Genomic DNA, 57,671 nt, shown 5'->3' with positions numbered 1-57,671 from the left:
CATGGAGCAGCTGGTGCACGCGGGCATCAGCAACGCGCTGTTCAATGCCAAGGAAACCACGTTAACCCCCGCCGAGGAAGAGTTGATCCAGCAGCTGGCCCAGGAGAGTTACCAGGCCTACAGCACCCTGAAGAACCACGCAGACTTCATTGAATACCTGAACTACGCCAGCCCGCTCAAATACTACGGGGAGGCCAACATTGGCAGCCGCCCCTCTAAACGCAAACCGGGTAAACTCAACCTGGATGATTTGCGGGCCGTGCCGTACGTGGGCTCCTGGAGTCAGCTAAAACAGAACCTGCCCGGTTATTACGGCGTGGGGGCTGCCCTGGAGAAACTGGAGGCCGAAGGAAAGTGGGAAGCCATTGCCCAGCTCTACCACCGCTCGCTGTTCTTCAAAACCCTGCTGGACAACTGCGAGATGGCCATGACCAAATGCTTCTTTCCGCTCACCGCCTTCCTGGCCAAACACCCGCAGTACGGTGAGCTCTGGAACATGATTCACGGGGAATACCAGCGCAGCAAACGCTACGTGCTCCGCCTGAGCGGGGCAGAACACCTCATGCAGGACAAACCCGTGAACCTGCAGTCTATCCAGATGCGGCAGCGCATTGAGTTGCCTTTGCTCACCATTCAGCAGTACGCCCTCACCAAAATCAGGGAAATGAATGAACAGGAGCTGGAACCGGCTTCTAAGAAAGTGTTTGAGAAACTGGTGGTCAGATGCTCCTTCGGGATTATCAACGCAGAAAGGAATTCGGCGTAGCCGAAGGCAAAGGAAAACCGCAGAAAACAGGAGCCGCTCAGAGAATTACTAAGCGGCTCCTGTTTTCTGTTTTGGGGCTGTTTTTCTGAAAACAGCCCCTAAAACAGAATGTTAGCCTGTGTTTTATACCCAACGTTGCACCAGGTGATACAGCAACGTGGCGGCCAGTCTGGCGGTACGGCTGTCAAGGTCAAACAGCGGGTTCAATTCTACCACGTCTAAAGACACCACCTTGCCGCTGGCCATGATTTCCCGGAGAACCGGCAGAACCGTGTGCGGCACAAGCCCCATGGCCGTGGGGGCGCTCACCCCCGGGGCATACGCCGCGGCAAACGCATCTAAATCAATGCTGAGGTACACCTTGTCTACCCCCTGCAGGAACTGCTGCACCTTTTTGAGGACCGCAGTGCTTACCCCTGAATCCAGATCCTGCGCCGGAATATAGCTGGCCCCCAATTCTTTGGCTGTCTGAAACAGTTTCCGGGTGTTACCATACTCCTGTATGCCCACGCAGAGGTAATGGAATTCCTGCCCCTTCTGCTGCAGTTCCTGCGCCATCTGCAGGAACGGCGACCCGGAGCTGGGCTGCGGTTTGTCTGTACGCAGGTCAAAATGCGCGTCAACGTTAATAATCCCCAGCCGCTCCCCTTCCTGCATGGTCTTATGAATTCCCAGAAAATGCCCGTAGGCGGTTTCATGCCCGCCCCCCATGACCACGGGTTTATAGCCTTTTTTCAGCAGCAACTCCACTTTACGGCCTAACTGCACCTGCGCCTCCTCCATCTTCTGGTTGGGGCAGAACACATCACCGCCACCGTAGAGGTGCACCTCCTCAGGCAGGTGGTCTGCAAACGAGGCCATGGCTTTCCTGATTTCGGCGGGAGCTTTGGCGGCTCCCACCCGGCCCTGGTTGCGGCGCACGCCTTCATCACAGCAAAAGCCCAGGAACACAATGCCGCCTGAGCCCGCAGGTACGTCCCTTGACAGGTCCAGCAGTTGGATGAGTTGGTTCCAGCGCAGGCCCAATTCACCGTCTTGGGTATCAATCCGGCCTTTCCAGGCATCTTTGTCAGCGGGTTTGTACATATATGGCTTTTTGGGGGATGGCACTTCCAGTCTGGCCGCTCCACCTCCCCTCCGCTACTGCAACAGGCAAACGTAGAACCACCTTTCTGGTTGAAGCTAGCTATTTTTGGGCTGTTTTACCAAAAACAGGTCAAAAACAGGTGATTATTTCGCCACCTTCCGTGCATTTTCTGTCAATCAAAAAATTCTGCAGAAGGGCGGGAAGGCGTACTCAGCACATCTGCCTTCATTTCCATGGGACGTATACGCTACGGGTGGCCCCGGTTTAGAGGCGGCGCCCCCGTTTCCAGATCTGTTGCGGCTTCATCTTTCCCTGAAAGTACAGGATCTCCTGGTAAGTATCTGTGGGAAAGGCAATGAGGTCCCCTAGTTTTCCGGCGGCCAAGCTCCCGCGGTCATGCAGGTTCAGGGCACGGGCGGCTCTCACGGTCAGTGCTGCCAAGGTTTCAGCCATGGTGAGTTTTTGGGCGGCCCCCAGGAGCGCCGCCTGCAGCAACAGGTCTCCCATGGGGGCAGAGCCGGGGTTCCAGTCAGTGGCAATGGCTACGCAGAGGCCGCTGTCCAGCATCTGCCGCGCGGGCGCGTACTGCATGCCCAGCCCTATAGAGGCGCCGGGTAATACAGTGGCCACCACTCCGGCCTCCCGCAGAAGCGCCATTTCAACCGGGGTACTGGCTTCCAGATGGTCTGCGCTTACGGCGCCTGCCAGGGCCGCCACTTGACTGCCCCCCGTGCTGAACTGGTCAGCGTGCACCGTCAGGTCAAACCCCATGGCTTTGGCTGCCTGCAGATAGGCTAGGGATTCTGTTTCTGTAAAAGCGGTGTCTTCAATAAAGATGTCTACCCGTTGCGCCAGCTTTCTCCCCTTTACCACTGGCAGCAGTTCTTTGAGCACATGGTTTAGATAGGCGTTAGACTCAGAGAACTCAGGCGGACGCATATGGGCGGCCAGGCACGTGGGCACCAGGTCCAGTGCGTGCCTCTGGTTCACCTCCTGAATGGCCTCCAGCATGTGTAGCTCATCTGCCACCGTGAGGCCGTAGCCGCTTTTCACTTCGCAGGTGGTAACGCCTTCTTGCAGATGGCGCTCACAGCGGGAGGTGAGCAAGGCCACTAGTTCCTTTAAGTTGGCGGCCCTGGTTTTGCGTACCGTGTCCAGAATTCCCCCTCCGCTGCGGGCAATTTCCAGATAGCTCTTCCCCGCTACCCGCAGGGCATAGTCGTTGGCCCTTGACCCGGCATAGCATAGGTGGGTGTGGGCGTCAATCAGCCCAGGCATTAGGACCATAGGGGAGGTGATTTCCTGCACCTGGTACTGGTTTGCCTGGGCCTGGGCCAGGAGATCTTGATACACGCCTACCGCTTCTATCACCTCGCCCTTGAGCAGCACCCCGCCCTGTTCTACAATTTGCAGCTGTTCATCAGCAATAGGACCTTGGTCTGGAAGCCCCGCCATGGTGATGATTTGCGCGAAGGGACCAATAAGCGTGAAGGGTTGCGGTTGCATGAAGATAAAGCTTTGTATAAAATGTGCTGTTTTGGGGCTGTTTTTGTAAAAACAGCCCCAAAACAGCAAGAACCGGAAACCGGGCAGTACCCAGTCACTACAAGAGTTGAAGGGGGTTATATCTGTAACCCGAATTTAGCTGCGTTCTGCTGCGCCGTTTCATAGCCGGCGTCTGCGTGTCTGTAGATCCCCAAGGCGGGGTCATTGTGTAACACACGGCTGAGGCAGCGGTCAGCGCGGTCAGTGCCGTCTGCCAGAACCACCATGCCTGCGTGTTGGGAATAGCCAATGCCCACGCCGCCACCATGGTGGAATGAGACCCATGTGGCACCGCCGCTGGTGTTGGCCATGAGGTTGAGCAATGGCCAGTCAGACACGGCATCAGAGCCGTCCAGCATCCCTTCGGTTTCGCGGTACGGGGAGGCCACTGAGCCGCAGTCCAGATGGTCGCGGCCAATGACAAGGGGCGCTTTCACTTTGCCTTCGCGCACCAGCCGGTTGAAGAGCAGGCCGGCTTTTTCGCGCTCGCCCATGCCCAGCCAGCAGATACGGCAGGGCAACCCCTGAAACGCCACTTTTTCCTGGGCCTGCTCCAGCCAGTTGATCATGTGGGTGTTCTCCGGGAACAGTTCCTTCAAGGCCTCATCTGTTACCCTGATGTCTTCAGGGTCCCCAGAAAGGGCGGCCCACCGGAACGGGCCTTTGCCTTCACAGAAGAGCGGGCGCATGTACTCGGGCACAAACCCGTTGATCTGGAAGGCGTAGGGCTCGCCGCCCTGCTGGGCAAACTCCCGTAGGTTGTTCCCGTAGTCAAATGTCTTGCTGCCGCGGCGCTGCAGCTCCAGCATGAACCCCACATGACGCGCCATGCTTTTCAGGGATTTCTGGCGGTATTGCTCTGGGTCAGATTCCCGCAGTTGCCTGGCCTCCTCCAGGCTAAAGCCGTTGGGCACGTAGCCGTTGATAGGGTCATGCGCCGAGGTCTGGTCAGTGAGGATATCTGGGGTAATGCCGTCTTGCAGCATCTGCTCCAATACATCGCCAATGTCGCCCACCAGCCCCACTGAGATGGCTTCGCCTTTGTCTTTGGCGGCCAGCACCAGCCGCATGGCTTCACGGTAGTCATAGGTCATTTTATCCAGGTAGCGGGTTTCCAGCCGTTTCTTGATGCGTTCGGGGTCCACATCTACCCCCAGGAACGTGGCCCCCGCCATAGTGGCCGCCAGCGGTTGCGCCCCGCCCATGCCGCCCAGCCCGCCGGTGACCAGCAGGCGGTGGCGCAGGTCGCCGTTGAAATGGATTCGGCCGCAGGCCGCAAAGGTCTCATAAGTGCCCTGCAAGATGCCCTGCGTGCCAATGTAGATCCAGGAGCCAGCCGTCATCTGCCCGTACATCATAAGCCCGCGCTCGCGCAGGTTGTTGAAATGCTCCCAGGTGGCCCAGTGCGGCACCAGGTTGCTGTTGGCAATGAGCACGCGCGGCGCCTCTGCGTGGGTGCGCACCTTGCCCACCGGTTTGCCAGACTGCACCAGCAGGCTCTCGTCCTCTTCCAGCGTCAAAAGCAGCTCCACAATCTTACGGGCATCCTGGGGGGTTCTGGCCGCCTGCCCTATGCCGCCGTACACCACCAGCTTCTCAGGGTTCTCTGCCACCTCAGCCGTCAGGTTGTTCAGGAACATGCGCAAGGCGGCCTCACTCTGCCAGTTTTTGGCGTGCAGCTGGGGGCCGCGCGGCGGCAGGTACACGGGGTGGTTGGCATAGGTCTGAATAAATTCTTCAACAGTGACGGAAGAGGCGGGAATGGCAGCAGTGACTGTTTCCATAGCTTTCAGGGGAGACGGGATTTACAGGTTGACAGATGTTTGAACAACCGTAAGTTAGGGAATGCGGCCAAGGATCGCAAAACAAACCCCTGCTGTTTTCGGGCTGTTTTTCAGAAAACAGGTCAAAAACAGACAAAGCCGCCGCCTCATGTTGTACAAGCCGTCTGGTCTCCTTAACTTCCCCTTGAAACAGTTAAGAAAGAAATGAAAAGTAACTTCAACGGCCTGTTTGCAGGCTCCTTTACGGCCTGGATATTGATAGCGGTTGTTTTTGGCGGCTTGTATGGCTGCCCCAGGTACCGCGTGTACCAGCAGCGCATGGAGGGGGAGGCCGAGCTGCAGCGGGCCACCGCCAACCGCCAGATCAAAACCCTGGAGGCCAAGGCCGAAAAAGAATCTGCATTGTTCAAAGGCGAGGCCGAAGTGATCAGGGCCACCAAAGCCGCCGAGGCCACCAACATCATCAAGTCCAGCCTCTCTGAGGAATACCTGCGCTACCTCTGGATCCAGGGCCTGAGCAACGGCAAAAACGAGGTGATTTACCTGCCCACAGAGGCGGGTCTTCCTATTCTGGAGGCCAACCGTGCCAGGGCCAGGGCCCCGCGCACAGAGGCCGCTGAATAACCATCCAGAAGAAATAGGGATTTAGGTCTGGAGAACCCGTATCTTTGCAGGGAAAATGATGGAAGAGCAAAAAAACAACCCGCTGCACGGCAAAACGCTGGAGATGATTCTGGTACAGCTGGTAGACCATTACGGGTGGGAGGAACTGGGCAACCGCATCAGGATTAACAGTTTCACCCATAACCCCAGCATCAAGTCAAGCCTCACCTTTCTGCGCAAAACGCCGTGGGCACGGGAGAAGGTGGAGTACCTGTACCTCAAGACCTTCCGGTAAGCGGCACTAAACCGCTGCCGGGGCTGTTACAGCTTTATCTATCAGTTCTTTCTTCTGAAATTACCAGGGGTACCGTGTGAAGGAGTGATACTTCTCTTTCAGCCGTGAACCCCATCACCTTACAACTGCATGTCTCAAGACACCAACCTCAGGCTTAATAAATTCATCAGCGACTCGGGCTTCTGCTCGCGCCGTGAGGCCGACCAGTACATTGAAGAGGGCCGCGTGACCATTAACGGGAAAGACGCCAAGAAAGGCGCCACCGTAAAAGCCGGCGATAAAGTGGCCGTTGACGGCGAGGCCATCAGGTCTAAAAAACCGTCTGACCGCCCCATCTACCTTGCCTTCAACAAACCCACCGGCATCACCACTACCACAGACCCTAAAGACAAGAAGAACATCATTGACTTCATTGGCTTTCCTAAACGGATCTTCCCTATTGGCCGCCTTGACAACGCCTCAGAAGGGTTGATCTTTTTGACCAATGACGGGGACATTGTGAACAAAATTTTACGGGCCGATAACAACCACGAGAAGGAATACGTGGTGATGGTTGACAAAGTGATCACAGATGACTTTGTGAAGCAGATGAGCGGCGGCGTGAAGTTGTTTGAGGGCATCACCAAAAAATGCACGGTTTACCAGCAGGGCGCCAAGGTGTTCAGAATTGTGCTGACGCAAGGCTTGAACCGCCAGATCAGACGCATGTGCGAAGCCTTGGGCTACAAAGTGGTAAAGCTGAAGCGCGTGCGCATTATGACGGTGCAGCTGGGTGACCTGCCCGAAGGCCACTGGCGCTACCTCACCCTGGAGGAAATCAAATCTATTAACAAATTGGTGGCGGGCTCCTCCAAAACCGAAGAGGCCTCTTCCTGGTCTAAGGAAGCCGGCAAAGGCGGCAAGAAAAACGCTGAGGATGAGTACGAGGCCCTGCTGCACGAGGAGGAGTTTGGGGTAAAGGTGCACCAGGTGAAATCTGCCCCCCGTTCTACTTCCAGCGGCCCGTCCCGCAACCCCAAAGCCCGCTCTGAGCGCAGTCCCCGGCCAAAAGCCGAGGGCGGTACCTCTGCCCGCCCTACCCGTTCCAGCCAGCCAGCCAGCGGGAAAAACCAGAAGAAGAAATCTGAGCATACCTCTAACCGCACAGAAAGAACCCCCAGGGGCGAAGCTTCTGGCCGCGGCGGGGCAAAGTCTTCCTCAGTGCGCCGCACCAAACCCGCCGCTGACCAGACCGCCAAAAGAGGCACCAGAGGCCGGGGCAGACGGTAATTTCAGGAGCTTTTTTTTATTGCACCCTGTTTTGGGGCTACTTTTAGAAAAGTAGCCCCAAAACAGGGTTTTCTTTTTTATGTGTACCCTGAGACGGTACAGAAAAAGAGAAGGAATAGTCAATAAGTTTTACTTTCTTTAAGAGCAATGTTTCAATAGGTTATGCTCTGCCTCCTATTCTATCCCTATTATATAATTCATTTTTGTACCCATTGTTATTCATCAATTAAATAAAAAATCCCATGTCGGCACCAGGTTCTGTTCCGTCTTATGAAGGTATTCCATATTCACCGTATTTTCCCTTCCCAAAACCAAATCTACTTTCTTCTGCAAAAAGGATAAAATCCCTGCTACTAAAAGCAACTGTTCTTCTGCTAACGTTCATCTGGACCACTCAGGTGGATGCCCAAAGCGTGACGGGTTGGGAGATAGTAGGTGCTCCCGGATTCTCTGCAGGATCTGTTACGACCACCTCACTAGCGGTTTCGCCTACAGGTACTCCTTATACTGCTTTCCGTGACGCGGCCAACCATAACAAAATTACAGTTATGAAGTTAGTGGGGCAGGTCTGGGAGGTGGTAGGCACGGCAGGCTTTTCTTCTGGTGAAGTAAAGGATATCTCTTTGTCTGTTGATGGCAGAGGAGAGGTGTATGTAGCTTTTCAGGACGAAGGAAACGGGAATAAAGCCCAGGTCATGAAGTATCAGGGTTCCCATTGGGTTTCACTCAGTTCCTCTGATGTGTCAACGGGTATTGCCAACGAAATTTCTCTTGTAGTATCTTCTACCGGCGTTCCGTTTATAGGCTTTTCTGATGAGAGCAATGGGTACCGCACCACCGTTAAAAGATTTAATGGCACCAGTTGGGAGTTGGTAGGAGCTGCCGGTTTTTCAAGTGGCTGGGTGTATGATGTAGACATTACCTTAGACGCCAATAACCAACCGTATGTAGTTTACCGTGATCTGGCTTGGGGCTTAAAAGCCTGTGTGATGAGGTATACCGGCAGTGCGTGGGTTCCAGTAGGGCAGCCAGGGTTTTCTCCGGGTGCGGCCCTGGAGACTTCTATTGCCCTGGGAACAGGCGGGAACCCTTATGTAGCCTTTCAGGATGCCTCCAATGGTCATAAAGCATCTGTCATGCGGTTTAATGGCACTAACTGGGTAAATGTAGGAAGCCTTGGTTTCTCAGCAGGAGCAGCCAACCAACCCACCATGAAAATGGGGCCTTCCTCTATGCCCTACCTGGCTTATAAAGATGAAAGCCTGGGCGACAAAGTGACTGTGATGAAGTTCACAGGTTCTGGCTGGGAACCACTGGGGCACCCGGGCTTCTCAGAAGGCGTGGCAGATCATCTCTCTTTTGCCATTGAAGCCACCGGAAAACCATTGGTCATGTTCCAGGATGCTACCAGAGAATGGAAAGCAACGGTGATGAAATTCATGGTAACAACCTCTCCCCTCATCACCTCACAGCCCAAAGACCTCTCTGTTACAGCTGGGCAATCTGCTTCTTTTACGGTCACGGCCAAAGGTGAAGGAACAATGACCTACCAATGGCAAATGAGCAGGGATAACGGACAGACCTTTTCTGATATTTCAGACGGAAAAATCTACCAGGGCACTTCCACTGCTACCCTTACCTTACGGCAGGTACCTTATTCCCTGGATTATTACAGGTTCAGGGTGAAGGTAAGCAATGGCTTTACCTCCACGTCTAACATTGCTTATCTTTTGGTATCAATACCAGAAGCAGATCCATCATTGGTTTGGCAACCAGTCAGTGACCTGCCAATTTCAAATAACGGGGCAAGTCATCTTTCTTTGGCAGTTGCAGAAGAGAACGCTCCCTATCTGGTCTTTTCAGATGAGCACGATCATAATAAAGCCTCTGTTAGAAAGCTTACCCCTTCTGGCTGGCAACCTGTAACCTCAGCCAACATTTCACAGGCTGAGGCGGCATTTAACCAATTGGCTTTGAAGGGCAATACGCCGTATGTGGTCTTTCAGGATTACAATCAGGGCAAAAAAGCCACGGTCATGAAACACAATGGAGCAGACTGGGAGCCCGTGGGCAGCCCAGGTTTATCCAGTGGGGTGGCAGAGTTTACCAGATTAGCGTTTGACCCTGCGGGCATTCCATTGGTTGCGTATCAGGAGGGAGGTTCAGGGAAAGCCACAGTAAAGAGATTCACAGGCACCTCCTGGGAAAACGTGGGGCCAGAAGGGTTCTCCACTGGTTCTGCCTCCTATCTTTCCTTGGCTTTTGACACCAAAGGCATGCCCTACGTGGCCTTTCAAGACGGTGCCTACAGCAATAAGGCATCTGTCATGCGATATGACGGTACCCAATGGGCTTATGTAAGTCAGGCGGGTTTCTCCAGTGGTGCAGCAGCAGAACTCTCTTTGGCAATAGATGCAAATGACGTACCACATGTCGCATTTCAAAACCAAGCCGCTGGAGACAAAGTCAGTGTGATGCGGTTAACTGCAAATACCTGGTCTAATTTCTGGGTTTCCACTATCACAAGCGGAGCCGCTAAGGATATCAGTTTAGTGCTGGATAACTCCGGCATTCCGCAGGTCTCTTATACAGATGTAGCCAATGGAAATAAGCCTACCATAAAGCGTCCTTACAGTGCTGGCTGGTTCAATGTAGGTGACTTAGCCTACCTACCGGGTACTGCCAGCTACACCACTATTGCTTTGGATCCTGTTGGTACTCCTTACCTGGCGTTTCGCAATCTCTCTGACGGTGGCAAACCCGTAATGATGAAGTATGCCTTTATGGCACCACCAACAATTACCGCCGGACCTGAGTCTAGGACCTTAACAAGTGGACAATCTACTACCCTACGTGTAACTGCCACTGGTAACGGTGTCATCTCTTATAAATGGCAGTTGAGTACCAATGGGGGCACCTCCTTTACAGACCTCTCCAACACCGGTATGTTCCAGGGGGTAACTACGCCTACTCTTTCGCTCTTCAACGTACCCTTGTACGCCAACGGGTACCAGTTTAGGGTGCTGATAAGCAATGGAGTAGTAACTACCTCTGACAAGGTTGTTTTAACGGTACAGGACCAGATCACAGACCACAGCAAATTCTGGCAAGCCGTAGGCCCTGCTGGTTTTTCAGCAGAGATGGTTTCCCTCCCGCATCTGGTGTTAGACAGTGAGGGTATTCCTTACATGGGGTATGTTGACTCCTATTATGGGAATAAAGGAACTATTCAAAAATTTAACGGCACCAGCTGGGATGCGGTGGGAGTACCCGGTTTCACCGAAAACGAGGTCAGGAATTTTTCATTTGCCATTGACAGGAACAACAAACTCTACTTTGGGGGATATACTAAAGTAGAAGACGGTTACAGAGTTAACTGGTACTACAAAGTGGCCGTGTATGACGGGAGTTCCTGGACTTACCTGCCTCAAACCTTCTGGTCAGTAGAGGCCATGGGGGTGGCACCAGATGGCACCATCTACCTTGCCATAAAAGATGATACCAGGGAGAATAAACTGACCGTACACGTGTATAACGGTACTACCTGGGAAACCATAGGCCAGCAGGGCTTTTCAGAGGGGAGGCCGATCTTTCCTTCCTTTGCGTTCGGACCTGATCATACTCCCTTTCTTACTTTTTTAGACGCAGGGAAAGACTACCAGGTCACAGTCATGAAACTTGCAGGCTCCACCTGGCAAACCCTAGGTCTGACTTCTAACTTGAAACATGCTTCTCAAAGCTCCCCTGCCTTAGCTGTTGATAAACAAGGCACCCCTTATGTAGCGTATATTGACAAAGAGTTCAATGAGCGGGTAACTGTCAAAAAATTCATCAATGGTTCCTGGGAAACTGTTGGCAGCCAGGGCTTTTCCCAGGGCTATGCCGGCACAGTTGCCTTAGCCATTGATATAGATGGCAATCCTGTGGTGGGCTATACGTTAAAAGATAATAAAGATAAAGCCGCCAGTATGAAGTTTACCGGGTCCCACTGGGAACCGGCAGGCAACATTGGTATTTCTGAAATATATACCTCAAGACCAGTGATGGCAGTAGATGTAAACGGAGTCCTCTACATGGGGTATGCAGACGGGATAAAGAATGGGCGGGCTACTGTTATGAAATTTGATACCACTACGCCCCCTGTCATTACGGCACAGCCAACCTTTAAATCCTTTATGGCTGGACAAAGCACCACCTTGTCTATAGTTGCCACCGGTGACAAGCCGCTTACCTATCAATGGCAAGTAAGTCATGACCTGGTAAAGACCTTTGTTGATATAAAAGACTCAGAACTATATTCTGGTACAGACGCACCTACCTTACAAATCAATCAGGCACCTCTTTCTCTGAACAGGAAGTACTACCGTCTCCTGGTGAAAGATGACGCCGTAACCACCTCTCAGTCCATAAGTTTTTCCGTGAGCGCGCCCTTCTATAGCAGTACCAAAAGCTGGGATACGTTTGATACTTCTTTCTCAGAACAGGGTGTAACGGCCTTAGATGCCTCTGGCAATCTTTATGTGGCGCTTGTCAACAGTGCAGGAGACCGTAAAATTACGGTCAAGAAGTTACTAAATGGGAGCTGGCTGGCCCTTGGGCCTGAGCGTTTTTCAGACGGAGAAACAGTAAATGGGAGCGTTCTTCTGAAGATAGATAAAAACGGTATCCCATACCTTAAATACAATTATTTAGATCACACTAGCAGCACCCCATTAGTAAAGACCGCGGTGATCATGAAATACAACGGGAACGCGTGGGTACGGGTACATGCCTGGACCTCTGAAGACATAGAAGGGTCTTATGCCTTTGACCAGAACTTTACCCCCTATTTAGTCTCCCTCTCTAACCTTGATGGCTACAACAACTCAGAGGTCACTGTTAAAAAGCTTGTAAATAATTCCTGGACAATTGTGGGGGAACCTGGCTTCTCCAAAGGCAGAGTCTATGGTAATGCTTTAAGTTTTGACTCACAGAACACCCCTCACATAGCCATAACAGAATTTAGCGGGCAGAAAGTATCAATGATGAAATTTAATGGGTCTAAATGGGTGTATGTGGGCAAGCCCGGCTTTTCCTATCCTGACGTTCTTGTTCCACCCACCAAAACCACAGAAGCCACTTCTACAGTCTTTGATGCAGCAGGCACCATTTATACAGCATTCAAAGGGAACGGCGGAAATGCAGAGGTTATGCGGTATACTGGCCAAAAATGGGAAAACGTGGGGCCAGTAGAAATCTCTGACTACCCAGTGAAGTTTCTTTCCTTGCAGCTTGATAAAAACGGGGTGCCTTTTCTGGGGTATAGCCAGGGAAGCAAAAACGGCTACGGAACTCCTGAAGAACCTTTTATTATTAAAAAGTTTAATGGACAGGAGTGGGAGAAACTGGGTACCCAAAAGTTTGGGGCTGATATCACCAATGACTACAAGTTCTTTGCATTGAATAGAAATGATATTCCGCTTGCCGGTTATTACAACTACAAAACCAAGCGGTATATACTTGAAAAATATGGAGATGCTGCTCCTTTGGCGTCATCTGAAGAGGTAGGGAATGAGTTTTTACAAGTGTTTCCTAATCCAGCCAGTGCGCATCTCACCATCAACACCCCGGCCAACACCATTACCTCCATCAGGTTACTGAACAGCCTGGGGGGCACTGTTCTCACCCATCAGGGGGGCACCGGCAAAGCCACCCTCAACCTTAGCGGTTTAGCACCTGGTATATACATTGCTCAAATATCCGTAAAAGGGCAAGTATATTCCCGGCGGGTGGTAGTGGTGGAGTAACTACTCTTGCCAGAATATGCTTCCCCAAAAGATGTAGCTCAAAACAACGTGTTTATGCCCCCCTCCCCTACCTATGAAGCCAAAGTGCTGCAAGAGTTGCATCTGTGGCAGCAGGAGATGCTGAAAGACCCTTCGCTGCTGAACAGACTCAGCCGCAGCATGCAGCAGAAGCTCAACAGCTACATTCCGGAGAAGGTGCACAGCGCCATCACGGCTACCATCAAGCAGATGATACGGGCCGTGCTGTTTGGGGCGAAGCATACTACCGCCAAACCCGCGGTGCACAGTTCCCTGGAAGCAAGAGAAGCCGCCATTTTGGAGCGCATTGAGTTCTACAAGAAGACGGCGGCCGCCGAAGGGGGAATCACGGGGGCCGGGGGCTTTCTGCTGGGGCTGGCTGATTTCCCGCTGCTGCTGGGGATCAAGCTGAAGCTGCTGTTTGACATGGCCGCGCTGTACGGCTATTCAGTAGATGATTACAAAGAGCGGGTCTACCTGCTGCACATCTTCCAGCTGGCGTTCAGCAGCCAGCAGCAGCGGCGCGAGGTGTACCTGCAAATGGTAGACTGGGAAGCCCAAAAGCAACTGCTCCCTGAAGACATTCACCAGTTTGACTGGCGCACCTTTCAGCAGGAGTACCGTGACTACATTGACCTGGCCAAACTGGCGCAGATGATTCCCATCATTGGGGCTCCAGTAGGGGCGGTTGTCAATTACAAGCTGCTCCAGAAACTGGGCCATACCGCCATGAATGCGTACCGCCTGCGCTGGAAAGAGAACAACGCTTTAAAGAACTCCCTGCCACCCCACTTGTAAAGACTACCTCAGAAACAAGTTTTGGCTAACCCGCAACACCTCTTTGGCTTCCCTCCTGTTTTCGGCCTGTTTTTCTAAAAACAGCTCCAAAACAGGAGGGATGGCTGGCCAGGCTTTTTTCCCTCTGCCCCTGGGCCAGGGATTGGTTGCAACCCCCTTTTCCAGTTTCCCGTTGCTTATGTTAAGCATCTTCTGGGGCAGCAGCCTCTTAGAAGCCGTCAAACCAACTCCTGAAACTATGAAAAGACACATCATCTATAGCGCAGCCATCGCCGTCACACTGTTGTTTAACTCCTGCGCCACCAACCCTGTCACCGGAAAGCGGGACGTGAGCTTTGTTTCTGAAGGGCAGGAACTTGCCATGGGTCAGGAAGCTGATCCGCAGATTGTGGCACAATACGGCCTGGTGCAGAACCCAACGCTGCAGAAGTTCATTCAGGAGAAAGGCCAGCAGATGGCGGCCGTCTCCCACCGCCCCAACCTAAAGTATGAGTTCAAGATAGTAGACTCCCCTATATTGAATGCCTTTGCCGTACCGGGCGGCTATGTGTATTTCACCCGCGGCATTATGGCGCACTTTAACAACGAGGCGCAGTTTGCCGGGGTGCTGGGGCATGAGATAGGGCACATCACGGCCCGGCATTCGGCGCAGCAGCAGACCAAAGCCATTATCACGCAGGGAGTTCTCCTGGGCGGTATGATCGCTTTCCCTGACCTGGCCCAGTTTGGCGATTTGGCTGGTCAAGGGGCCAGCCTCCTGTTCCTGAAATTTGGCCGGGATGATGAGCGGCAGTCAGATGAGCTGGGGGTGGAGTATTCCACTAAAATTGGCTACAACGCCCATGAAATGGCCGACTTCTTCCAGACCCTGGCGCGGCAAGGCCAGCAGGCGGGCCAGGGCGAAATACCGGAGTGGCAGTCAACGCACCCCAACCCCACCAACCGGTACTCAACAGTACACCAATTGGCAGACCAGTGGCAGCAGAAAGTAACCGGCTCCCAGTTTGCCGTGAACCGCGACAGTTACCTGAGAATGATTGACGGGCTGGTGTACGGCGAGGACCCCAAGCAGGGGTTCGTGGAAAACAGCATCTTCTACCACCCTGAGCTCAAGTTCCAATTCCCCATTCCGGCCAACTGGCAGTACCAGAACACGCCGCAGCAAGTGCAGATGGCGCCCAAAGACGGAAAAGCCCTGATGTTTCTGCGTCTGGCCCAGGGCACCTCGCTGGAGGCGGCGGCGCAACAGATGGTACAGGCCAATCAGCTGCAGGTGATAGAGTCAAAACAGGTGACTGTGAACGGGCTGCCCGCCCTGGCCCTTATTGGCCAGCAGACCCCGCCGCAAGACCAGCAGCAGACCCAGCAACAGCAGGCGCCCATTCAGGCGCTGAGCTATTTTATCCAGTACGGCGGTAATATCTACAACCTCACCGGGGTCACCGCTGCCACAGATTTCAACACCTACTTCCCGTCGTTCAGCAACACCATGCAAAACTTCAGGCAGCTGACCGACCCGGAGAAAATCAACCGGAAGCCCGAGGTGGTGAGCATTAAGAAAGTGACCCGTGACGCCACCTTGTCACAGGCTTTGAAGTCTTTCAACATGCCAGACAAACGGCTGGAGGAACTGGCCATACTCAACGGCATGACCCTTACCGCCAAAGTGAGCGCCGGCACCTTGATCAAAGTGCTGGAGCGGCGGTAAGTGCCTATATTCTACAACACAAAAAGAGGAGGCTGATACCACAGCCTCCTCTTTTTGTTTTCTGGTGAACACGTCACCGCTTTGGTCTTATAGAAGATTAAAACATATCATCTTTCACCAGCTTGGCGCCCTTAAGGGTAGCCGCGTGCTGCAGGGCTTTCACCATCTTCTGCATCTCATCATACGGGGTGTCTTTGCACAGATACAGGTCCAGATCGGTTTGTTTGGTGTTCTCGCCCTTCTTCTTGTCTTTCCGCACGTTGTCACCAATCACCCTGATCTTGCCCATCTTCTTGTCAATGATGAAGTTCTTCACGTCACCCCACTTAATGGATTCTTCAAACACCTCCCCGCCGTCAATGGTGATTCCTTCTTCTGTCAGCACTTTTTTGATGCCTTTAGACTTGTTAATGTCACAGTGGTAGGCCACAAACTTTACGTCTAACCACTCTTTAGAGTCCTCAAAAGACGGCTTTCCGGTACCCGAAGATTTGGTCTGGGCCTGAACCGCCACACAGCTCAACAAGAACAGAAATGAAACAGATAAAAACTTTTTCATACAGTAAAAGATAAAGGGTTAAATGGGTAAGACAGGCGTAGGGGCAGGTTCTGGCGCTCATGCCGTGACCAGCTGCAGATGAACAGACTCCTTTCACCCTTCGCCAGACTCAGCAGAAGTTTCCCCGCCGCACTACCAGCCGCAAAACCCAACAAAGTTAGGAGATGCACCCAGCACGGGACAATAGTTAAAACTAGGTATTTTCAGGCCTGATTCGGGCTTTTTCACCCGCTGCTACCCCCTCCCGCCCTATGCCGCTGGCTACTCAAGGTCAAAATAAAACTTCTGTTTTGGGGCTACTTTTGGAAAACAGGCCGAAAACAGAAAACCGGACCGGGCTGTCACTGAATGCTGAGGCTAGTTTCTGAAATTCTGGGTGATCATGAGCTGGTGAATCCCGCCTTTCATGACGCCAATCCCCACCCGCCCAAACTGTTTGCGCAGAATATTGGCGCGGTGGCCGGGGGAGTTCATGAGGCCTTCATGGGCCACCTCCAGCGAGGGGGCTAACGCCAAATTCTCACCCGCCACCACAAAGGGCACCCGGTGTTCCCTGATCCGGTCAAACGGGCTCAGGCCTTCTGGGGTGTAGTGGGAGAAATAGCCGCGCCTGAACATGTCAGTGGAATGCAGACGGGCCACCCGCCGCAAGGCCGTGTCAGCCACCAGGGGAGCCAGCCCTTCTGCCGCCCGCTCCTCATTGATCAGTTCCAGCATCTGGGCCTCCAACTCCGGGTCAGGGGTAGATTTCGCCACTTTGTAGGGGAGTTCAATGCTTTCAGAAGAGCCGGGCTCCACTGTCAGTTTGTTCATGGTACGGTCAATGGCTTTGTCAAACACCGGGGCCAGGGCAGACTCGGCGCGCTCTGTGTAGGTGGCCAGTTTGTTTGCAATGGCACTCTCCCGCACTTCGTCAATGATACCGCCAGAGAACGGGAACGCCATGAGCAGCACTGCCATAATTGCCGCCGTGACCACGCCGCTCAGAAAGCCCGGCAGCAGCCCCAGCACCCGGTTGCCCTTGTTTCTATGCACAGACGGCGGCAGCTGCGCCAGAAGCAGGTTGCCCAGACTCTGGATCAAAACACTGGCCAGCACCGCCACTATGAAAAAAGACAGCGGCAGCAGCCAGATCTGGCTCCAATCCACCAGCTTGCCCAGCCATTGCGCCATGGTGGGGTAGAACCGAAGGCCTATCAGCAGGCTCCCCACCCAGCGCACCAGATCCAGCACGCCGTACACAAAACCCCGGTACCAGCCCGTAAAGAGGCTGGAGAGAATAATGAAGGCCAAGAGAAGGTCAATGTAGTTCATGCAGGCTCAGGTTTGGTTTTTTCCGCTTTGCGCACCCAAGAAGAAGGGAGCAGGTGCTTTCTTTTACCTCAAGCGGCAATCTTCTGTTACTGAATAAATACCCAATCTACTGAAAAGTACCAACAGCCCCACAGAAAGACACCCCACCTGCCCTTCTGCCCGTACACGCCCCTAAACCTACAGCTATGATCTTACAAGTAACCCATGACGAGGACGACCTCCGGTTTTACGCCCCAGCGGGCGAAGAAGAGGCCGAACTCACCTATACCCTCCTGGAAGACGGTGTCCTGGACCTGGACTACACCTATATTCCAGAGGAGTACCGCAACCAGGGCCTGGCCGACCAGCTGGTGAAAGCGGCGCTGGACTTTGTGCAGGCCAAAAACCTCAGGTTTGTCCCCTCCTGCCCGGTGGTAGAAGCCTACGCCAAACGCCACCCGGCGTACCAGAGGTTTATGGCAGAAGAATGAATGCCACTCCTGTTTTGGGGCTGTTTTCCTGAAAACAGCCCCAAAACAGGAAGCTACCACCGCCCCCTAAACCGCCAGGCCAAAGCCAGCCCCTGAACCGCTGATTTTCTTTTGGCAGGCCGCGCAGATGAAAGCCGGGAGACAAAGTTTTGTAGTACCTTGCAGCCTTAGCTGTGTACGCATACCACATGAAGACTTTCACCATCATAGGCACCGGATTAATTGGCGGTTCTGTTGCCAGAGACATACGAAAAACCGGAACAGACGCCCACCTCATTGGGGTGGAGCAGAACGCTGACCATGCCGCCCGCGCCCTGGAACTGCAGTTGGTTGACGCTGTCCTTCCCCTGAGTGAAGCGGTGGCGCAGGCAGATGTGGTGCTGCTGGCCATACCCGTAACGGCCATTCAGCAACTGCTCCCCCAGCTGCTGGACCTTGTGCCCCCGCAGGCGGTGGTGATTGACTTCGGGTCTACCAAAAGCCTGCTCTGCGAAGCGGTGAAAGACCATCCCAAACGTGCCCAGTTTGTGGCCGCCCACCCCATTGCCGGCACAGAGAACTCGGGCCCAGAGGCGGCGCTGGAAGGTTTGTACCAGGGCAAGATGAACATCATCTGTGAAAAGGAGAAGTCTTCTGAGTTTGCCTTAGAGGTGGCCCTGGAGCTGTTTGACCTGCTGGGCCTGAAAACCGTGTTCATGCAGGCCGAAGAACATGACAAGCACGTGGCCTACATTTCGCACCTGTCTCACGTGAGCTCCTTTCTGCTGGGACTCACCGTGCTGGACGTGGAGAAAGACGAGAAGAATATCTTCATGCTGGCCGGCTCCGGTTTTGCCTCAACCGTGCGTCTGGCCAAAAGCTCCCCAGACATGTGGGCCCCCATCTTTGAGCAAAACGCCTTCTTCCTGAGCCACGCGCTGGAGGAGTACATCAAGCACCTGCAGAAGTTTCAGGAATGCCTGCAGCAGAAAGACACGGCGCAACTGTATGAGATGATGCGGCAGGCCAACCAGATCAGGCCGGTGCTGGACGGGATCACGCAGGGCGCCTCAGCTAAATAACGGTCTGGCACGTTTAGGAGGCCTTTCTGTTTTGGGGCTGTTTTTCTGAAAACAGCCCCAAAACAGAAATTATTATTCCGCGGCCGCGGAAGCGGTGCGTTTCTCCTGAATAAGTCTCCGGTACACGGCCACTATCTTTTGCTGCGAAAACCCCAGGTAGTACATGCCCATGAGCAGCGTGAAAATGAGCTGCAGGCGCACCACCCCGTTCTCCCGGTATTTCCTGGCCGAGGTGGTAACCTGCTGGCGCAGCACCGTGAAGCGGGTCTGTCGCTGCAGGCGGCGTACCAGTTCCTGGTCTTCCATCACCAACAGGGTTTCCTTGAACCCCTTCTCCCGCAGAAACAGCTCCCGCAGCACAAACAGGCTCTGATCCCCAAACCGGAAGAACCCAACGTTAAACCGCGTAAACCAGCAGAAGAACTGCAGAAACCTGTGGGGCAGGTCAAACGCCAGCCGGAAGCAGCCTGCCGCATGCCCCCGTTGCACCGCCTGTATGATGGCCGGAATAAACCCCGCCGGCGGATAAGTGTCTGCGTGCAGAAAGTACAGGATTCTGCCGTTCGCCGCCCGGGCGCCCACGTTCATCTGCACCGCGCGTGACTTAACGGCACTCTCCACCACCCGGGCACCCGCAGCCCGCGCCACCCCCTGGGTACCGTCTGTACTCTGGGCATCTACCACCAGCACTTCCACGCCCCTTTGGCCCATTGCCTGATCAAGAAGAAAGGAGACCAACCGCCCAATGCCACTGGCCTCCTGATAGGTGGGAATAATAATGCTTAGCTCCATGGCGCAGTGTAGAATATAAGGTAAATACGGCGGCCAGCCCAAAGTTGGATGTACGTTCTCCCCCCTGACGCTGCTCCCCCCTGTTTTTGGCTTGTTTTTCTAAAAACAGATCAAAAACAGACATCAATGCCATTCAGTGCCTTTTGTTTTATCCAGGGCGCACGCTTGTGCGGTAAGGGTAGGATGGTTTCCTGTTTCCGGGCTGTTTTTCAGAAAACAGCCCGGAAACGGCGGCACAGGCAAACGCCTGCGCCCTCTCATCCCATCCAGAAAATGAAAGGGGCAAACAATTATGAGAATACAGGAATTAGTCAACAGCTGCTCTAGTGCCTGGCTTTTGCCGCTGGCAGGCAATCACTAACTGCTGAAAAATCCGGAAACTTAGCGATCACCTCTCCCCCAGCTGCGCCAACAGCCGGTCTACCTCAAGAAACAGCGTCTGGTTACCCTCCTGGTGGTACTGCGCCAGGTTTTGCTGGAACAGCGGCAGATCATACAGAAACGCTTTCAGGCCGTCTGCGGTGAACTCTGGGAAGTAGCGCCCGTACCCCAGCTTCTGCACGTAAGCCGCGTTCAGGTACTGCTCAAACTGTTTGGGAATGGGCACAGAGCAGATGGGCTTGTGCAGGTACACCGCCTCGCTCAACAAAGAGAAGCCGCCGTTGGCCACCACGGCTTTCGCCGAAGACAAATCCTGGATAAACCCGTCTTCGCTGAAGGCTTTCAGCTGCACGTTGCCGTGCTGCTCTTCTTTGTTGAAGCCGTATACGTAAAACCTCTCCTGCGGTAACTGCTGCAGCGTCTGGAGCAGGTTCTTCTGGTTGGTGCTGGATTGGTAGACCAGCACATGGTTTCCCACGCTAGTTTTGGCCTGCAGAATCTCCTCCCTGATAATGGGCGGCACCAGCGTGGTGTTGGGTTTGCAGATGGTAGCCGGAAAGAAAGAAGCGGCCAGGTAATGATGGGCCCGGGGCACCTTGGCCTTCACTACATTTTTGGCCACCTGAAAACTGCTTTTCCATTCGGGTAGAACGGGTACATCCAGGGTGCAGCGGTTAATGACCTGCATGTTGTCAATGCTCAGAACAGGCAGCCGGTGGTGCCTGGCAAAGAGATAGCTGAATGACTCGAAATCTGAAATGACCGCCTCCGGCTGAAACTGCTCCATGAGCTGCCGGTACCGGTTAAAGTTCATCCTGAGCGTAGCCGGGGCAGTTTTAAGCGTGAGCAATGCCGTATTGACCGTTGAGACCGCCGCATCGCGGTACGCAATGTGAAAGCCACGTATCTCATGCACCCGCCCAGGAAACGCCTTGTCCAGGAACTGGTACGCCCGCGCACTGGACACCACCTGCACGTCATGCCCCTGCGCCAGCAGATGGGTAATCATTACTTTGCTTCGGGTGGCGTGGCCCATGCCCTCACCGGGTACTCCGTATAGTAGTTTCATGTAGTGATTTCTCGCTTGCTACCAGGTTTTTGAAAAGCTGCAGCCATTCTTATTTCTAACTGACTTTCTACTTCTTGCGCAGGGTGGTGCCAATCAGCAGATTAAGATCTATTCCCCCCTGGGTCATTTTATGATTGAACCCAAAGAACCCGCCCAGGCTCATTCCCACTTTCCTCTTCCTCCCCGGGTAGAGAGCCAGGTCTCCCCGCACGCTGCCGCCCAGCATCTGGTATCTTCTGGTCTCATATTCGTAAATGGAATAATTAAAGAACCCTCCCCAGCTATTGGTAGGCGAAGGCACCTTCTTCACGTTGTAGGGCATTTTGTAATTCACATAAGAGGGGCCAACAGACGTGGTGAAAACTATTTTCTGGTGAAGGGGAATTACTTTACCCACACTCAGGGTAATTTCATGGTATTCATGATTGGCACATATTTCTCGTCTACATGGTCAGAGGAAGGCACCGGGTGCAGGTAGGTATATTCATACAGTCTCAGCCCATAGGCAACGTTCCTTTTTGTTTCTACCACCACTGCCACATTTCCTGACAGCTGCTTGTGGTTAGGGAGTGGATACCCCAACCCTAGCTGGGCGTAACAACGGGGTTTCTCCAGGTACAAAGTGTCCTGAGCTTTTGTGCTGGTCCCATAGCACCACAGGGCAAGAAACAGCAGGAACAGTTTTGGTCTCATCTATTTAAGGTATAAACTTTCTATGATATATAATACTAGATACCTGAATCATGCGGTACAGCCAAAGCCATGGATCCTTACAGCCGTTCCCCCTCTGGGTGCGTAGTCACCCTGAACGCCTTCTTCAACACCCCAGACAAAGAAAACAAGTACGCCAGCAACATTCCCGTTGCCGACCCTAAGGTGACGTCCAGTTCAGAGTGCACGCCCAGGGCCACCCGTGACATACACACCAGCACCGCCCACAGCATAGGAAGCACCAGCCACGGGCGGTGCCGGCGGGGCAGCTGGAGGCCCAGCCACATGGTCAGCATGGAACCCAGCAGAAAAGCATTCTGGGAATGGCCCGAAGGAAAGGAATAACCCGCCTCGCTCACCCAATGCTCCAGTACCAGCGGAGAAATCTGTCTATACTTCTCCGGGTTATTTCTCAGGTACTTGGCCAGGTAGAGCCGTCGCGCTTCAGCGCTTTGCAGGTAAAACGTGTCCAGCAGAGACGCCTCCTGCCCTTTGCCACCCAGCAGGAACTGGTGGCTGGGGCGCGGCACCTCTGCGAGCGGCTTTATCACGTACTCATTCAGTAGGGCCATGCTGCCCAGCGTGAACAGCAGAAACAAAAAGGCAACCGTAAAGGACTGCGCCTGCAGCTTAAGCCCCCTCTGCTGCCTGGCGGCCAGCAGACACAGCAAAATTCCCAGCACCGGGGTACCGTACACGCCTCCGGTCTGTGAGAGCACGTACCAGAAAAGGGTATCCCGGTCTTCCTGCAGGTAGCCGCTGAACGCCACCGGCAGCAGCCACACCCCCAGAACCAGCAGAAGCCAGCTCCCGGCCGTGAGCAGCAGCGCAAACTTGTTTTGGCTTAAATGTTTCCTCATGGGTGAATTGTAGAGCAGGTTAAGCTTTGTCTTAGTTGATGAAAGCGGTTAGCATAAAGCTCTGGCCAATGATCCTCACCAATCAAAAACGTCAACATACTCTACGCAAAAAATTCTTACTGATAAGTTGGGGGCTTAAAATGGGAAAATACAGCATTGCACGCAAATTGTTTACGCCAGGGCCTGCACCTTTCCCTGCTCCAGCCGAAGCACCCTGGTCACACAAGCCGGTATCTCCTGGGCATAGTGCGTCACGTACAGCAGCGTGGTGGAGCTATGGGCGCAGATCACCTCCAGCAGTTCTTTGAACCGTTGCCGCTGTTGCGCATCCATACCCTGGCAGGGTTCATCTAAGATGAGGAGCACCGGATTCTTGATAAGCGCCCGCGCCAGAAGGCACAGCCGCTGCACACTGGCTGAAACATTCCGGAGCGGTTTATCTTTTTCCTGCGCAATGCCCAGGAGCTCCAACCAGGCAAGGGCTTGGGCCGCATTGCCGGGCTGGCTTTTCCGGTGCAGCCCCAGCGTGTCATAAAACCCAGACTCCACCACCTCCAGGCAAGTGTTCTGGTACGGGAAGAACTGGAACAGCTCTGGCGAGACAAAGCCAATTTTCTTCCGGATGTCCCAGAGGGTTTCACCGGTGCCGCGCTTCCGGTCAAAAAGTGTAATGTCTTTAGAGAACGCCTGGGGGTTATCTCCGTTCAGCAGACTCAGCAGCGTGGTTTTACCGGCCCCGTTGTGCCCCAGGAGCGCCCAATGTTCGCCCGGCCGCACGTGCCAGTTGACCTGGTCCAGCACCGTCTTCTCCCCATACCGCACCGTCACCTCCTTTAACTCTACCAGGGTTTGGTACCTAACCGGGGGCGAGGCCGGCAACAGATCGTTCAACCCCGCCGGATTTAAGGCGGGGGAGTTCCCTTCAGGTTCAGGAGTGCCCTGATACCGCTCCTTCGGCTGCGCCGAAATAAGTTGCCCATTTTGCAGCACCGCCACATGGGTGATAGACGCCGGGATTTCATCAGGTGAGGTGGCCATGATCACCGTCACCCCTGAGGCGATGAGGTGGGCCAGCAGCTCATCAAAGTTAGTTCTGGTCTCCAGATCAAGGCCGTAAGGGGCATGTCCAGCAGCAGGAGTTTGGGCTGCTTCAGCAGTGCCTGGGCCAGTAGCAGGCGCTTGGTTTCGCCGTTAGATAGTTTGATCAGCTGCTTGGCCATTAGCCCCTGCAGCCGGAGCCGCTGCACCAGCTGGTCTATGGTCCAGGTTTTGGCAGCGGTTGAAACTGTGTCTATTTCGGCCAGATACGCTGCCACCGTGGGAGCGTCCTCTGCGTCTGCGGCATGGTAGCGCTGCTGGTAGTAAAAGGAGCCGGTGTTGGTAGACAATGATTTGAAACGGTGCTTCTGGCCTACCAACGCCACCAGGCTTTTATAGGTGAAGAAGGAGTCCTGAACCGGGTTTTTCTCCAGATATTCCTCCAGAAACCCATGCGTCACCCGGCCGCCCACCAGGGGCAACTCCCCCGCAATGGCCCGCAGCAGGCTGGTCTTGCCCGCGCCACTCCCCCCTACCAGCGCCCACTGCTCCCTGGGCTGCACCTCAAACGTCAGGTCTTGAAACACATGGTGGTTCTGGTGCCGAATGGTAACATTCTGAAGCGAAAGGAATGAGCGGGGCATTGGGGAAACGGGTGTATAAAGTAAGCTGGCGCAGTAGACGCACAGGGTGTTCCATGGGTAAAGGTTCAGCCGGTTAGCCAGCAATCAGAAACTGAAACAAGACAGCTCTCACCCCTCTGTTTTAGGGCTGATTTGACCAAAACAGGTCAGAAACAGCATCTGCACCAAGACTTTCCGGTAACGGCGGTGTAGTGGCTAAGCCAAAATTCCAGTTCCTGCGTTTTGGGGCTACTTTCCAAAAAACAGCCCCAAAACAGCAGCTTGCTTCTCTTAAAGGCTCAAGCGCACGCTTGCGCCCTAACCTGTGCTAAAACATGAACAGCTTCACCGTTAGAGGTTAACGGTCTGCCTGCCAAGCGGGAAAATGGGTAAGAATGAGATCCCGGTGGGAAAGGATACCTTACCGGTTTGGCAGGATCTTACCCCACCTTTGGAAATTACTTTGCCTTGGGTGAATTCACCTTCTGCAGCAGGAGTTCCGGTTCATTGGTGGTGATAAAATCTGCGTTGCGCTCCAGGAGCCAGTCCATGATGTTGGGGTCATTGACCGTCCAGACGTTGACGGTGAGGTGCAGGCGGTGGGCCTCTGCAATCCAATCAGGGTTCTTCTGCACCACGCTCTGGTGGTAGTCAAAGCCGTACATCTGGTCTTGGGCGAGTTGGGTAGGCGTTTTCTCCCCGTTCAGGTAAGAGACATGGGCAGAGGGCTCCAGCTCCAGCACCTTTTTCAGGATGGCATAGTCAAAGCTGATGTAGTCAACCCAGCCCTGGGCCTGCTGCCGCTGCACCATCTCCACCACCTTCTGCGCCAGCGCCTGCCCCCGCTCCTTGCTGATGGCCGAAGGTTTTATTTCCAGGATGAGCCTGGTTTTGTTCTGGTTCAAGCCCGCGTTGAGGTATGCCTCCAGCGTTGGCAGGCTCTCCCCGTTGGGTAATTTCACCTTAGCCAGCTCAGCCGCCGGGGTCTTTTCAATGTGCAGCCCCTTGATGTCATGGTCATGGTTCACAAACAGCACAGAATCTACCGACATGTGCACGTCAAACTCGCTTCCGGTGCAGCCCAACCGGATGGCATGCTGTAGCGCGCCAATGGAGTTCTCAGGGGCACCGGTGTTTTTCCAGGCGCCGCGGTGGGCAATGACTTTGTTTTTGATGAATTCGTCCTTCACAATTCTGAAGGAATACTGCTTTCCGGCTGCCTCCAGCACTACCTCCAGCCATTGGCTCTGCGGGGTAGACGCTGCCGCCTTCTTTACCTTGAGCGTCTTGTCTTTGCTTAACTCAAACAGCCGCGCACTTTCTTTAGAGAGTTTCACCTGGGGCGTACCCGCTCCTTTTGAAACGGGCATCACTTTCCCCACCACCAGGTTCTGCGGGGTATAGGAAAAGTTAGAGAGGGTGATGGGGGCTTGAGCCATGGCCACAGAGGGTAACAGGAGGGTACAGAATACAAAAAACAATCTGGCAACAGGGGTGCGAAGTCTCATAAGAAACAGGTTCAGTGAAGGTTTACAAGTAAGTACTATATCTGCTTTCATGCCAGTAATAAGAAGGGAAAAGTTTCTGTTTTGGGGCTGTTTTCTGAAAAACGGCTCCAAGGAATGTCTAAAAGCGAATACCCCACCACCTTTCGGCAGCAGGGCATTCTACACAACACACAACACTAACTTTAAACGAACTGTTAAGCGTACTCTAAACAAACTAAAATGAACTCTTATACAAACAGGTTCAGAAAATCCTGCCGGCCGTTGAGGTACTCATAGGCGAAGCCTTCCTCCAGCATGCGCAGTTTGATGGCTTCCACATCCTGCGGGTGCTTCACCTCTACCCCAATGAACACGGGGCCTTTCTCCTTGTTGTTCTTCTTGATGTACTGGAAATGGATGATGTCATCTTCTGGGTGCAGCACGCGGTTCACGAAGGTGCGCAGCGCCCCGGGCTTCTGGTTGAACGTGACCATGAAGTAGTGCTTGAGGCCCTGGTGCTGCAGGGCGCGCTCCTTGATATCCTCCATGCGGGTGATGTCATTGTTGCTGCCGCTGATCACGCATACCACGTTTTTACCTTTGATTTCCCCCGCGAAATCTTTTAGAGCCGAAATGCTCAAGGTGCCGGCCGGTTCCAATACCACGCCTTCCTCATTGTACATCTTGAGAATGTCTTCGCAGATTTGGCCTTCGGGCACCAGCACCACGTCATCCAGCAGTTCCCGGCAGATCTCAAATGTGATCTCACCGGGACATTTCACGGCCGCCCCATCTACAAACGAGTCAATGGTCTCCAGCGCCTGACGCTGATCTTCTTTAATGGACCGGTACATAGACGGCGCGCCCAGCGGCTGTACCCCAATCAGTTTGGTGTTGGGGCTCACCTGCTTGAACACACTAGAGACGCCAGAGGCCAACCCGCCCCCGCCAATGGGCATGAACAGGTAATCAATGGCAAAATCAGCGTCTTTGAAAATCTCCAGCCCCACGGTGGCCTGGCCTTCTACAATAGCCAGGTCATCAAACGGCGGAATGAAGGTGCTGCCGCGCCCGTCGCAGAATTCTTTGGCGGCTTTGAACGTGTCATCATACGTGTCACCGGTGAGCACCACCTCCACCATGTCTTTCCCGAAGAGGCGCACTTTGTTCACCTTCTGGGCGGGCGTTTGGGCCGGCATGAAGATGTAGCCTTTGATGCCCAGCAATTGGCAGGCATAGGCCACGCCCTGTGCGTGGTTTCCGGCGCTGGAGCAGACAATCTCCCCCGCCCTTTCCTCGGCAGAAAGCGACGAAATTTTGTTATACGCCCCTCTGATTTTGTAGGAACGCACCACCTGCAGGTCTTCCCGCTTCAGATAGATCTCCGCCCCGTAGGTCTCAGACAGCCACAGGTTCTTCATCAGGGGCGTTTTATAGATCACCCCTTTCAGGTTCTTGGCCGCCTTCTCTACATTGCCTAATGCCACCGCGGTTTCTGGGGAAGCTGTCTCTTTTTGCATGGTGAATTCCTCTTTCTGCTTTTGTCCTGTTTTCAGAAAACAAGCCCTAAAACAAGTACCTTTTTCCCTGGCGCGAGTCTTCAGACTCGTGCCGATGGATGGGTGGAGTCTCCAGACTCCCATTTTACGCTTGGTCTAACTCCTGACAGACCAACGCACTTCGAATCAGTGCCTTTTCGGTCTGTTAGGGGACAGACCGGGGGAGGTAGTTTCCAGACTCCATTCGTCAAAATCCTACTCGTGGCTCCCGGCGAGTCTGGAGACTAGCATCATCTTTTGTCACGAGTCTGGAGACTCGCGCCAGTTGGATCCAGTTGGGTAAAAGCCTGTGAAGCCTAAGAGACTTCACAGGCTTTTCTACTTTGGGCCTGTTTTCTGGAAAACAGGCCCAAAATGTATTTCAACCAATTTGCTTTTCCTCTGATGAGGGAAAGTTCTATCTGCCGGAACGCAGTTTTCTTACGGTAGCCCCGGTCTGCCATAACTCAGACTCACGCACCTCCGCCAACTCGGCTTCCAGCTCGGCACGGTAGCCTGGGGTTGAACCGCGCTGAATGGTACGGGCCGCTTCCTGGCCAGAAGCCACGCTGTCATACAGTTCATTCAATACCGGAAGAGTAGCCTCTCGGAATTTGCCTTTCCAATCTAAAGCGCCGCGCTGGGCGGTTACCGAGCAGTTGCTGAACATCCAGTCCATACCGTTCTCGCCTACCAATGGCACTAAGCTTTGGGTCAGTTCTTCCACCGTCTCATTAAACGCCTCAGACGGAGAGTGACCGCGCTGACGCAACACCTGGTACTGGGCTTCAATGATACCCGCCAAAGCACCCATCAACACACCGCGCTCACCGGTTAAGTCAGAGTATACTTCTTTTTTGAAATCGGTCTCGAACAGGTAACCAGAACCAACGCCAATCCCCATAGCAATAGCTTTTTCATAGGCTTTACCGGTGGCATCCTGGAACACCGCAAACGATGAGTTCAGGCCGCTGCCGGCCAGGAACAGACGGCGCAGGCTGGTGCCGCTTCCTTTAGGAGCTACCAGAATCACATCCACATCAGCGGGCGGAACAATGTTGGTTTGCTCTTTGAAGGTGATCCCGAAGCCGTGCGAGAAATACAGGGTGTTGCCTGGCTTCAGTCTTTCTTTGATGGTGGGCCACACGGCAATCTGACCGGCGTCTGACAACAGGTTGCAGATGATGGTTCCGCGCTCAACGGCTTCTTCAATAGAGAACAACGTCTCGCCTTCTACAAAACCGTCTTGCTTGGCTTTCTCCCAAGAGGCTGAATCCTTGCGCTGGCCCACAATCACCTTGAAGCCATTGTCGCGCATGTTCAATGCCTGACCCGGACCTTGCACGCCGTAGCCAATCACCGCAATCACTTCGTCTTTCAGGGTCTCTTGGGCTTTTGCCAACGGATATTCATCGCGGGTTACCACGGTTTCTTCTACACCGCCGAAATTAATCTTTGCCATTTTACTGTAGCTAATAAAGGTTTTAAGATGATTTACACTTCTAAAAGAGCCCTTCTGAGCTCTTTGCGTTTAGGAGCTGTTTTTGGGGAAATAGCCCCTAAACGGCTTTTTTATCTCTGGCGCGAGTCTCCAGACTCGTGCCGATGGATGCGTGGAGTCTCCAGACTCCCATTACTTTTACTAGTGGTTCCCGGCGAGTCTGGAGACTCGCTTCATCCTTTGTCACGAGACTAGAGTCTCGCGCCAGGTAGTTACAGACTTTCTGTTTTTGGCCTCTTTTCTGAAAAACAGGCTAAAAACGGCTTTGTATTTTTTCCTCCGCTGCGCGGAATTACATGCTGAACACCTTCTCGCGGCTGTTCAGGAACTCGTTTTCCATGACTTCATGGCCCGGCTCGGCGCGTTCAAACTCGCGCAGTTTGCGGTTGAAGCCGTCGCTGTCTTTGATGATGGCGATGCGGGCGCTGCGCACAAACTCTATCAGCCCGAACGGCTGCAGAATCTTGATCAGGTTGTCGGTTTCCTCGCGGTGGCCGGTGGTTTCAAAGACGGTGTAGTCTTTTCTGATCACCACCACGCGGGCTCCGTTTTCGCGCAGCAGCCGCTCCACTTTGGCTTTCTCAGCCACAATATCAGTAGGCACTTTGTAGAGCGCCATCTCCTGCCAAATCACGTCCTCGTTGGTGTTGAAGTACACTTTGAGCACCTCTACCTGCTTCTCAATCTGGCGGGCAATTTTGCTCACCACCTCTTCGGTTTCGTGTACCACAATGTTGAAGCGGTGGATTCCCTCAATCTCACTGGGCGAGGTGTTGAGGCTCTCAATGTTCATCTTGCGGCGGGAGAATATCATGGCGATGCGGTTGAGCAACCCAATCTGGTTCTCTGTGTACACCGTGATGTTGTATTCCTGCCGTTCTATGGGCGCTTGCTCACTCATCTTCTTATAGGTTTAGCAAGGTTATTTCAATCTGATTTCACTCACGCTGCAACCCTGTGGCACCATGGGGAACACGTTGTTCTCTTTGGTCACCATCACCTCCAAGAGGAAAGAACCAGGATTGGTGAGCATTTGCTGCAACGCCTCTACCAGGTTTTCGCGCTGGTTGATGCTGCGGCCCGGTATGCCGTAGCCTTTGGCTACCGTCACGTAATCTGGGCTGGTGATGTCCACGAACGAGTAGCGGCGCTCATGGAATAGCTCCTGCCACTGGCGCACCATACCCAGGAACTGGTTGTTCAGAATCAGGATTTTCACGTCAATGCCGCTCTGCATAATGGTGCCCAGTTCCTGAATGGTCATCTGCACGCCGCCATCGCCAATCACGGCCACCACGGTTCTGTCCGGTGCGCCAAACTTGGCCCCGATGGCGGCCGGTAAGGCGAAGCCCATGGTGCCCAAGCCGCCGCTGGTAATGTTGCTGCGGGTCTGGTTCAACTTGGCGTAGCGGCAGGCCACCATCTGGTGCTGCCCCACATCGGTGACAATGATGGCGTCGCCGTTGGTGAGTTCGTTCAGTTGTTGAATCACCTCGCCCATGGTCATCTCATCGCTGGTGGGGAACAACTCTTCTCTGATGACAGCGTCAATTTCCTGCTGTTCGAACTCCCGGAATTTGGCCAGCCACTCGGTGTGCTGTTTGGTTTCCACCATCTGGGTGAGCAACGGTAAGGTTTCTTTGCAGTCGCCCCACACCGGCACGGTGGTCTTCACATTCTTGTCAATCTCGGCTGGGTCAATGTCCAGGTGAATAACTTGCGCCTGCTTGGCATATTTGTCTAAACGGCCAGTCACGCGGTCATCAAAGCGCATGCCTATGGCAATCAAGACATCACACTCGTTGGTCATCACGTTGGGGCCGTAGTTGCCGTGCATGCCCAGCATGCCTACGTTCTGCGGGTGATCAGTAGGCAAAGCACCCGCGCCCATGATGGTCCAGGCCGCCGGAATTCCTGTTTTCTCCAGGAACGCCTTAAATTCTTGTTCGGCGGAGCCGAGCATCACGCCCTGCCCCCAAAGCACAAACGGCTTCTTGGCTTTGTTAATTAATTCCGCCGCCTGGCGAATGTATTCTTTGCGCACAATGGGCTTGGGCCGATAGCTGCGGATGTGGTCACACGGCGTGTAGCCTTTGAACGCAAACTTCTGCAGCTGCGCGTTTTTGGTAATGTCAATCAACACCGGACCAGGACGACCGCTGCGGGCAATGTGAAAAGCCTTGGCTAATACCTCAGGAATCTCGGTGGCATCGGTTATCTGGTAATTCCACTTGGTGACGGGGGTGGTGATGCCAATCACATCGGCTTCCTGAAACGCATCGGTGCCCAGCAAGTGCGCGAATACCTGACCTGTGATGCAGACCAAAGGCGTGGAGTCAATCAAGGCATCGGCGAGGCCAGTCACTAAGTTGGTAGCACCGGGCCCACTAGTCGCGAACACCACGCCTACTTTGCCGGAGCTTCGGGCGTAGCCCTGACCGGCATGAATGCCACCTTGCTCGTGGCGCACCAAGATGTGTTTTAAGTCGCCTTCAAAGTCATAGAGCGCATCATAGATGGGCATGATGGCTCCACCCGGATAGCCGAAGATGGTGTCTACACCTTCCACCACGAAGCCGTGCAGTAGCGCCTGGCTACCGCTCATCATGGTGTCTGTCTCAGGCAAGGCTGGGGCTTGTTTCTCTTGCGTTAACATAGGCTTCGTCTTGTAAATCGGTGATACAACCGTGGCTGGCATCACTTACCGTTCTAATGTATTTCAACAATACCCCGCTCTGCACGTTGGCTTTCGGGCGTTGCCACACGCTTCTGCGGGCAGTTAATTCAGCTTCGTCTAGCTGCACGTCTATGGTGTTGGTGGAGGCGTCCAGCACAATCCAGTCGCCGTCTTCTACCAGGGCAATGGTACCGCCGTCGTAGGCTTCGGGGCTCACGTGGCCTATCACAAACCCGTGGGTCCCACCTGAGAAGCGACCATCAGTTATGAGGGCTACTTTATCGCCTAAACCGGCACCCATGATGGCCGAGGTGGGTTTCAGCATTTCGGGCATGCCCGGACCGCCTTTAGGCCCCACGTACCTTATGACGACGACCTGACCCGGTTGAATCTTACCAGCGGCGATGCCGTCATTCAGTTCTTCTTCAGAGTTAAACACAATGGCCGGACCTTCAAACCGCAAGCCTTCTTTCCCCGAAATCTTGGCCACCGCTCCTTTGCTGGCCAGGTTGCCATACAGGATTTGGATATGGCCGTCTGATTTGATGGGGTTGGAAAGCGGTCTCAGCAAGTCCTGCTCCGCGCCCAGTGGTTTTACATTTTCTAGGTTTTCCGCGAGGGTTTTGCCCGTCACGGTCAGTAAATCGCCGTTCAGTAAACCCGCCTCCAGCAATGTTTTCTGCACCGCCGGCACGCCGCCCAAGGCGGAAAGGTCTTCCATGAGGTACTTGCCGCTCGGTTTCAAATCGGCCAACACCGGCACGCGGTTGCTCACGTCCTGGAAATCTTCCATGGTGAGGTGCACGCCCGCCGCATGGGCAATGGCGATGAGATGCAGTACGGCATTGGTAGAACCGCCCAGTACCGTAATCATGACCAGCGCATTTTCAAAGGCCTCACGGGTTAAGATGTCTCTTGGCTTGATGTCTTTCTCCAGCAGGTTCAGAATATAGGCACCGGTATCAAGCGCTTCCTGGTTTTTCTCTGGGCTCACGGCCGTGGCCGAAGACGAGAAAGGCAGGCTCATGCCCAGGGTCTCAATAGCGGCCGCCATGGTGTTGGCCGTGTACATTCCGCCGCAGGCACCCGGACCCGGACATGCGTTCCGGATGATGCCGCGGTAATCTTCGTCTGAGATAGTGCCGTTCAGTTTCTTGCCGTAGGCTTCGAAGCAGGAAACAATGTTCAGCTTCTGGCCTTTGTACTCGCCGCCTTTGATGGTACCGCCGTAAATCATGACGGACGGGCGGTTGAGGCGCGCCATGGCAATCAGGGCACCTGGCATGTTCTTGTCACAGCCTACCACCGTGGCCACCGCATCATAGTAATGCGCACCGGCCATGGCTTCAATGGAATCAGCAATCAGTTCTCTACTCACCAGAGAATAGCGCATGCCCGCGTTACCATTGGTAATACCGTCGCTCACGCCTATGGTGTTGAACCGCAGGCCTACCATGCCGTTGGCCTGCACGCCTATTTTCACTGCATCGGCTAAGCCGTTCAGGTGCATGTTGCAGGTGTTCCCCTCAAAGCCGGTAGAGCAGATGCCCACAAACGGTTTGCGCAGGTCTTCTTCTTTCACCCCTGAGCCAATCAGCATGGCCTGCGAGGCAGGAAGGCTGTCGTCTTTGGTGTAGATGCCGCTGTATTTATTTAGAGCCATGGTTTGCTATTTTTACCTCACCCCCGGCCCCTCTCCCACGGAGAGGGGAGCTTTGCGGTAAAGCGTTTTTTAAATGTTATTGCGTTTTTGGCCTACTTTCTAAAAAACAGGCCGGAAACGAATTCTTTTAATTTTAACTGGTGCGAGTCTCCAGACTCCAGTGCTCCACTTTTGTTTCCCGGCGAGTCTGGAGACTCGCTTTATCTCTTGATATGAGACCGGAGTCTCGCGCCAATTGGGATTAGTTTATTTTCCGTTTTTGGTCTACTTTCTGGAAATCAGCCCGAAAACATATTGGTGTATCCATCTTCCTCGGTCTGTCAGGGGATAAACCAAGGAAACAGAAATATTTTATTCTGTTAGTCACGGAAGTAACTCCCGCGCCCATAGTAAACAGGTTACATTCCATTTTCCGTTTTCGGCTTATTTTCTGAAAAACAGGCCAAAAACGCATTTCCGTTCTCCCCTCTCCGTGGGAGAGGGGCCGGGGGGTGAGGTCCTAAATAATAGTACTTAGCCCCAACTCCAGGTTTTTCAAATGCCGAAAACACTCGCCGCCCTCCTGCACGTAGTCGGCGATGAAGCAGCCCACTTGCTCGGTGGTGTAAGGGTTATCGCTATTCAGTTCTGGGGTCAAAACTTTTCTACGCAAGGCATAATCCACGCCTTCTTTTACCAAGGTCGCCTCATCATACATCCCGAAGTGCTCCAGCATCATGGCCACAGACAAAATGGTAGCGATAGGGTTGGCAATGCCTAAGCCTTTGCCCTGCGGGAAAGAACCGTGAATAGGCTCAAACAACGCGGCGGTCTCGCCTACCGATGCTGAAGGCAGCAAGCCTAAAGAGCCGGCAATCACCGAGGCCTCGTCTGAGATAATATCCCCGAACATGTTCTCGGTGAGAATCACATCAAACTGCTTGGGGTTAAGAATCATCTGCATAGCAGCGTTGTCCACGAACAGGTAATCAACCGCAACAGAAGGATATTCCGGGGAAATCTGCTGCACCACTTCGCGCCACAAGCGGGAAGTTTCCAGCACGTTGGCTTTGTCTACCAGGGTCAGTTTGTTGCGCCGGGTGGTCGCCGATTGGAACGCCAGGTGCGCAATGCGCACAATTTCCTCGCGGGAATAGGTGCAGTGGTCATAGGCACCATCGGCGGTGCGGCCTTTCTCCCCGAAGTAAATACCGCCGGTCAGCTCCCGGTAAATCAACATATCAGAGCCTTGAATGCGGTCTGCCTTCAACGGCGAATGCTCAATCAGAACGTCATAAGCCGTTACCGGACGAATATTGGCAAACAGACCTAATGACTTTCTCAGGCGCAACAGCCCTTGCTCCGGACGTACTTTGGCAGCAGGATTGTTATCATATTTCGGGTCCCCGATGGCGCCCAATAAGATGGCATCGGCCTCAAAGCAAGCCTGTAGGGTTGACTCCGGAAGCGGGTCGCCGGTGGCGTCAATGGCGCAGGCGCCCATGAGTTGCACGTCCAGCTCAAACTGGTGCCCGAAACGCTCAGACACCGCCTCCAGCACTTTCAGGGCCTCGGTACAAACTTCCGGCCCGATTCCGTCGCCGGGTAAAACGGCTATTCTTTTAGTTAATACGCCCATGGTCTGTTGCTTTCGTATTGTTCTATCGCTTCTTTCTGGTTCACTAAAAAATCAATGTCATCGTAGCCATTGATGAGGCACTCTTTCTTGTAGGCGTCAATGGCGAAGGGGATTTTCTCTTCCCACACCGGCACTTCCAGTTCCTGGTTGACCAGATTCACCACCAGCGTGGTCTGCGGGTCTTCTTCAATCTGGGTCAGCAATCTTGCCAGCACCTCGTCGCTCACCTGCAGTGGCAACAGGCCATTGTTCAACGCATTGCCTTTAAAGATATCGGCGAAGAAGCTGGAGATAACCACCTTGAAACCGGCATCATAAATAGCCCAGGCAGCGTGCTCGCGGCTACTGCCGCACCCGAAGTTTTTGCCTGCCACCAGGATTCTTCCGCTGTAGCGGCCTGTGTTCATAACAAAATCTGCCTTCGGCTGACCAGTGTTGTCAAAGCGCCAGTCTCTGAATAAATTCTCCCCGAAACCTTCGCGGGAGGTGGCCTTTAAAAAACGGGCCGGGATAATCTGGTCGGTATCTATATTCTCAATCGGCAACGGAACCGCTGTGGATTGAAGCACTTCAAACTTTTCCATTTAACTGCATTATGTGCCACAAGTGCACTTTACAATTCTTTATATGATCGTCCCCCTTGGAAGGGGGGTTGGGGGATGATTACTCGTGCAGATGTTCGCATTCCCGAGAATCAATATTTCTTTTTTCTGGGTTGAAGCTGATGGTTCTTCAACTGCCTTTGTCATCCCCCTACCCCCTTCCAAGGGGGACGACCAGGTATGCGTACCTAAAAATTAATTCAGGTATTGGGTAATGTCCACAATCTTTCCTTCCACGGCGGTGATGGCGGCTACCAAGGGGCTGGCCAGCAAGGTGCGGGAGCCGGGGCCCTGACGGCCCTCAAAATTGCGGTTAGAGGTAGAGACGCAGTAAGCGCCGGCCGGGATCTTGTCTTCATTCATGGCGAGGCAGGCGCTGCAGCCTGGCTCCCGTAGCTCGAAACCCGCCTCGGCTAATACTTTGTCAATGCCTTCTTCAATGGCTTGTTTCTCCACTTGCTTTGAACCAGGAACAATGATGGCCTCAACATGCGCGGCTTTTTTCTTGCCCTGCACAAACCTGGCTACCTGGCGCAAATCTTCAATGCGGGAATTGGTGCAAGACCCGATGAACACGTACTGGATTTCTTTGCCCAACAAGGACTCGCCCGGCTGGAAGCCCATGTACTGCAGTGATTTGCTGTAGCTGGCCTGCTCACTTACCGGCACCTCTGTCGGAATCAATGCGTCAATGGCCATGCCCATGCCCGGGTTGGTCCCGAAGGTTATCATCGGCGCAATGTCGGCCGCATCAAAGGTCAATTCCTTGTCAAAGCTGGCTCCTTCTTCGGTGAACAGGGTTGACCAGTAGGCCACGGCCTGCTCCCAGCGCTCGCCCTTTGGTGCGAACTCCCGGCCGTTCAGGTAATCAAAAGTGGTTTGGTCTGGGGCAATCATTCCGCCGCGGGCACCCATCTCAATGCTCATGTTGCAGACCGTCATGCGGCCTTCCATGCTCAGGTTGCGGAACGCACTGCCCGCATACTCTACAAAGTATCCTGTAGCTCCACCGGTACCTAGTTTGGAAATCACGTAGAGGATAATGTCTTTGGCGGTTACGCCGGGTCTCACCTCACCGTCAACGGTGATGCGCATGCTCTTGGGTTTGCTCAACAGCAAGCACTGCGAGGCCATTACCTGCGCTACCTGGCTGGTGCCAATTCCAAACGCAATCGCGCCGAAAGCTCCATGGGTAGACGTGTGGCTGTCGCCGCACACAATGGTCATGCCCGGTTGGGTAATGCCCAGTTCCGGCCCCATCACGTGCACTATGCCTTGCTTCTCATGGCCCAGGCCGTACAATTCAATGTTGTGCTTAGCGCAGTTCTCAGTGAGTTTGTCTACCTGAAACCTAGACAGCGGCTCCTCAATGGGCAGGTGCTGGTTTTTGGTAGGTACGTTATGGTCGGCGGTGGCTACAATCTGCTCTTTGCGGAACAGCGGCAAGCCCCGCGCCTCAATCTCATCAAACGCTTGTGGACTGGTTACTTCATGTATGAGGTGACGGTCAATGTAAAATACATCTAACCCACCCGGGATGGACTTCACCACGTGAGCGTCCCAAATTTTATCTAATAATGTCTTTGCCATAGTTGTCACGTTTGTCATCTGGTAAGGCTGCTCTCTTCTACTTTTCCCTTCTCACTTTTGCCGTGTTCATTCAAGATGACAGCGGGTAATTAATTTGCAGAAACCAGATTATCCTGCTCCACCATTAAATGGAGGTCTTCGTCTACTACTTCTTTCTTTTTGTCTGCTACTTCCAGGAAGGCTGCATACGCCTTGTCTAAGGCTGCTTTCTCTAAGGCATACCCCAATTTCTGCATGCGGTACGCTAAGGCGGCTCTGCCAGAACGGGCTGTTAACACAATAGAAGAATCCTCGGCACCTACTTCTTTGGGGTCAATGATTTCATAGGTCTCACGGTGCTTAATCACGCCATCCTGGTGAATACCACTGCTGTGTGCAAACGCATTGGCGCCCACAATGGCCTTGTTGGGCTGCACCTGCATGCGCATCATGTGTGATACCAAGTGAGAGGTTTCGGTCAACAGACGGGTATTCACGCTGGTGTCCAGGTTCAAATAAGGGTGTTGGCGGAGAATCATCACGACTTCCTCCAGGGCTGTATTGCCGGCGCGTTCCCCTACCCCGTTGATGGTGCACTCAATCTGGCGGGCACCGTTGATGGCACCGGCAATAGAGTTCGCGGTAGCCAAACCCAGGTCATTGTGGCAGTGGGTGGAAAGGGTCACATTCTGCACACCGCGCACGTTCTCATACAGATATTTAATCTTGGCGCCATATTCTTCTGGCAGGCAATAACCGGTGGTGTCTGGGATGTTCAATACGGTGGCACCGGCTTTGATGACGGCTTCGCAGACCATAGCCAAAAATTCATTGTCGGTGCGGCCAGCGTCTTCGGCGTAGAATTCTACGTCTTCTACAAAGCTTTTCGCTAGCTTTACGGCCGCCACGGCCCGTTCAATCACATCGGCCTGGGTGGTGCGCAGCTTGAATTTCACGTGCGATTCTGAGGTACCTATACCCGTATGGATTCTGGGGTAACGGGCGGTTTTCAAGGCCTCAGCCGCTACTCTTATGTCATTTTCCACCGCTCGGGTCAGGCCGCACACGGTGGCTTCTTTGGTTTGGGCCGCAATGGCGCGCACCGCTTCAAAGTCGCCGGGGCTGGAAACGGGGAAGCCAGCTTCAATTACATTTACACCTAGAAGTTCCAGTTGCCGCGCAATAACCAACTTCTCATCCATGTTTAATTTGCAGCCGGGCACTTGCTCGCCGTCGCGCAACGTGGTATCAAATATTTGTATCTTCTGAGCTGACATCGTTATTTTGGCTTCTTATTCGTTACAAAGAAGTCAGTACTTTTACTGAGGCCAAAAACTTTTTTAAACGAGTCTACTATTTCCAAGCGCCTCTTTTCAATTCACATCAATTTGAAAATCAATATTTTAAAACATTTTTCATTACAATGCCCAACCAAAATATTGACCCCATTTTTCAATTGATAAAATCACTCTCGCCCTCAGAGAAACGGCACTTCAGGCTGTTTACCAACAAGAGCGGCTCCAGTGAAGACTTGAAGTTTCTGCAGCTGTTTGATGCCCTGGACCAGCAGGAAACCCTAAACGAAACCCAGATTCTCAAACAGGTGCCCAGCATTAAAAAGGCACAGTTGGCCAACCTTAAGAGCAACCTGTACAAGCACCTGCTCTCCAGCCTTCGGGCCTACCACGCTCCGCAGAACCTGGATATTCAGCTGCACGAGCAGCTGGACTACGCCCGCGTACTCTATAACAAAGGGTTCTACCAGCAAAGCCTCAAAATGCTGGACAAAGTAAAGGTAGCGGCGCTGGAGTCAGAGTTGCCCCACATTGCGCTCACCGCTATTGACCTGGAAAAACTAATTGAGAGCCAATATATTACCCGCAGTTTGAGCGGCCGCGCCGAAAGCCTAACCCAGGAGGCCACCTCGGTCTCTACCCATTTGGCCCAAATGCACCAGCTCTCCAACGTAGCGCTCAGGCTCTATGGCCATTACCTCAAAGTCGGGCTTGCCCGGAACCAGGAAGACTATGCCTCCATTACCGCTTTCTTCCAGGAGAACCTGCCGGTGATTGAATTGCAGAAGGCGGGCTTTTATGAGAAGCTGTACTTCTACCAGGCCCACGTGTGGTACCACCTCATGACCCAGGACCTGAAAGCCTGCTACCGCTTCGCCCAGAAATGGGTAGACCTGTTTGACCAGTACCCGCACATGAAGGAGCGGCGGCCGGTGTTGTACATCAAAGGCATGCACAACCTGCTCAACGCGCTCTACAACCTGCTGTACCACTCCAAATTCATTCAGGTGCTGCAGCAGTTAGAGGATTTTGCCAATGACCCCAAGCGCCGGTCTACCCCCAACATTGACACTCTTCTGTTCCTGTACATTTACACGAACAAGATCAACGCCTATTTCTTAGAAGGCAAGTTCACCGAGGGGCTGCAGATCATACCCGGCGTATTGCAGAACCTGGAAGGCTTTCAGGCGCAGCTAGACCCGCACCGCATGCTGGTTTTCTACTACAAGATTGCCAGCCTGTACTTTGGCAGCGGCAATTTCAGGAAAGCCATTGAGTACCTGAACAAGGTCATTCATCACCGCAACACCAGCCTGCGCGAAGACTTACAATGTTTCGCCCGCATTCTCAACCTCATTGCCCACTACGAGGCCGGTTATGATGATGACGCCCTGGACTACCAAATCCGGACGGTCTACCATTTCCTGGGCAAAATGGACAATCAGCAGCAGATGCAGGTGGAGATCTTTAAATTCCTCCGGAAGGTGGGCAGTATTGCCCCCCATGAGGTAAGAGACGCCTTCAGTGAATTAAAGGAACGTTTGATCCAGATTTCACAGAACCCCTATGAGCGGCGGCCCTTCCTGTACCTTGACATTATCTCCTGGCTGGAAAGCAAGATTGAGAATATTCCGGTACAGGAGGTCATGCGCCGCAAAGTGGGGCGGTTGAAGTAGTTCGCGTTTTTGGCCTGTTTTGAGGAAAACAGGCCAAAAACAGAGGTTCCGCTTTGCCATAGCCAGTCAATACTGAGGAGCACCGCCACGTCTATTCGTTCTCAGTTCAGGCCGTGGCTAGAAATTGTTCAGTAGTGAACACTTGCTTGTTCACCACTGAACAAGTAGACTTATGGGGTTTTTATTAGTTCCTGGAAATTAACTGATTATAAATCTGGCATAGCCCTTGACTTAGCTGTTTGAAGGCGCGGCATGTCTTTGTTGGTCTGGTGTTCAGGGTACCTGGCCTAACTTCCGGCAAAAGAACAGCCGAGGCTTTTATAAACAGAATCCTCAAATTATTTCCATGCTCCGTCTCCTGCTCGTCTTTGCTCTCTTTTCTTTCGCCTTCCCTTTCACGTCCTCTCCTCTTGCGCAGGGGGCCAGCACTGATATTTTCTATCTCGTCAAGCCTTTGCTCCCCCACAGTGCGGCCTTACAGGTTTCCTTTCAATACAGAAGCAACGCGGCTGGTAAATTGATTCTCAGGTTTGAGAACAATTCCTGGGGCGACAGGGATCTCTTCAACTGCCTGACGGGACTTACCGTAAGCCCAGCCCCGCAAAGCATTGAAATGCTGCCAGACAGCAGCCTGATCAAAATAATAGCGCAACCTAACCAGGAATTGCAGGTCCGGTACGCCATTAGGCAAGATTTCAATGTGACGCTCAAAAACGTTCACCGGTACCGCCCAATTGTTCAGAAAGAGTACTTTCATGTTCTAGGGATGCGCCTGTTTCTTGTGCCTGAAAACCTGTTTCAAAGCGATTCAGATTCAGCCAGGATTGAAATCAACTGGGCTGCCCCAGCGGCAGGCCATATCTTTCACAGCAACTTTGGGCCGGGCCTCCGGCAGAAGGCGAACCTGACCAAAGACATGCTGTATTCTACATTTTTTATAGGTGGCGATTTCAGGAGGTACAGTTATAGCTGGAAAAACCAGACCATTTACTTGGTCACCCGGGGTAACTGGTCCTCATTCACAGACCAGCAGGTGTTGGACATTCTCAAAGCCACCATTCCGGCACAGATGGATTTTTGGAAAGACAGACTAGACGCGCCCTTTTCGGTAAGCCTGCTCCCCACGTTTGAGGAGTGGACAGACTCCTCCAAGTCTTACTCTCTGGGCGGGAGCGGCTTGCTGAATTCCTTTATCTCCTTCTCCTCTAACAACCCAGGCACAGAGCTCAAGATGTTGCGCTGGCTCTATAACCATGAACTGCTTCATCGCTGGATTGGCCAAACCCTGGTTAATGAGGAAGAGGAAAAACAGTATTGGTTCAGTGAAGGATTTACTGACTATTACGCCTATAAACTCATGCTCAGGAATAACCAGATCAGCCTGGAGGATTTTCTAGACGTGATCAACAAAGAGGTATTGGCACCTCATTATCAGTCACCGGTCAGAACCCTCCCCAACTCAGAACTCACGCAGCAAAAATTCTGGTCTGATAGGCAATACAATAAACTCCCCTACCGGCGAGGCCTGCTCTATGCCCTGCTCCTGGACAGCCAGATAAAAAAGAAATACCACGGTAAGAAAAGCCTTGATAATCTCATGAAAAACCTGATGGCCCAAGCCAAAAAAAGTGGTGACTTCAAATTCAACCATACTGTCTTTCAGGACCAGTTAGACACCTACTTAGGCTCAGCAGCCATTACTGAATTTGGAAGATACATTCTGCACGGGAATTTGATCAATTTTGAAGAATCTCTTCCTGCAGGCTTACTTCTGGAGACGCAAAAAGACATTCCGGCAATCATTATTTCACCATTGGCCAATAAAAAGAAACTGGCGGATTTACTGGGTAAATGAGAGTAGACATCTGGTTCTTGCCAGAACGCGCTTCCGCTGTTTCTGGCCTGTTTTTTAAAAAACAGGCCAGAAACAAAATACCGCTTTGCTTCCCTAAGAAAATCTGATCTTACAGCTTCTGCCAATTCATATCATCCTTACCTTCAGCAGTCGCAACATTTCTCTCCTAACACTGTTGAAACCGAACCCCATATACGTAGAAACACACATAGAAACCTCCCTGGAGCGACTATGGGAATTTACCCAGTCCCCAGAAATGCATCAGGAATGGGACTTGCGCTTCCATTCCATAGCATATTTACCCAAGCACTCTAAAGACGAACCACAGCGGTTTCTGTACCAAACGCAAATTGGATTTGGTTAAAAGTAATTGGCGAAGGCAAGAGCACCGGGACCCAAAGCAAAGTAACCGGAGAAAGCACGTCTGCCTTAAAATTTTGGTCAGACGAGAAAATTTCGCTTATCAAAACAGGTTCTGGGTACTGGAACTATATTCCTATCGCCAGCGGCGTGAAATTTATAACTTGGTTTGATTACCAAACCAGATATGGATTTGTAGGGAAAGTAGTAGATAAGATTTTATTCAGGCCGCTCATTGGCTGGGCCACCGCCTGGAGCTTTGATGCCCTCAAAAGATGGCTGGAGAAAGGACAGCCCCCGTTACCAACAGCCCTGCTGGCCCAAGCGGCCCGCGAATTACCCCAACCGGAAGCGCATGAACATGAATAGGTCCATCTTACAATGGTTTCAAAAGATCATCTCTTCAATAAACGGGTGACACTAGACAGGCAGTCTAATTCATAGGGTACTGATCTGCACAAGAGTGGTTTAATTGGGCATAGGGAAACCTGTAGCAGGTAAATAGGATACCCCCTCCCCTAAAACTCTCAGCTTGCCATTAAGGTATCCAGAAAGTAGCCCTCCTCCCTTAGCTGGGCCTTATACTTCCAGAGTTCCAGCTCTTCCATGACCAGATTGGCCAGGTATTTCAGGGTGAGCTGGTCTTCCAGGGAGAACGTTCTGGGTTCTCTGTCTACCAGACACACCGCGCCCAATTGAAAGCCGTCATGCGTTCTCAGGGGAGCCGCGGCGTAGAACCTGAGCCCGAACTCGCCGGCCACAAACGGGTTGGCCAGCAAAGAAGGCTGCTCCAGGGCATCTGGAAACACGGTTGGGTTTTCATTGAGAATGGCCAGGCCGCTCAAACTGCTGCCGCGGTCAACTTCAGTAATCCCGTCCAGCCCCACCTGCGCCTTTAACCAGACCCGCTCCCTGTCTACAAAAGAGATCATGGCCACCGGTACTTTGAACAGGTGGGCCGCCAAAGACACCACATGCCGCAGGGTGCCCTCTGTTTCTGCATCAACCGGGTTGGGGTGGTTGGTATCTAGAATGCGGTACTCGTGTAATTTGGTAAGCCGTTCCTGATCATTCTCAGGAATAATATTCATTCTTAAAGCTCGTCGCATCATCAAAAATTCAAACGCTCATATCAACTTCACAGCGGTATTTCGCCGGCTGCGCACTTCTTAGGTGTACGGGGAGAGGTAGATTCCGTTGGAAAAATCCTGCTGGTTTCTTTGCAGACTGCCATTGCCGCTGTATTTCTGTTTTTAGCCTGTTTTTCAGAAAACAGACCCAAAACGCCCTGTAGCCGTTTTCAGGCAGGCGCTCCATGGCTGCACCAGGGATCTTACCCGCAATAACCCTCTGAAAGTCAACACTAAACAACTTCAGGCCCCTTCCACCCTCCGCGGGGCGCGGTTTAAAGTACCATAACAGTTCTGGCTGGTCACGGCTTGTCTGGCCAAAGTTCTTCCGGTTTCGCCTTATCTTTGGGCAGCGGACAGGTGAGATGTATCTGCCCCTGAAAATTAGCACCTATGATCAACTACAACCCCAAAGACTGGTTCATCTTCATCTTCAGGTTCTCCAAGTCAGACACGTTCAGGCAACTGCTTCCGCTGTTGATTATGGTGGGCATTTACGCGGGTTTCATCTCTTTTCTGGAGAACCACTACCTGCAGCTGTCGCAGAATGACAACCTCAAGAATGTGGGGCTCATGCACAGCGTGCTGGGGTTTGTGCTATCGCTGTTGCTGGTGTTCAGAACCAATACCGCCTATGACCGCTGGTGGGAAGGCCGAAAGGTCTGGGGCAGCCTCACCAACGTTTCCAGAAATTTAGCGCTTAAGCTGCAGGCGTGCGTGAAGGACCAGGAGACGAGGAGTTATTTCCGGCAGATGATCCCCAACTTTGCCTTCGCCCTAAAAAACCACCTGCGTGAAAATGAGGATTACCAGGAGCTGGACCCGGTCTTAGATTTAAAACCAGAGAAGCACCTGCCCAACCAGATTGCCTGCGCCCTCTTTGACAAAGTTAATGCCCTGCACCAGCAAGGCGCCCTCACCACCGCCCAGCTGCTGGTGCTAGATGAAGAAATCAAGACCCTGACAGAAATTACCGGCGCCAGCGAACGGATCAAGAACACGCCCATTCCTTTTACCTACAGCGTGTTCATCAAGAAGTTCATCTTCTTTTATGTCATGACGCTGCCGTTTGGGTGGTCGTTCAGCATGGGGTATTATGTGATTCCGGTGGTCATGCTCATTCTGTACGCCATGGCCAGCCTGGAGCTGATTGCTGAGGAAATTGAGAACCCGTTCGGGACCGATGACAATGATCTGCCGCTAGACCAGATCTGCACCAACATCAGGAAACACGTGGCCGAACTGCTGGATTGATAGTGCCATTTTCACCGGGCGGGCCATTTCCTGTTTTTGGCCTGTTTTCAGAAAAACAGCTCCAAAACAGCCTTGCCAGATAGTTTGGCCAAAACAAAAAGAGCCAGCGGCGCATGCATTGCCCGCTGGCTCTTTTTTTAGGGTGGAAGCCGGTAGGGCTTCTGATTTTGTCTCTGGCACAGCGGCTGCCTAGGCCTCTGGAGAGATTCTGTTTTAGACCTGTTTTCTGAAAAACAGCCCTAAAACGTTATCACCGGCAGGGTATACGCTGATTAAAACGCTTTTACAACAGGAAAACCAGAAAACGGTAATCTGGTTCAGCAGTGAGAGGCTTAGCCTTGTTTCACCAGCTGAATCTCAGCGTGCAGGCGAATCTCATCACTCACCACCACGCTTCCGGCCTCGGTCACGGCACTCCAGGTCAGCCCAAACTCTTTGCGGCTGATCTTGCCCGTAACAGTGAAACCGGCTTTGGTCTGGCCATACGGGTCAACCACAATCCCCCCCAGCTCTACGTCAAGGGTTACCGGGTGGGTATTGCCTTTGATGGTGAGGTCCCCGTGCAGCTTGGCAGAATCGCCACTGGTTTTCTCATAGCGGTTGCCCACAAATCTGATTTCGCCGTGGTTGGCAGTATCAAAGAAATCAGGGGATTTCAGGTGGGTGTCGCGCTGCTCGTTGTTGGTGTTGATAGAGTTCACATCGGCGGTGAACACTACGCTGGCGGTGTTGTCAAAATCGTCCCCCTCGGTTTCAGCCTCTACACTGAACGTCTGGAAATAACCGGTAACGGTGGTGATCATTAAGTGCTTCACCTTGAACTGCACTTCACTGTGGGTGGGGTCCAGAGACCATTTGGTAGTTGCCATAGTTGTATTGTTAGTTGATGGTTTGCGGCCCGAGCTAAGGTATACGATCCCCACTGCTTCGGGTTAATTTACCGTTAAAACATTTAATGTACATACATAGATAAAGAATTCAGCTTTCCGCTCCAAACAAATTCTCTGTTTCTGGCCTGTTTTTTTGAAATCAGGCCCAAACCGGCCATCTGCCCCTGCTGTCAATGCTTTCTGGTTTACAGCAGTTTATCTACCCTGCAATGGGAGCTACCGCCCTAAAGGGCTTTGTTTTCTGAAACCAGCAGCCAACCCTCCTACTCTTTCCCCTCCCCGGGTTCGGCCATGGCCGATGTGTATTTATGGATGTCTGCCGCCACTTTTCTGATGAACTCTAACTGCTCTGCCAGCAGCCTGTCATCTGCAGAAAGGGTTGCCGGCGGGTCAGCAGAAGGCTCCCCGGAGCTGTGGGCGGCTTCATGAAGCTGGAACGCGGGGTCTAAGTGCCTGATAGCCTCTGTGAGCAAATGCAGCGACCGGCGCACATTCTTCTGGATGGCCTCTGGGTACAGGCAGGGCTGGGCGTTGATCTTGCCGGAAATGACCGTGGCAATGTAAGACGACAGCACATGGTTGAGCACCACCAGCTGGTAGATCTCCCGGCTGTGCAGCTGCTTGCTCTTTGGCTCTGCGGCCATGCGCTGAAACGCCGCCGACAGGTCTGCCGACTTCACGTTGACTTCCTTGCGGGCCAGCTTGTATTGCACATTTGACACGGCGTTTCCTGCCAGCAGCCCCGCCAGCACCTGCAGATAGTTCAGGTTGGCCTTTAACGCGTTTTGCAGGAACGTCCCCACCTGTTTTGACTCCCAGTTGGGCAGAATCAGGTAGGTGGCGGCAAAAGCAATGGCGCAGCCCGCCACGGTGTCTACCAGGCGCTCCTCCACAATGGCCAGTCCGCCGCCGCCCAGAAAGCTGAACAGGATGAGCATGAACGGCGTCATGAGGGTAACGCTGAGCACGTAGTTCATGCGCTGCACCGTGTAAAAACCGGTCATGAACAGGACCATGAACACAAACTGGATGGTCTCATTTTTAAACAGGTACAGAATGAGCAACCCAATGGCGCCCCCCAGCACGGTGCCAATGATACGCTGCACGTTTCGCTGCTTGGTCAAACTGAAGGCAGGTTTCAGGATGAAGACCACCGTGAGCAACACCCAGTAGCTGTGCTCCCCGTACGGGAACAGCCGGGTAAGGGCAAAGGCGACCACGGCCACCAGCGCCATGCGCAGCGAGAACCGAAACACAGAAGAAGACAGGCCCATGTTGCTCCACAGCAGCCGGGGCGAAAAATTCTGGCGGGTCACAAACAGCGAAAACTGGAGCTCCCGGTTCTGGTACGCCTCTTGCGCCGCCTCCGTGTTGAAATAAGACCTGATATCTGTGAGCCGCTGCACAATGCCTCTAATGTTCACCAGTATCTTCTTGAGCACCAGCGTGTGGGCGGTAGGCTCCTGCACATCTATTGCCTCTATCTTCTGCTTCAGGCTTTCCAGCTGCGGCAGTACGTTCAGCGGCGTGCCCGGCTGGTAGTTGGCTTGCAGCGCCAGCCCAATGCGGTCCAGCTCATCTGCCAGGCGCTCAATGATCTCAGAAATGTCTCTCAGAACACCCGTGCCCGCAAACTTCTCATTAATGGACGCATAGTCATAGTGAATAGAAGTGATCTGCTCATACAGATCCACCAGGTCTACAAAGATCATCACCAGCGTTCTACCCGTGTCTGTTGACTCCTGCACCATCTGCCTACTTTTGAAAAGCACCTCGCGCGCGGCAACCTGCTTCTCACTCACCAGCACCTGCTGCGCCACCAACCTGCGGTACTCCGGCTCCATGTCTGTTGGCGACCGGTAAAAAGAGGCTTTGATGCGCAGGTACTTGGCCACCTCGCGCACGCTTTCGCCCAGCGCCTGCTGGGCCGGCCGGTAAGGCATCATCTGGTGAGACAGCAGGCTCAACAGCAAATACCAGACACCGCCGGTTAGCACCAGACCCGCGTACTGGAACACCTGCACGTTGGTGAGGGGCCGGTGCATGCTCAAAATCATAACCAGCAGGGCACCCAGCCCAATAAGAGACGCCCGCATGCCGTACACCAGCAGCATGGAGAACAGAAAGCAGAACACCCCAATCTCCAGCCCCATGGTGACCACGTGCCGCTGCGCAAACCCGGTCACCATTGCCACCACCGTACACAGCAGAATGGCCACCAGCATGCCATTGCGCTTGTGCACCACCGGCCCCGGCGAATCAGCCAGGCTGGCCCCCACCGCCCCCAGGGAGACGGTGATCCCAGTCAACAGCTGCCCCATGTAAGAGAACAGCAGCGCCGGCAGCAGCACCCCAATGGTCACCCTAATGCCATCGGCAAAATTCTGACCGTAAAAGAAAGACTGTAGTTCCCGGACTTTGTTCATTTTTTAAGGAGTGAAGGAGTGAATGGGTGAAGGAGTGATTTTTTAATTTGCCAATTGGGTAATGTGCTCTGGAAGGTATGCATTAGGCTTAACAAGATTGAAAACAGGGCAAACAACTTTGGCATATCTTCTCTTTTCTGTCATTCTAAAAGAACCCTGGCAGCGAACGGTAACACCCATACTCCAAAAAAACTGAGTTCGTCCGCAGGTTGCTTTCAGAAGAACAATCAGATTAAAATGTTTTTATTTATCCGGCTACGCCGATGCTTTGAAAATGCGTTTATGGCCTGTTTTCCGGAAATTAGCACGAAAACGTCTTTTCAATCATGTCCTCTTAACGGAAAAACAGCATGCAGAGATTGACTCAAGAACACAGTTCAATCCCTGCTCCTGTTTTCGGTTTGTTTTCCAGAAAGTAAGCCAAAAACAGCAAGTACCGTACAACCTTCTTTATTCTTCCAGCATTCACTCATTCACGCATTGTTTACCTTTGCCGCATGCGGAACACATCTGAATATGATATAGTGGTGATTGGCGCGGGGCCCATAGGGCTTTCGTGCGGCATTGAGGCGCAGAAAGCAGGGCTCTCTTACGTGATCCTTGATAAAGGTGCCCTGGTGAACTCGCTGTACAATTATCCGGTGACCATGACTTTTTTCTCTACCTCAGAGAGACTGGAGATTGGCGGCGTGCCCTTCATCTCAGACAACCCCAAGCCCCGCCGCAACGAGGCGCTGGAGTACTACCGCCGCGTCACGGGCAAGTTCACCCTGAACGTGCGGCTCTTTGAGGAGGTGATGAGCGTACAGCAAGAGGCAGACAGGTTTCTGGTGGAAACAGCCAAAGGCACCTACCGCGCCCGCAAGGTCATTGTCTCCACCGGTTTTTATGATTTACCCGCGCTCATGAACATCCCCGGCGAAGACCTGCCCCACGTGACCCACTACTACAAAGACCCGCATTACTACGCGCTGCAGAAAGTGGTGGTGGTGGGCGCCAGCAACTCCAGCGTAGACGCCGCCCTGGAAACCTACCGCAAAGGCGCCGACGTCACCATGGTGGTGCGGGGGCCGCAGATTGGGAGGCGGGTAAAATACTGGGTGAAACCAGACATTGAAAACCGCATACAGGAGGGAAGCATCAAAGCGTACTTCAATTCCACCCTCACGGCCATTAGGCCGGGCGAGGTGGAAATAAACACCCCAGACGGCCCTGTGACCCTGGCCAATGATTTTGTGATGGCGCTCACCGGCTACAAACCTAATTTTGATTTACTCCGGCGGTTTGGCGTAGAACTGTCTCCAGATGACAAGCTGTACCCGCAACACAATCCTGAGACCATGGAAACGAACCAGCCCGGGTTGTACCTGGCGGGCGTAGTCTGCGGCGGCATGGACACACACCTGTGGTTCATTGAAAACTCCCGCGACCACGCCGCAAAAATCATCTCCCACATTCTGGCCCAGCGCCCTGCTCTTTAATTTTTCCTGTTTTCGGCCTGTTTTTCAAAAAGTAGCCCGAAAACAGAATTTTCATAACCCGGAGAAGCGCCCCAGTACTGCCTGAATGGGAAGTCAAAATAACACCAGGGCCACAATTTTCTTTTCTTTGTGGCCGTACCACCTCATGCAGTACGGTTTTATAGTTTAATCCTTTTGCTCTTGCCCGCTTATTACGCCATGAGAAAAAGACTCAGGAAACAGTATAGAATTGCCCGCGTCATCTTTTACAAAGAAACCCTCATTGACCACAGGGAACATTTCTGGACTTTCCTGGGCTCCTTTGCAGGCATTGGGTTGATTGGCCTGCTGAACAGCCAGTTTCTGCCTTCCAGCGACAACCTGTTTCTGATTGGCTCCTTTGGGGCGACCGCGGTACTCCTGTTCGGGTTGATCAACAGCCCTCTGGCCCAGCCCCGCAATTTGATTGGCGGCCACGTTTTGAGTGCTTTGGTGGGCGTGTCTGTTTACCACCTGCTCCCGGAGGTGGCCTGGCTTTCTTCGGCACTCGCCGTGTCTTTGTCAATTGTGGTCATGCAGATTACCAAAACCATGCACCCGCCGGGTGGCGCTACGGCCTTGATTGCCAACATTGGCTCTGCCAAAGTACACGCCCTGGGCTATTTCTTTATCCTCTCGCCGGTGCTCTCCGGGGTGCTGATCTTACTTTTGGTGGCGCTGGTGGTGAATAATGCCACCGCCCACCGCAGGTATCCCGCCAACAGAAACTGGTACCAGTTCTGGAAAAGAAAATACCGCTAACCCCCTTCTTCACTACCGGGTAAACCCCACTTCCCTGCAAAAAACTAAGGATCACAAGTTTCTGTGGGATATTAGAAGGTTTCTCCAAAGAAACCAGATCTCACATTCTCTGTAAAATTCTTTTTTTCAAGCACTTAACTAACAAAAAAAACGCTTCCTGTCTATTTCCTGAAAAATTAAATTGTTTTCTCCACCGGTTACACCGTTTCTTTGCGCGACCGAATGAACGTTCAATAGACAATAACGGAGAAGAAGTTGGAGAAGATTGCAGAGAAGAAAAAGGCTATTCTGGAGAGTACGCTCAAACTTGTGAAAGAGAACGGCTTTCATGGAACCCCCATGAGCCAGGTAGCTAAAAAAGCGGGAGTGGCGGCTGGTACCATCTACCATTACTTTGACAGCAAAGATACGCTCATTATGGAGCTGTACCTCTATACCCAGTACCGGGTGTTAGACGCCATGCGCGAGAACAGCCGGGAAGACATGGACTATAAAACGCTCTTTTTCAGCAACTGGATGAGCCGCTGTCAATTTTACATAGAAAACCCTGACGCCCTTTGCTTTATGGAGCAATTTGTGAATTCACCGTATAACAACCGTTGCTCCCGGGAACAGAATGAGCGTTTCCAGAAAGAAGTACTCCAGTTTATTGAACGCGGCATTGAACAAAAATATCTCAAGCCTATGAATCAGCGCCTCATGTGCATCATGATGCACAGCACCGCCCTCACCGCTGCAAAAATCCAGTTGGCCGGCCAAGTCTCCCTGGGCGAAGAAGAGCTGCAGCAACTGGCTCAAATGGTCTGGGACGGCATCAAACTTAATTAATTCCCCCTTAACTACCTGTAATACATTCCCACATGAAGAGAGTAACGCTTCTGGTGTCTGCGCTGCTAGGGTACCTGCTGGTCCCGCTAGGCGCAATGGCACAAGACACAAGCACCCAAAGTCCGCCGGTTAATGGCACCCTCACCCTCCAGCAGTGCGTAGAGTATGCTCTAAAAAACCAGGCCCAGGTACGGCAATCTCAGCTAGACGAGGAGATTGGCGAGCGGCAGATAAAAGCGCAGCTGTCTGGCTGGCTCCCGCAGATCACCGCCCAGTTTGCTGCGGCGCACAATATTCAGCGGCAGCAAATGGTTTTTGAGGGAGTGGCCCGCCCCATTGGCACCAACTACACCTCTAACGTGCTGCTCCAGGCCAACCAGACCCTGTACAGCAATGACTTGCTCCTGGCGTCACGTGCCGCCAATTTTACCAGAACCGCCCTGGACCAGAACACCAAAGCCACTAAGATTAACACCGTGGTGGATGTCAGCAAGGCGTTCTTCAATGTACTGCTAACGCAGGAGCAGCTCCGCATTCTGGATGAGAACATCATCAGGCTGGAAAAGCAGTTCAGGGATGCCCGCGCCCAGTATGAGCAAGGTCTGGTAGATAAAACCGATTACCAGCGGGCCAGCATCACCCTGGCCAGCACCCGTGCCGACCGCAAGCGCGCCCAGGAGAACATTAAAGCCCGCACCGCGGTGTTGCAGGAGTTGATGGGTGTACCGGTAGGGTCTGACCTTCAGCTGGCGTATGACTACAACCAGATGCAGCAGAACATTCAGGTAGACACCACCCAGCAAGTGTCATTTGCCAACCGGGTGGAATTTCAGCAGCTGCAGACCCAGCGCCAGATTCAGGTGCTGAACACCCGCTACTACCGCTGGGGGTTTCTGCCAAACGCCTCCCTCTACGGCAACTACAACCCGCTGTTCTTCAGTGACAACTTCTCTGATCTGTACAGCAAGGCATACCCTACCTCACAGGTGGGGCTGCAGGTAGCCATCCCTATCTTTCAGGGGGGGCAACGGCTGCAGAACATGCGCATCTCTGAACTGCGGGAGACACGGCTGGACCTAGACATACAAAACCTGCAGCGCCGCATTAACACTGAGTATCAAACGTCTCTGGCGAACTACAAGAGTGACTACAATGACTGGATCACGCTCCAGAGCAACCTGCAGCTGGCTGAAGAGGTCTACAACGTGATCAAGCTCCAGTACAATGAAGGCATCAAAACTTACCTGGACTTGATTGTAGCAGAAACGGACCTCAGAACGGCGCAGCTTAATTATTACAACGCACTGTACAGTGTGCTTTCCAGCAAGCTGGATGTGCAACGGGCCCTGGGTACCATTGCCGTAGATTAATGAACAGAATAGAACTGAAAATCACTTCCCTATAATGAAAAGAACTTATTCCCCATTAGCGGCGGCTGCTTTGTGTGCGGCGTTGCTGGTTTCCTGCGGCAAAAAGGACGCTGCCCCCCAAGGCCCTATGATGGGCGGTCCGGTACCCGTAAACACCTATATCGTTACCCAGGAGCACGTAGTAGGCACTGACAGCTATCCCGGCACCGTGGTTCCCTTGAATGAAGTGGAGTTGCGTCCGCAGGTGAGCGGCTACATCAGCCAGATATTTGTAAAAGACGGTCAGCGCGTGACCAAGGGTCAGAAGCTGTATGAAATTGACCGTACCAAATACCAGGCGGCGTACAACCAGGCACAGGCCAACGTACGCAGCGCCCAGGCCAACCTGAACCGGGTACAAAAAGACCTGGAGCGCTATGAGAACCTGGCCAAGCAAGACGCCATTGCCCGCCAGCGGGTAGATTACGCCCGCGCTGATGTTGAAACCGCCCGCTCTCAGGTAGCTGTTGCCCGCGCCCAGGTAGCCAGCGCCGCTACAGATTTAGGCTACTCCATTATTACAGCGCCTTTCTCCGGCACCATTGGCATTTCTCAGGTTAGGGTGGGGTCACAGGTGAGCCCGGGCCAGACCTTGCTGAACACCATTTCGTCTGAAGGCCCCACGGGGGTTGATTTTGTGATCAATGAGCAGGAATTGCCTCGCTTTAACCGGTTGCAGCAGGGCAAGCAGCCAGATTCGCTGTTCACGCTCACCCTGGCAGACGGTAGCCAATATGCTCATACCGGTAAATTAAGCGCCATTGACCGGGCGGTGGGTCTGCAAACCGGTACCATCACCGTGCGGGTGAGTTTCCCTAACCCCAACCGGCAGCTGGTAGCCGGCATGACGGTAACCGTCAACGTGCTGAACCAGGATATAGGCCAGCAAATCACCCTTCCTTTCAAAGCGGTGACTGAGCAGTTAGGCGAATACTTTGTGTACCGGGTGCAGGGAGATTCTGTGGTCCAGCAGAACATTCAGCTGGGTACCCGCTTCCAGGACAAGATTGTGGCCCGTGAAGGCTTAGAAGCCGGACAGACCATTGTGGTGGAAGGCATTCAGAAACTCCGCCAGGGGGCCAAGATCCAAGTGGGAGCCCCTGCGGCACCTGGTGCTGGGGCTCCGGCCGGGGCCAGATAATCAACAATCGTTTACAGTAGCTTTTTCAGAAGAGACATGATATCTGATGTATTTATAAGACGGCCCGTCACCTCCATTGTCATTTCCATAGTGATAGTGTTGGTGGGAACGCTGGCCATGATGAACTTGCCCGTCACGCAGTACCCAGACATTTCGCCGCCTACGGTATCTGTATCAGCGAACTATACGGGGGCAGATGCCCAGACGGTAGAGCAGACGGTGGCTACCCCCATTGAGACCCAGATCAACGGTACGCCGGGCATGGCCTACCTCACCTCTACCAACACCAGTACCGGCCAAATGAACATGACCGTGACTTTTGAGGTGGGTACTGACATTAACATTGCCACCCTGGACGTGCAGAACCGCGCCAGCGTGGCTGAACCCAGCCTGCCTGAAGAGGTGCGCCGTTTAGGGGTGACCGTGCGTAAGCGGAACCCGAGTATCCTGATGGTGGTGGGTATTTATTCGCCCAAGAAAAGCCATGACATCCAGTACCTGGACAACTACACCAACATCTACGTGAAAGACGCCTTGCTGCGCGTAAAAGGCGTGGGTGACGTGACCGCCATTGGGCAGGATTTCAGTATGCGTCTGTGGCTGCAGCCAGACAAAATGGCCCAGTACAACCTGAGCCCAAACCAGGTGGTGGCCTCCATTCAGGAGCAGAACATGCAGGTGGCCGCCGGTACAGTAGGTGCCCGCCCGCAGTACAGCACCCAGGCGTTCCAGTACCCCATCACGGTAAGCGGACGTTTGGCTACCCAGGAGGAGTTTGAGAACATCATCATCCGTACCAATCCGGAAGACGGCTCTTTGGTGTACCTGAGAGACGTGGCCCGCGTGGAGTTTGGGCAGTTTGACTACGGCCGCCAATCTACCATTAACGGGAACCCGGCCGCCATGATGCTGATTTACCAGGCCCCGGGCTCTAACGCCGTTGAAACCGCAGAAGGAATCTACGCCACCCTGGCGGAGATGAAGAAAACTTTCCCGGCAGATGTGGACTACATTGTATCGTTTGAGTCAGTAACGGTGGTAGAGGTGTCTATCAATGAGGTGGTACATACCTTGTTAGAGGCGCTGGTGCTGGTAATTATTGTGGTGTTCCTGTTCCTGCAGAGCTGGCGTGCCACGCTGGTGCCTATCCTGGCTATTCCGGTATCTATCATTGGTACGTTCATCTTCTTCATTCCGCTGGGCTTTACCATTAACACCCTTACCTTGTTTGGGTTTGTGTTGGCCATTGGTATTGTGGTAGATGACGCCATTGTGGTGGTAGAGGCCGTGCAGCACTATATTGACCATGAGCGGCTTTCGCCAAGGGAGGCTACGCGCCGGGCCATGAAAGACATTACGGCACCGGTAATTGCCATTGCCTTGATTCTGGCGGCGGTGTTCATTCCGGTAGGTTTTATTCCGGGAATTGTGGGCCGTCTGTACCAGCAGTTCGCTATCACTATTGCCATCTCGGTCCTGATTTCGGCCTTTGTGGCCTTGACTTTGACCCCGGCACTTTGCTCGCTCATGCTGCGCCCTATGAACGTGAACCGTGAATCACGGGGCTTGAACAAGTTCTTCTACAAGTTCAACAACTGGTTCGCCCGTACCACTGAGTCTTATTCGGTGGGGGTGCGCAAGAGCATCAAGGCGGCCCCGCTGGCGTTGATTCTGCTGGTGTGCTTGTATGTGGGTACGGTGGGCTTGTTCGCCAAGAAGCCAACCGGCTTCATCCCTACCGAAGATGAGGGACGTCTCTTTATCTCGGTAGAGTTGCCAGAAGGCTCCTCGGCTAACAGAACGCAAGCGATTCTGGAGCAGATGGCAGGCATCATTGGCGAAGTGAAAGCCATTAAAAACGCTACTTCCATCTCGGGTCTGAACGCCATTAACTTCTCGTTCAAGTCTAACAGCGGTACGTTCTTCATTCAGATGCACCCGTGGGACCAGCGCCAGGAGGAATCTATGCGCCTGCAGGGTGTGATTGGTGAGCTTAACCAGCGTTTCTCAGCGATCAAGGAAGCGAACATTATTGTGGTGGCGCCGCCGGCTATTCCGGGTCTGGGCCAGTCAGGAGGTTTCAGTTTCATGCTGGAGCAGCGCACCGCGGGTGACATCAAGGAGATGGAGCGCGTGATGGGCCAGTTCCTGGGCGCGGCCAACCAACGGCCTGAAATTGCCATGGCCTACAGCTTCTTCAACACCCGCACCCCCGGTTACCACGTTGAGGTGGACCGCGAGAAGGTGAAAAAGCTGGGTCTGAACCTCACTGATGTCTTTGCCACCATGTCCTCGTACATGGGAAGCCGGTACATCAATGACTTCACCCGTTACGGCCGTAACTACCGCGTGGTAGCGCAGGCAGACACCGCGTACCGCATGGACATCAAAGACCTGGGCCAATACTACGTTTTGAACCGCACCGGAGAATCAGTGCCGCTGAGTGCGGTGGTGTCTAGTAAGGTGGTAGAGAACCCGGCGGTGATTTCGCACTACAACCTGTTTAGGTCGGTTGAGATTTCAGGCAGCGCCGCGCCGGGCTACAGTAGCGGGCAGGCCCTGCAGGCGTTAGAGGAAGTGGCCCAGCAGGTGTTGCCAGCAGGCTACGGGTATGACTTCTCCGGCCTCAGCCGCGAGGAGCTAGCCGCCGGAAACAGCACCATCTACATCTTCGCCCTTTCCATTGTGCTGGTGTTACTGTTGCTGGCCGCCCTGTATGAAAGCTGGTCAGTGCCGTTCTCCATCCTGTTTGCCATTCCGTTGGGTATGTTTGGGGCCATTCTGGCGTTGACTTTCCTGCCTAAACTGGACAACAACGTGTATGCCCAGATTGGTATGATCACCCTGATTGGTCTGGCGGCCAAGAATGCCATCCTGATTGTGGAGTTTGCCAAGGAACGTGTAGACCGCGGCATGGAACTGATAGAAGCCACCATTGAAGCCGTAAAACTCCGCCTCCGGCCCATTATCATGACCTCGTTGGCCTTTATCCTGGGCGTGGTGCCGCTGGTGCTGGCCTCCGGGGCGGGCGCCGTGTCACGGCAGACCATTGGTTGGGTAGTGATTGGCGGTATGTTAGCGGCTACGTTTCTGGCTATCTTCATTGTGCCGGTGCTTTACGTGGTGATTACGCGCCTGGCCTACGGCAAGAAAGGCCTGGCCGAACTGCGGGAGCGTCACAAAGGCATTGACTTTGACCATAATTAACCCCATTCCTGTTTTGGGGCTGTTTTTCAGAAAACAGCCCCAAAACAGGAACCACCCGCTCTATGTATAGTAGTGCGTGTTTTACTAAAGCCTTGGCTCTGGGAGCCAGGGCTTTTTCTTACCAACCCGTTTATCAGCCCGCCTGTGTTTTTGAGCTACTTTTGTAAAAACAGGCCGAAAACAGAAACCGAGAGAGCCCTGCTTCTGTGATCAGCAACTTCATTGGCAGCCTGCCCCACACTGCGTTGACTTTCCTTATCAATGAACCTTATGAATGCTACACCAACCTTAAAAAAGCGCCCGCTGCTCACCGGCATTGCCCTTTACCAACTCATTGGGGGTTTTATTGGACTGGGCCTGTTCCTGAAGTTGCTACCGCAGCTGCAGAATCCTTCTTCTTCTACCTGGGTGGGAATAGCGGTGGCGGCAATCCTCTATTTCTTCTCTATTGTCTGTGGCTTTCTGCTCCTAAAAGGAACCCGGCTGGCGTTTAACCTGTCCCTGGCCAATCAGATACTGCAGATCTTCAGCTTCGGGATAGCGGGGGTGGCGTACAATTATGTGGCGGGGGTAAAGATTGGGGTGGGCATTGACTTTCTGGAAAGCTGGCTTTTCAAGTTCCGGTTTTCACTGTCTTCCTTCAGCTTCAGTTTTAATGCGGGCACAGGCCTTTCCTTTGTCTCGGTAAACCTGTTGGCACTGGTGATCCTGTACCTGCTGGAGCGCTTGCAAGACCAGAGGCCACAG

Annotated in this window: 46 protein-coding genes (2 of these 46 cut by a window edge); 20 read left to right on the top strand and 26 right to left on the bottom strand. The window is 53.2% G+C overall.

Features of this window, described 5'->3' with window-relative positions; genetic code table 11:
• Positions 1-766 carry the 3' portion of a phosphoenolpyruvate carboxylase gene (locus FHS90_RS04985; RefSeq protein ID WP_066838557.1) on the top strand. The gene continues 1,811 nt to the left of window position 1, outside the view, so 766 of the gene's 2,577 nt are visible here — the last part of the coding sequence; its start codon lies beyond the left edge, outside the window; it ends in the stop codon at positions 764-766.
• A gap of 123 nt (positions 767-889) precedes the next feature.
• Here the strand turns inward: FHS90_RS04985 and hutG are convergent, their stop codons facing one another.
• From hutG to hutU, 3 genes are all read right to left on the bottom strand, one after another.
• A complete protein-coding gene (gene hutG, locus FHS90_RS04980) occupies positions 890-1,852 on the bottom strand; it encodes a formimidoylglutamase (protein ID WP_066838560.1) in 963 nt (320 codons plus the stop codon).
• 265 nt (positions 1,853-2,117) lie between these two features.
• Positions 2,118-3,359 (bottom strand): imidazolonepropionase, encoded by a 1,242-nt coding sequence (gene hutI / locus FHS90_RS04975; RefSeq protein ID WP_182512174.1) that lies wholly within the window; start codon positions 3,357-3,359, stop codon positions 2,118-2,120.
• 116 nt (positions 3,360-3,475) lie between these two features.
• Positions 3,476-5,182 carry a urocanate hydratase gene (hutU, locus tag FHS90_RS04970; RefSeq protein WP_182512172.1) on the bottom strand — a complete coding sequence of 569 codons (1,707 nt, stop codon included), beginning with the start codon at positions 5,180-5,182 and terminating at the stop codon, positions 3,476-3,478.
• A gap of 204 nt (positions 5,183-5,386) precedes the next feature.
• Between hutU and FHS90_RS04965 the strand changes: the two genes are divergently transcribed.
• From FHS90_RS04965 to FHS90_RS04940, 6 genes are all read left to right on the top strand, one after another.
• Positions 5,387-5,806: an SPFH domain-containing protein gene (locus FHS90_RS04965; protein ID WP_182512170.1), complete on the top strand. Its 420-nt coding sequence runs from the start codon at positions 5,387-5,389 to the stop codon at positions 5,804-5,806.
• A 55-nt stretch (positions 5,807-5,861) separates the two neighbouring features.
• Complete coding sequence (locus FHS90_RS04960) at positions 5,862-6,080, top strand: VF530 family protein (RefSeq protein ID WP_066838572.1); 219 nt, start codon at positions 5,862-5,864, stop codon at positions 6,078-6,080.
• A 129-nt stretch (positions 6,081-6,209) separates the two neighbouring features.
• Positions 6,210-7,349: a 23S rRNA pseudouridine(2604) synthase RluF gene (gene rluF, locus FHS90_RS04955; RefSeq protein WP_182512168.1), complete on the top strand. Its 1,140-nt coding sequence runs from the start codon at positions 6,210-6,212 to the stop codon at positions 7,347-7,349.
• A 548-nt stretch (positions 7,350-7,897) separates the two neighbouring features.
• Positions 7,898-13,135 carry a T9SS type A sorting domain-containing protein gene (locus FHS90_RS04950; RefSeq protein WP_182512166.1) on the top strand — a complete coding sequence of 1,746 codons (5,238 nt, stop codon included), beginning with the start codon at positions 7,898-7,900 and terminating at the stop codon, positions 13,133-13,135.
• A 54-nt stretch (positions 13,136-13,189) separates the two neighbouring features.
• Positions 13,190-13,951 carry an EcsC family protein gene (locus tag FHS90_RS04945; protein WP_182512164.1) on the top strand — a complete coding sequence of 254 codons (762 nt, stop codon included), beginning with the start codon at positions 13,190-13,192 and terminating at the stop codon, positions 13,949-13,951.
• Between the two features lie 238 nt (positions 13,952-14,189).
• Entirely contained in the window at positions 14,190-15,659 is a 1,470-nt protein-coding gene (locus FHS90_RS04940) for a M48 family metalloprotease (RefSeq protein WP_182512162.1), read from the top strand.
• A 97-nt stretch (positions 15,660-15,756) separates the two neighbouring features.
• Here FHS90_RS04940 and FHS90_RS04935 read toward each other — a convergent pair whose 3' ends face one another.
• Both FHS90_RS04935 and FHS90_RS04930 read right to left on the bottom strand, forming a co-directional pair.
• Positions 15,757-16,218 carry a hypothetical protein gene (locus FHS90_RS04935; RefSeq protein ID WP_182512160.1) on the bottom strand — a complete coding sequence of 154 codons (462 nt, stop codon included), beginning with the start codon at positions 16,216-16,218 and terminating at the stop codon, positions 15,757-15,759.
• A gap of 357 nt (positions 16,219-16,575) precedes the next feature.
• A complete protein-coding gene (locus FHS90_RS04930) occupies positions 16,576-17,532 on the bottom strand; it encodes a CvpA family protein (protein ID WP_182512158.1) in 957 nt (318 codons plus the stop codon).
• A 185-nt stretch (positions 17,533-17,717) separates the two neighbouring features.
• On the opposite strand from FHS90_RS04930, the gene FHS90_RS04925 reads away from it, so the two are divergent.
• A complete protein-coding gene (locus tag FHS90_RS04925) occupies positions 17,718-18,002 on the top strand; it encodes a GNAT family N-acetyltransferase (protein WP_066838589.1) in 285 nt (94 codons plus the stop codon).
• Positions 18,003-18,190: 188 nt separating this feature from the next.
• Positions 18,191-19,063 carry a prephenate dehydrogenase gene (locus FHS90_RS04920; RefSeq protein ID WP_066838591.1) on the top strand — a complete coding sequence of 291 codons (873 nt, stop codon included), beginning with the start codon at positions 18,191-18,193 and terminating at the stop codon, positions 19,061-19,063.
• A 72-nt stretch (positions 19,064-19,135) separates the two neighbouring features.
• On the opposite strand, the gene FHS90_RS04915 is transcribed toward FHS90_RS04920, so the two are convergent.
• The 17 genes from FHS90_RS04915 to FHS90_RS04840 all read right to left on the bottom strand — a co-directional run bounded on the left by FHS90_RS04915 (position 19,136) and on the right by FHS90_RS04840 (position 38,469).
• Positions 19,136-19,855, bottom strand: a complete 720-nt coding sequence (locus FHS90_RS04915) for a TIGR04283 family arsenosugar biosynthesis glycosyltransferase (RefSeq protein WP_182512155.1) — start codon at positions 19,853-19,855, stop codon at positions 19,136-19,138.
• Between the two features lie 388 nt (positions 19,856-20,243).
• On the bottom strand, positions 20,244-21,305 hold the full coding sequence (locus tag FHS90_RS04910) for an MJ1255/VC2487 family glycosyltransferase (RefSeq protein WP_066838596.1): 1,062 nt from the start codon (positions 21,303-21,305) through the stop codon (positions 20,244-20,246).
• A gap of 67 nt (positions 21,306-21,372) precedes the next feature.
• Positions 21,373-21,702, bottom strand: coding sequence for a hypothetical protein (locus tag FHS90_RS04905; protein WP_182512153.1), 330 nt, complete (start codon positions 21,700-21,702; stop codon positions 21,373-21,375).
• Between the two features lie 2 nt (positions 21,703-21,704).
• Complete coding sequence (locus FHS90_RS04900; protein WP_182512151.1) at positions 21,705-21,998, bottom strand: hypothetical protein; 294 nt, start codon at positions 21,996-21,998, stop codon at positions 21,705-21,707.
• 77 nt (positions 21,999-22,075) lie between these two features.
• Positions 22,076-22,876, bottom strand: a complete 801-nt coding sequence (locus FHS90_RS04895) for a phosphatase PAP2 family protein (RefSeq protein WP_066837490.1) — start codon at positions 22,874-22,876, stop codon at positions 22,076-22,078.
• Between the two features lie 171 nt (positions 22,877-23,047).
• Positions 23,048-23,914, bottom strand: coding sequence for an ABC transporter ATP-binding protein (locus tag FHS90_RS22225; RefSeq protein WP_220482989.1), 867 nt, complete (start codon positions 23,912-23,914; stop codon positions 23,048-23,050).
• A gap of 8 nt (positions 23,915-23,922) precedes the next feature.
• On the bottom strand, positions 23,923-24,558 hold the full coding sequence (locus FHS90_RS22220) for an ATP-binding cassette domain-containing protein (RefSeq protein WP_220482988.1): 636 nt from the start codon (positions 24,556-24,558) through the stop codon (positions 23,923-23,925).
• A gap of 437 nt (positions 24,559-24,995) precedes the next feature.
• Positions 24,996-25,976, bottom strand: a complete 981-nt coding sequence (locus FHS90_RS04885; RefSeq protein WP_246386672.1) for a glycerophosphodiester phosphodiesterase — start codon at positions 25,974-25,976, stop codon at positions 24,996-24,998.
• A 296-nt stretch (positions 25,977-26,272) separates the two neighbouring features.
• Complete coding sequence (gene ilvA / locus FHS90_RS04880) at positions 26,273-27,544, bottom strand: threonine ammonia-lyase IlvA (RefSeq protein WP_182512150.1); 1,272 nt, start codon at positions 27,542-27,544, stop codon at positions 26,273-26,275.
• 436 nt (positions 27,545-27,980) lie between these two features.
• Complete coding sequence (ilvC, locus tag FHS90_RS04875; protein WP_066837499.1) at positions 27,981-29,024, bottom strand: ketol-acid reductoisomerase; 1,044 nt, start codon at positions 29,022-29,024, stop codon at positions 27,981-27,983.
• A gap of 331 nt (positions 29,025-29,355) precedes the next feature.
• A complete protein-coding gene (gene ilvN / locus FHS90_RS04870; RefSeq protein ID WP_123134786.1) occupies positions 29,356-29,964 on the bottom strand; it encodes an acetolactate synthase small subunit in 609 nt (202 codons plus the stop codon).
• A 21-nt stretch (positions 29,965-29,985) separates the two neighbouring features.
• Positions 29,986-31,719 carry a biosynthetic-type acetolactate synthase large subunit gene (gene ilvB, locus FHS90_RS04865; RefSeq protein ID WP_182512148.1) on the bottom strand — a complete coding sequence of 578 codons (1,734 nt, stop codon included), beginning with the start codon at positions 31,717-31,719 and terminating at the stop codon, positions 29,986-29,988.
• Positions 31,682-33,403 carry a dihydroxy-acid dehydratase gene (gene ilvD, locus FHS90_RS04860; RefSeq protein ID WP_182512146.1) on the bottom strand — a complete coding sequence of 574 codons (1,722 nt, stop codon included), beginning with the start codon at positions 33,401-33,403 and terminating at the stop codon, positions 31,682-31,684. Before ilvD ends, ilvB begins: the two co-directional genes overlap by 38 nt.
• Positions 33,404-33,902: 499 nt before the next feature.
• A complete protein-coding gene (leuB, locus tag FHS90_RS04855; RefSeq protein ID WP_182512144.1) occupies positions 33,903-35,021 on the bottom strand; it encodes a 3-isopropylmalate dehydrogenase in 1,119 nt (372 codons plus the stop codon).
• Positions 35,009-35,605, bottom strand: coding sequence for a 3-isopropylmalate dehydratase small subunit (gene leuD / locus FHS90_RS04850; protein ID WP_182512142.1), 597 nt, complete (start codon positions 35,603-35,605; stop codon positions 35,009-35,011). Before leuD ends, leuB begins: the two co-directional genes overlap by 13 nt.
• 213 nt (positions 35,606-35,818) lie before the next feature.
• A complete protein-coding gene (leuC, locus tag FHS90_RS04845; protein ID WP_182512140.1) occupies positions 35,819-37,213 on the bottom strand; it encodes a 3-isopropylmalate dehydratase large subunit in 1,395 nt (464 codons plus the stop codon).
• A gap of 89 nt (positions 37,214-37,302) precedes the next feature.
• On the bottom strand, positions 37,303-38,469 hold the full coding sequence (locus FHS90_RS04840; RefSeq protein WP_066837522.1) for a 2-isopropylmalate synthase: 1,167 nt from the start codon (positions 38,467-38,469) through the stop codon (positions 37,303-37,305).
• A 146-nt stretch (positions 38,470-38,615) separates the two neighbouring features.
• On the opposite strand from FHS90_RS04840, the gene FHS90_RS04835 reads away from it, so the two are divergent.
• Positions 38,616-40,163: a hypothetical protein gene (locus FHS90_RS04835; RefSeq protein ID WP_182512139.1), complete on the top strand. Its 1,548-nt coding sequence runs from the start codon at positions 38,616-38,618 to the stop codon at positions 40,161-40,163.
• A gap of 475 nt (positions 40,164-40,638) precedes the next feature.
• Here the strand turns inward: FHS90_RS04835 and FHS90_RS04830 are convergent, their stop codons facing one another.
• The gene (locus FHS90_RS04830; RefSeq protein ID WP_182512137.1) at positions 40,639-40,920 is read right to left on the bottom strand and encodes a hypothetical protein; all 282 of its coding nucleotides are present in this window, start codon (positions 40,918-40,920) and stop codon (positions 40,639-40,641) included.
• A 24-nt stretch (positions 40,921-40,944) separates the two neighbouring features.
• Between FHS90_RS04830 and FHS90_RS22720 the strand changes: the two genes are divergently transcribed.
• Both FHS90_RS22720 and FHS90_RS04820 read left to right on the top strand, forming a co-directional pair.
• Positions 40,945-42,018, top strand: coding sequence for a M61 family metallopeptidase (locus tag FHS90_RS22720; RefSeq protein ID WP_182512135.1), 1,074 nt, complete (start codon positions 40,945-40,947; stop codon positions 42,016-42,018).
• 510 nt (positions 42,019-42,528) lie between these two features.
• Positions 42,529-42,747: a hypothetical protein gene (locus FHS90_RS04820; protein WP_182512133.1), complete on the top strand. Its 219-nt coding sequence runs from the start codon at positions 42,529-42,531 to the stop codon at positions 42,745-42,747.
• Between the two features lie 158 nt (positions 42,748-42,905).
• Here the strand turns inward: FHS90_RS04820 and FHS90_RS04815 are convergent, their stop codons facing one another.
• A complete protein-coding gene (locus FHS90_RS04815) occupies positions 42,906-43,469 on the bottom strand; it encodes a GAF domain-containing protein (RefSeq protein ID WP_241499072.1) in 564 nt (187 codons plus the stop codon).
• A 432-nt stretch (positions 43,470-43,901) separates the two neighbouring features.
• On the opposite strand from FHS90_RS04815, the gene FHS90_RS04810 reads away from it, so the two are divergent.
• Positions 43,902-44,762 (top strand): bestrophin family protein, encoded by an 861-nt coding sequence (locus tag FHS90_RS04810; RefSeq protein WP_066837536.1) that lies wholly within the window; start codon positions 43,902-43,904, stop codon positions 44,760-44,762.
• A gap of 332 nt (positions 44,763-45,094) precedes the next feature.
• Here FHS90_RS04810 and FHS90_RS04805 read toward each other — a convergent pair whose 3' ends face one another.
• Together FHS90_RS04805 and FHS90_RS04800 are read right to left on the bottom strand one after the other, a co-directional pair.
• Positions 45,095-45,631, bottom strand: coding sequence for a YceI family protein (locus tag FHS90_RS04805; RefSeq protein WP_066837538.1), 537 nt, complete (start codon positions 45,629-45,631; stop codon positions 45,095-45,097).
• Positions 45,632-45,915: 284 nt separating this feature from the next.
• Positions 45,916-48,078 carry an FUSC family membrane protein gene (locus FHS90_RS04800; protein WP_182512131.1) on the bottom strand — a complete coding sequence of 721 codons (2,163 nt, stop codon included), beginning with the start codon at positions 48,076-48,078 and terminating at the stop codon, positions 45,916-45,918.
• A gap of 497 nt (positions 48,079-48,575) precedes the next feature.
• On the opposite strand from FHS90_RS04800, the gene FHS90_RS04795 reads away from it, so the two are divergent.
• The 7 genes from FHS90_RS04795 to FHS90_RS04765 form a co-directional block, all read left to right on the top strand.
• Complete coding sequence (locus FHS90_RS04795; RefSeq protein ID WP_182512129.1) at positions 48,576-49,559, top strand: YpdA family putative bacillithiol disulfide reductase; 984 nt, start codon at positions 48,576-48,578, stop codon at positions 49,557-49,559.
• A 198-nt stretch (positions 49,560-49,757) separates the two neighbouring features.
• Positions 49,758-50,339 (top strand): HPP family protein, encoded by a 582-nt coding sequence (locus FHS90_RS04790; protein ID WP_066837563.1) that lies wholly within the window; start codon positions 49,758-49,760, stop codon positions 50,337-50,339.
• 255 nt (positions 50,340-50,594) lie between these two features.
• Positions 50,595-51,167 (top strand): TetR/AcrR family transcriptional regulator, encoded by a 573-nt coding sequence (locus FHS90_RS04785; protein ID WP_066837545.1) that lies wholly within the window; start codon positions 50,595-50,597, stop codon positions 51,165-51,167.
• Positions 51,168-51,199: 32 nt separating this feature from the next.
• On the top strand, positions 51,200-52,537 hold the full coding sequence (locus FHS90_RS04780) for a TolC family protein (RefSeq protein ID WP_182512127.1): 1,338 nt from the start codon (positions 51,200-51,202) through the stop codon (positions 52,535-52,537).
• A 34-nt stretch (positions 52,538-52,571) separates the two neighbouring features.
• Positions 52,572-53,717: an efflux RND transporter periplasmic adaptor subunit gene (locus FHS90_RS04775; RefSeq protein ID WP_182512125.1), complete on the top strand. Its 1,146-nt coding sequence runs from the start codon at positions 52,572-52,574 to the stop codon at positions 53,715-53,717.
• A 36-nt stretch (positions 53,718-53,753) separates the two neighbouring features.
• On the top strand, positions 53,754-56,924 hold the full coding sequence (locus tag FHS90_RS04770; protein ID WP_182512123.1) for an efflux RND transporter permease subunit: 3,171 nt from the start codon (positions 53,754-53,756) through the stop codon (positions 56,922-56,924).
• A gap of 270 nt (positions 56,925-57,194) precedes the next feature.
• On the top strand, positions 57,195-57,671 hold the 5' portion of the coding sequence (locus FHS90_RS04765; protein WP_153042813.1) for a hypothetical protein. 3 nt of this gene lie beyond the right edge of the window; the window shows 477 of its 480 coding nt (coding positions 1-477); it begins with the start codon at positions 57,195-57,197; the stop codon falls past the right edge of the window.

Source organism: Rufibacter ruber, from assembly GCF_014138425.1.
GTDB lineage: Bacteria > Bacteroidota > Bacteroidia > Cytophagales > Hymenobacteraceae > Nibribacter > Nibribacter ruber_C.
This window is presented reverse-complemented; position numbering and strand designations above follow the sequence as displayed.

Bases quoted from the DNA above. Each gene is read 5' to 3' on its own strand.
- hutG (WP_066838560.1), bottom strand. From the start codon at position 1,852: ATGTACAAACCCGCTGACAAAGATGCCTGGAAAGGCCGGATTGATACC.
- hutI (WP_182512174.1), bottom strand. From the start codon at position 3,359: ATGCAACCGCAACCCTTCACGCTTATTGGTCCCTTCGCGCAAATCATC.
- hutU (WP_182512172.1), bottom strand. From the start codon at position 5,182: ATGGAAACAGTCACTGCTGCCATTCCCGCCTCTTCCGTCACTGTTGAA.
- FHS90_RS04965 (WP_182512170.1), top strand. From the start codon at position 5,387: ATGAAAAGTAACTTCAACGGCCTGTTTGCAGGCTCCTTTACGGCCTGG.
- FHS90_RS04960 (WP_066838572.1), top strand. From the start codon at position 5,862: ATGATGGAAGAGCAAAAAAACAACCCGCTGCACGGCAAAACGCTGGAG.
- rluF (WP_182512168.1), top strand. From the start codon at position 6,210: ATGTCTCAAGACACCAACCTCAGGCTTAATAAATTCATCAGCGACTCG.
- FHS90_RS04950 (WP_182512166.1), top strand. From the start codon at position 7,898: ATGAAGTTAGTGGGGCAGGTCTGGGAGGTGGTAGGCACGGCAGGCTTT.
- FHS90_RS04945 (WP_182512164.1), top strand. From the start codon at position 13,190: ATGCCCCCCTCCCCTACCTATGAAGCCAAAGTGCTGCAAGAGTTGCAT.
- FHS90_RS04940 (WP_182512162.1), top strand. From the start codon at position 14,190: ATGAAAAGACACATCATCTATAGCGCAGCCATCGCCGTCACACTGTTG.
- FHS90_RS04935 (WP_182512160.1), bottom strand. From the start codon at position 16,218: ATGAAAAAGTTTTTATCTGTTTCATTTCTGTTCTTGTTGAGCTGTGTG.
- FHS90_RS04930 (WP_182512158.1), bottom strand. From the start codon at position 17,532: ATGAACTACATTGACCTTCTCTTGGCCTTCATTATTCTCTCCAGCCTC.
- FHS90_RS04925 (WP_066838589.1), top strand. From the start codon at position 17,718: ATGATCTTACAAGTAACCCATGACGAGGACGACCTCCGGTTTTACGCC.
- FHS90_RS04920 (WP_066838591.1), top strand. From the start codon at position 18,191: ATGAAGACTTTCACCATCATAGGCACCGGATTAATTGGCGGTTCTGTT.
- FHS90_RS04915 (WP_182512155.1), bottom strand. From the start codon at position 19,855: ATGGAGCTAAGCATTATTATTCCCACCTATCAGGAGGCCAGTGGCATT.
- FHS90_RS04910 (WP_066838596.1), bottom strand. From the start codon at position 21,305: ATGAAACTACTATACGGAGTACCCGGTGAGGGCATGGGCCACGCCACC.
- FHS90_RS04900 (WP_182512151.1), bottom strand. From the start codon at position 21,998: ATGAGACCAAAACTGTTCCTGCTGTTTCTTGCCCTGTGGTGCTATGGG.
- FHS90_RS04895 (WP_066837490.1), bottom strand. From the start codon at position 22,876: ATGAGGAAACATTTAAGCCAAAACAAGTTTGCGCTGCTGCTCACGGCC.
- FHS90_RS22225 (WP_220482989.1), bottom strand. From the start codon at position 23,914: ATGGCCACCTCACCTGATGAAATCCCGGCGTCTATCACCCATGTGGCG.
- FHS90_RS22220 (WP_220482988.1), bottom strand. From the start codon at position 24,558: ATGCCCCGCTCATTCCTTTCGCTTCAGAATGTTACCATTCGGCACCAG.
- FHS90_RS04885 (WP_246386672.1), bottom strand. From the start codon at position 25,976: ATGGCTCAAGCCCCCATCACCCTCTCTAACTTTTCCTATACCCCGCAG.
- ilvA (WP_182512150.1), bottom strand. From the start codon at position 27,544: ATGCAAAAAGAGACAGCTTCCCCAGAAACCGCGGTGGCATTAGGCAAT.
- ilvC (WP_066837499.1), bottom strand. From the start codon at position 29,024: ATGGCAAAGATTAATTTCGGCGGTGTAGAAGAAACCGTGGTAACCCGC.
- ilvN (WP_123134786.1), bottom strand. From the start codon at position 29,964: ATGAGTGAGCAAGCGCCCATAGAACGGCAGGAATACAACATCACGGTG.
- ilvB (WP_182512148.1), bottom strand. From the start codon at position 31,719: ATGTTAACGCAAGAGAAACAAGCCCCAGCCTTGCCTGAGACAGACACC.
- ilvD (WP_182512146.1), bottom strand. From the start codon at position 33,403: ATGGCTCTAAATAAATACAGCGGCATCTACACCAAAGACGACAGCCTT.
- leuB (WP_182512144.1), bottom strand. From the start codon at position 35,021: ATGGGCGTATTAACTAAAAGAATAGCCGTTTTACCCGGCGACGGAATC.
- leuD (WP_182512142.1), bottom strand. From the start codon at position 35,605: ATGGAAAAGTTTGAAGTGCTTCAATCCACAGCGGTTCCGTTGCCGATT.
- leuC (WP_182512140.1), bottom strand. From the start codon at position 37,213: ATGGCAAAGACATTATTAGATAAAATTTGGGACGCTCACGTGGTGAAG.
- FHS90_RS04840 (WP_066837522.1), bottom strand. From the start codon at position 38,469: ATGTCAGCTCAGAAGATACAAATATTTGATACCACGTTGCGCGACGGC.
- FHS90_RS04835 (WP_182512139.1), top strand. From the start codon at position 38,616: ATGCCCAACCAAAATATTGACCCCATTTTTCAATTGATAAAATCACTC.
- FHS90_RS04830 (WP_182512137.1), bottom strand. From the start codon at position 40,920: ATGAAAGTACTCTTTCTGAACAATTGGGCGGTACCGGTGAACGTTTTT.
- FHS90_RS04815 (WP_241499072.1), bottom strand. From the start codon at position 43,469: ATGAATATTATTCCTGAGAATGATCAGGAACGGCTTACCAAATTACAC.
- FHS90_RS04810 (WP_066837536.1), top strand. From the start codon at position 43,902: ATGATCAACTACAACCCCAAAGACTGGTTCATCTTCATCTTCAGGTTC.
- FHS90_RS04805 (WP_066837538.1), bottom strand. From the start codon at position 45,631: ATGGCAACTACCAAATGGTCTCTGGACCCCACCCACAGTGAAGTGCAG.
- FHS90_RS04800 (WP_182512131.1), bottom strand. From the start codon at position 48,078: ATGAACAAAGTCCGGGAACTACAGTCTTTCTTTTACGGTCAGAATTTT.
- FHS90_RS04795 (WP_182512129.1), top strand. From the start codon at position 48,576: ATGCGGAACACATCTGAATATGATATAGTGGTGATTGGCGCGGGGCCC.
- FHS90_RS04790 (WP_066837563.1), top strand. From the start codon at position 49,758: ATGAGAAAAAGACTCAGGAAACAGTATAGAATTGCCCGCGTCATCTTT.
- FHS90_RS04780 (WP_182512127.1), top strand. From the start codon at position 51,200: ATGAAGAGAGTAACGCTTCTGGTGTCTGCGCTGCTAGGGTACCTGCTG.
- FHS90_RS04775 (WP_182512125.1), top strand. From the start codon at position 52,572: ATGAAAAGAACTTATTCCCCATTAGCGGCGGCTGCTTTGTGTGCGGCG.
- FHS90_RS04770 (WP_182512123.1), top strand. From the start codon at position 53,754: ATGATATCTGATGTATTTATAAGACGGCCCGTCACCTCCATTGTCATT.